Origin of the sequence: Noviherbaspirillum suwonense, assembly GCF_900182955.1 — a bacterium.
Lineage (GTDB): Bacteria > Pseudomonadota > Gammaproteobacteria > Burkholderiales > Burkholderiaceae_D > Noviherbaspirillum_A > Noviherbaspirillum_A suwonense.
In genome coordinates this window covers 1-54,348 of the sequence record NZ_FXUL01000018.1, presented here as the reverse complement: position 1 = coordinate 54,348, position 54,348 = coordinate 1, and the positions used below count along the sequence as shown (strand labels likewise).

63 protein-coding genes and 2 pseudogenes (1 of these 65 only partly in view) are annotated in these 54,348 nt (G+C 54.7%); 22 read left to right on the top strand and 43 right to left on the bottom strand.

Annotation, left to right across the window (positions count from 1 at the left end; translation table 11 throughout):
• The 11 genes from traF to QOL82_RS20165 all read right to left on the bottom strand — a co-directional run.
• On the bottom strand, positions 1-372 hold the start of the coding sequence (traF, locus tag QOL82_RS20215) for a conjugal transfer protein TraF (RefSeq protein ID WP_283444113.1). 558 nt of this gene lie to the left of the window's left edge; the window shows 372 of its 930 coding nt (coding positions 1-372); the start codon lies at positions 370-372; its stop codon lies beyond the left edge, outside the window.
• An 87-nt stretch (positions 373-459) separates the two neighbouring features.
• Complete coding sequence (locus tag QOL82_RS20210) at positions 460-1,020, bottom strand: S26 family signal peptidase (protein ID WP_283444112.1); 561 nt, start codon at positions 1,018-1,020, stop codon at positions 460-462.
• Positions 1,021-1,022: 2 nt separating this feature from the next.
• Entirely contained in the window at positions 1,023-1,448 is a 426-nt protein-coding gene (locus QOL82_RS20205; RefSeq protein WP_283444111.1) for a hypothetical protein, read from the bottom strand.
• 162 nt (positions 1,449-1,610) lie between these two features.
• The gene (traC, locus tag QOL82_RS20200) at positions 1,611-4,055 is read right to left on the bottom strand and encodes a type IV secretion system protein TraC (RefSeq protein WP_283444110.1); all 2,445 of its coding nucleotides are present in this window, start codon (positions 4,053-4,055) and stop codon (positions 1,611-1,613) included.
• A gap of 77 nt (positions 4,056-4,132) precedes the next feature.
• Positions 4,133-4,471: a TraA family conjugative transfer protein gene (gene traA, locus QOL82_RS20195; protein ID WP_283444109.1), complete on the bottom strand. Its 339-nt coding sequence runs from the start codon at positions 4,469-4,471 to the stop codon at positions 4,133-4,135.
• 40 nt (positions 4,472-4,511) lie between these two features.
• Positions 4,512-5,150 carry a type IV conjugative transfer system lipoprotein TraV gene (gene traV / locus QOL82_RS20190; RefSeq protein WP_283444108.1) on the bottom strand — a complete coding sequence of 213 codons (639 nt, stop codon included), beginning with the start codon at positions 5,148-5,150 and terminating at the stop codon, positions 4,512-4,514.
• Positions 5,147-6,373, bottom strand: coding sequence for a TraB/VirB10 family protein (locus tag QOL82_RS20185; RefSeq protein ID WP_283444107.1), 1,227 nt, complete (start codon positions 6,371-6,373; stop codon positions 5,147-5,149). The genes traV and QOL82_RS20185 overlap by 4 nt, the downstream gene beginning before the upstream one ends.
• Positions 6,373-7,221 (bottom strand): TraK domain-containing protein, encoded by an 849-nt coding sequence (locus tag QOL82_RS20180; RefSeq protein WP_283444106.1) that lies wholly within the window; start codon positions 7,219-7,221, stop codon positions 6,373-6,375. Before QOL82_RS20180 ends, QOL82_RS20185 begins: the two co-directional genes overlap by 1 nt.
• Complete coding sequence (locus tag QOL82_RS20175) at positions 7,218-7,865, bottom strand: TraE/TraK family type IV conjugative transfer system protein (RefSeq protein WP_283444105.1); 648 nt, start codon at positions 7,863-7,865, stop codon at positions 7,218-7,220. Before QOL82_RS20175 ends, QOL82_RS20180 begins: the two co-directional genes overlap by 4 nt.
• On the bottom strand, positions 7,862-8,146 hold the full coding sequence (gene traL, locus QOL82_RS20170; protein ID WP_283444104.1) for a type IV conjugative transfer system protein TraL: 285 nt from the start codon (positions 8,144-8,146) through the stop codon (positions 7,862-7,864). Before traL ends, QOL82_RS20175 begins: the two co-directional genes overlap by 4 nt.
• Complete coding sequence (locus tag QOL82_RS20165; protein WP_283444103.1) at positions 8,143-8,805, bottom strand: OmpA family protein; 663 nt, start codon at positions 8,803-8,805, stop codon at positions 8,143-8,145. Before QOL82_RS20165 ends, traL begins: the two co-directional genes overlap by 4 nt.
• 257 nt (positions 8,806-9,062) lie before the next feature.
• Here QOL82_RS20165 and QOL82_RS20160 point away from each other — a divergent pair, with 257 nt between their 5' ends.
• The 3 genes from QOL82_RS20160 to QOL82_RS20150 all read left to right on the top strand — a co-directional run bounded on the left by QOL82_RS20160 (position 9,063) and on the right by QOL82_RS20150 (position 12,645).
• Positions 9,063-9,929, top strand: a complete 867-nt coding sequence (locus tag QOL82_RS20160) for a hypothetical protein (RefSeq protein WP_283444102.1) — start codon at positions 9,063-9,065, stop codon at positions 9,927-9,929.
• A 63-nt stretch (positions 9,930-9,992) separates the two neighbouring features.
• On the top strand, positions 9,993-11,756 hold the full coding sequence (locus tag QOL82_RS20155; RefSeq protein ID WP_283444101.1) for a type IV secretory system conjugative DNA transfer family protein: 1,764 nt from the start codon (positions 9,993-9,995) through the stop codon (positions 11,754-11,756).
• Positions 11,749-12,645: a hypothetical protein gene (locus tag QOL82_RS20150; RefSeq protein WP_283444100.1), complete on the top strand. Its 897-nt coding sequence runs from the start codon at positions 11,749-11,751 to the stop codon at positions 12,643-12,645. The genes QOL82_RS20155 and QOL82_RS20150 overlap by 8 nt, the downstream gene beginning before the upstream one ends.
• Before the next feature lie 88 nt (positions 12,646-12,733).
• Here the strand turns inward: QOL82_RS20150 and QOL82_RS20145 are convergent, their stop codons facing one another.
• Positions 12,734-13,756, bottom strand: coding sequence for a toprim domain-containing protein (locus tag QOL82_RS20145; RefSeq protein WP_283444099.1), 1,023 nt, complete (start codon positions 13,754-13,756; stop codon positions 12,734-12,736).
• Between the two features lie 305 nt (positions 13,757-14,061).
• On the opposite strand from QOL82_RS20145, the gene QOL82_RS20140 reads away from it, so the two are divergent.
• A complete protein-coding gene (locus QOL82_RS20140; protein WP_283444098.1) occupies positions 14,062-14,613 on the top strand; it encodes a hypothetical protein in 552 nt (183 codons plus the stop codon).
• Positions 14,614-14,654: 41 nt separating this feature from the next.
• Here the strand turns inward: QOL82_RS20140 and ligA are convergent, their stop codons facing one another.
• The gene (gene ligA, locus QOL82_RS20135) at positions 14,655-16,679 is read right to left on the bottom strand and encodes an NAD-dependent DNA ligase LigA (RefSeq protein WP_283444097.1); all 2,025 of its coding nucleotides are present in this window, start codon (positions 16,677-16,679) and stop codon (positions 14,655-14,657) included.
• A 177-nt stretch (positions 16,680-16,856) separates the two neighbouring features.
• Here ligA and QOL82_RS20130 point away from each other — a divergent pair, with 177 nt between their 5' ends.
• From QOL82_RS20130 to QOL82_RS20120, 3 genes are all read left to right on the top strand, one after another.
• Positions 16,857-17,231, top strand: a complete 375-nt coding sequence (locus QOL82_RS20130) for a hypothetical protein (protein ID WP_283444096.1) — start codon at positions 16,857-16,859, stop codon at positions 17,229-17,231.
• Positions 17,232-17,249: 18 nt separating this feature from the next.
• Entirely contained in the window at positions 17,250-17,642 is a 393-nt protein-coding gene (locus QOL82_RS20125) for a hypothetical protein (RefSeq protein ID WP_283444095.1), read from the top strand.
• Positions 17,643-17,871: 229 nt separating this feature from the next.
• Positions 17,872-18,282 carry a hypothetical protein gene (locus tag QOL82_RS20120; protein WP_283444094.1) on the top strand — a complete coding sequence of 137 codons (411 nt, stop codon included), beginning with the start codon at positions 17,872-17,874 and terminating at the stop codon, positions 18,280-18,282.
• 232 nt (positions 18,283-18,514) lie between these two features.
• On the opposite strand, the gene QOL82_RS20115 is transcribed toward QOL82_RS20120, so the two are convergent.
• The 3 genes from QOL82_RS20115 to QOL82_RS20105 all read right to left on the bottom strand — a co-directional run bounded on the left by QOL82_RS20115 (position 18,515) and on the right by QOL82_RS20105 (position 20,353).
• Positions 18,515-18,847 carry a hypothetical protein gene (locus tag QOL82_RS20115; protein ID WP_283444093.1) on the bottom strand — a complete coding sequence of 111 codons (333 nt, stop codon included), beginning with the start codon at positions 18,845-18,847 and terminating at the stop codon, positions 18,515-18,517.
• A 32-nt stretch (positions 18,848-18,879) separates the two neighbouring features.
• Complete coding sequence (locus tag QOL82_RS20110; RefSeq protein ID WP_283444092.1) at positions 18,880-19,131, bottom strand: hypothetical protein; 252 nt, start codon at positions 19,129-19,131, stop codon at positions 18,880-18,882.
• A gap of 172 nt (positions 19,132-19,303) precedes the next feature.
• Positions 19,304-20,353 (bottom strand): tyrosine-type recombinase/integrase, encoded by a 1,050-nt coding sequence (locus QOL82_RS20105; protein ID WP_283444091.1) that lies wholly within the window; start codon positions 20,351-20,353, stop codon positions 19,304-19,306.
• A gap of 778 nt (positions 20,354-21,131) precedes the next feature.
• Here QOL82_RS20105 and QOL82_RS20100 point away from each other — a divergent pair.
• Together QOL82_RS20100 and QOL82_RS20095 are read left to right on the top strand one after the other, a co-directional pair.
• Positions 21,132-21,623 (top strand): response regulator, encoded by a 492-nt coding sequence (locus QOL82_RS20100; RefSeq protein WP_283444090.1) that lies wholly within the window; start codon positions 21,132-21,134, stop codon positions 21,621-21,623.
• Positions 21,624-21,815: 192 nt separating this feature from the next.
• Positions 21,816-22,127 (top strand): hypothetical protein, encoded by a 312-nt coding sequence (locus QOL82_RS20095; RefSeq protein ID WP_283444089.1) that lies wholly within the window; start codon positions 21,816-21,818, stop codon positions 22,125-22,127.
• A 189-nt stretch (positions 22,128-22,316) separates the two neighbouring features.
• On the opposite strand, the gene QOL82_RS20090 is transcribed toward QOL82_RS20095, so the two are convergent.
• From QOL82_RS20090 to QOL82_RS20060, 7 genes are all read right to left on the bottom strand, one after another.
• Positions 22,317-23,882 (bottom strand): integrase, encoded by a 1,566-nt coding sequence (locus QOL82_RS20090; protein ID WP_283444088.1) that lies wholly within the window; start codon positions 23,880-23,882, stop codon positions 22,317-22,319.
• Between the two features lie 457 nt (positions 23,883-24,339).
• On the bottom strand, positions 24,340-25,221 hold the full coding sequence (locus tag QOL82_RS20085) for a hypothetical protein (protein ID WP_283444087.1): 882 nt from the start codon (positions 25,219-25,221) through the stop codon (positions 24,340-24,342).
• A gap of 20 nt (positions 25,222-25,241) precedes the next feature.
• Positions 25,242-25,736, bottom strand: coding sequence for a hypothetical protein (locus QOL82_RS20080; RefSeq protein ID WP_283444086.1), 495 nt, complete (start codon positions 25,734-25,736; stop codon positions 25,242-25,244).
• 31 nt (positions 25,737-25,767) lie between these two features.
• Positions 25,768-26,379, bottom strand: a complete 612-nt coding sequence (gene trbC / locus QOL82_RS20075) for a type-F conjugative transfer system pilin assembly protein TrbC (RefSeq protein ID WP_283444085.1) — start codon at positions 26,377-26,379, stop codon at positions 25,768-25,770.
• Positions 26,380-26,446: 67 nt separating this feature from the next.
• Positions 26,447-27,487: a TraU family protein gene (locus QOL82_RS20070; protein ID WP_283444084.1), complete on the bottom strand. Its 1,041-nt coding sequence runs from the start codon at positions 27,485-27,487 to the stop codon at positions 26,447-26,449.
• Positions 27,484-28,113 (bottom strand): type-F conjugative transfer system protein TraW, encoded by a 630-nt coding sequence (gene traW, locus QOL82_RS20065; protein WP_283444083.1) that lies wholly within the window; start codon positions 28,111-28,113, stop codon positions 27,484-27,486. The genes QOL82_RS20070 and traW overlap by 4 nt, the downstream gene beginning before the upstream one ends.
• Positions 28,113-28,835 carry a DsbC family protein gene (locus tag QOL82_RS20060; protein ID WP_283444082.1) on the bottom strand — a complete coding sequence of 241 codons (723 nt, stop codon included), beginning with the start codon at positions 28,833-28,835 and terminating at the stop codon, positions 28,113-28,115. Before QOL82_RS20060 ends, traW begins: the two co-directional genes overlap by 1 nt.
• 201 nt (positions 28,836-29,036) lie before the next feature.
• On the opposite strand from QOL82_RS20060, the gene QOL82_RS20055 reads away from it, so the two are divergent.
• Positions 29,037-29,912: a SprT-like domain-containing protein gene (locus QOL82_RS20055; RefSeq protein ID WP_283444081.1), complete on the top strand. Its 876-nt coding sequence runs from the start codon at positions 29,037-29,039 to the stop codon at positions 29,910-29,912.
• Between the two features lie 75 nt (positions 29,913-29,987).
• Here QOL82_RS20055 and QOL82_RS20050 read toward each other — a convergent pair whose 3' ends face one another.
• From QOL82_RS20050 to QOL82_RS20035, 4 genes are all read right to left on the bottom strand, one after another.
• A complete protein-coding gene (locus QOL82_RS20050) occupies positions 29,988-30,113 on the bottom strand; it encodes a hypothetical protein (protein ID WP_283444080.1) in 126 nt (41 codons plus the stop codon).
• A 245-nt stretch (positions 30,114-30,358) separates the two neighbouring features.
• On the bottom strand, positions 30,359-30,850 hold the full coding sequence (locus tag QOL82_RS20045; protein WP_283444079.1) for a hypothetical protein: 492 nt from the start codon (positions 30,848-30,850) through the stop codon (positions 30,359-30,361).
• A gap of 11 nt (positions 30,851-30,861) precedes the next feature.
• Positions 30,862-31,182 (bottom strand): hypothetical protein, encoded by a 321-nt coding sequence (locus QOL82_RS20040; protein WP_283444078.1) that lies wholly within the window; start codon positions 31,180-31,182, stop codon positions 30,862-30,864.
• A 119-nt stretch (positions 31,183-31,301) separates the two neighbouring features.
• Positions 31,302-31,457, bottom strand: coding sequence for a hypothetical protein (locus QOL82_RS20035; protein WP_283444077.1), 156 nt, complete (start codon positions 31,455-31,457; stop codon positions 31,302-31,304).
• Positions 31,458-32,186: 729 nt separating this feature from the next.
• Here QOL82_RS20035 and QOL82_RS20030 point away from each other — a divergent pair.
• Complete coding sequence (locus tag QOL82_RS20030; RefSeq protein WP_283444076.1) at positions 32,187-32,408, top strand: DUF4148 domain-containing protein; 222 nt, start codon at positions 32,187-32,189, stop codon at positions 32,406-32,408.
• 614 nt (positions 32,409-33,022) lie between these two features.
• Here QOL82_RS20030 and QOL82_RS20025 read toward each other — a convergent pair.
• From QOL82_RS20025 to QOL82_RS19955, 15 genes and pseudogenes are all read right to left on the bottom strand, one after another.
• Complete coding sequence (locus QOL82_RS20025) at positions 33,023-33,292, bottom strand: hypothetical protein (RefSeq protein ID WP_283444075.1); 270 nt, start codon at positions 33,290-33,292, stop codon at positions 33,023-33,025.
• 208 nt (positions 33,293-33,500) lie between these two features.
• Positions 33,501-34,064: a hypothetical protein gene (locus QOL82_RS20020; RefSeq protein ID WP_283444074.1), complete on the bottom strand. Its 564-nt coding sequence runs from the start codon at positions 34,062-34,064 to the stop codon at positions 33,501-33,503.
• A 126-nt stretch (positions 34,065-34,190) separates the two neighbouring features.
• On the bottom strand, positions 34,191-34,538 hold the full coding sequence (locus QOL82_RS20015) for a hypothetical protein (protein WP_283444073.1): 348 nt from the start codon (positions 34,536-34,538) through the stop codon (positions 34,191-34,193).
• A 126-nt stretch (positions 34,539-34,664) separates the two neighbouring features.
• On the bottom strand, positions 34,665-34,901 hold the full coding sequence (locus QOL82_RS20010) for a hypothetical protein (protein ID WP_283444072.1): 237 nt from the start codon (positions 34,899-34,901) through the stop codon (positions 34,665-34,667).
• 142 nt (positions 34,902-35,043) lie between these two features.
• A complete protein-coding gene (locus QOL82_RS20005; protein WP_283444190.1) occupies positions 35,044-35,511 on the bottom strand; it encodes a phosphoadenosine phosphosulfate reductase domain-containing protein in 468 nt (155 codons plus the stop codon).
• A gap of 123 nt (positions 35,512-35,634) precedes the next feature.
• Positions 35,635-35,920 (bottom strand): annotated as a pseudogene (locus QOL82_RS20000) (transposase); the annotation flags it as partial.
• A gap of 185 nt (positions 35,921-36,105) precedes the next feature.
• Positions 36,106-36,453, bottom strand: coding sequence for a hypothetical protein (locus QOL82_RS19995; protein ID WP_283444071.1), 348 nt, complete (start codon positions 36,451-36,453; stop codon positions 36,106-36,108).
• A 557-nt stretch (positions 36,454-37,010) separates the two neighbouring features.
• Positions 37,011-37,352, bottom strand: coding sequence for a hypothetical protein (locus QOL82_RS19990; protein ID WP_283444070.1), 342 nt, complete (start codon positions 37,350-37,352; stop codon positions 37,011-37,013).
• Between the two features lie 27 nt (positions 37,353-37,379).
• Positions 37,380-38,339 carry an HAD-IC family P-type ATPase gene (locus QOL82_RS19985; protein ID WP_283444069.1) on the bottom strand — a complete coding sequence of 320 codons (960 nt, stop codon included), beginning with the start codon at positions 38,337-38,339 and terminating at the stop codon, positions 37,380-37,382.
• A gap of 6 nt (positions 38,340-38,345) precedes the next feature.
• On the bottom strand, positions 38,346-39,758 hold the full coding sequence (locus QOL82_RS19980) for a heavy metal sensor histidine kinase (RefSeq protein ID WP_283444068.1): 1,413 nt from the start codon (positions 39,756-39,758) through the stop codon (positions 38,346-38,348).
• Positions 39,755-40,429: a heavy metal response regulator transcription factor gene (locus QOL82_RS19975; protein WP_283444067.1), complete on the bottom strand. Its 675-nt coding sequence runs from the start codon at positions 40,427-40,429 to the stop codon at positions 39,755-39,757. The genes QOL82_RS19980 and QOL82_RS19975 overlap by 4 nt, the downstream gene beginning before the upstream one ends.
• A gap of 189 nt (positions 40,430-40,618) precedes the next feature.
• Positions 40,619-40,774, bottom strand: coding sequence for a 2Fe-2S iron-sulfur cluster-binding protein (locus QOL82_RS19970; protein ID WP_283444066.1), 156 nt, complete (start codon positions 40,772-40,774; stop codon positions 40,619-40,621).
• Positions 40,775-40,865: 91 nt separating this feature from the next.
• Positions 40,866-41,072, bottom strand: coding sequence for a heavy-metal-associated domain-containing protein (locus QOL82_RS19965; RefSeq protein WP_283444189.1), 207 nt, complete (start codon positions 41,070-41,072; stop codon positions 40,866-40,868).
• A 692-nt stretch (positions 41,073-41,764) separates the two neighbouring features.
• The gene (locus QOL82_RS19960; protein ID WP_283444065.1) at positions 41,765-42,133 is read right to left on the bottom strand and encodes a copper-binding protein; all 369 of its coding nucleotides are present in this window, start codon (positions 42,131-42,133) and stop codon (positions 41,765-41,767) included.
• Positions 42,134-42,308: 175 nt separating this feature from the next.
• Positions 42,309-42,647, bottom strand: coding sequence for a DUF4148 domain-containing protein (locus tag QOL82_RS19955; RefSeq protein ID WP_283444064.1), 339 nt, complete (start codon positions 42,645-42,647; stop codon positions 42,309-42,311).
• A 635-nt stretch (positions 42,648-43,282) separates the two neighbouring features.
• Here QOL82_RS19955 and QOL82_RS19950 point away from each other — a divergent pair.
• The 11 genes and pseudogenes from QOL82_RS19950 (at position 43,283) to QOL82_RS19905 (ending at position 53,273) form a co-directional block, all read left to right on the top strand.
• Positions 43,283-43,690 carry a hypothetical protein gene (locus QOL82_RS19950; RefSeq protein WP_283444063.1) on the top strand — a complete coding sequence of 136 codons (408 nt, stop codon included), beginning with the start codon at positions 43,283-43,285 and terminating at the stop codon, positions 43,688-43,690.
• 311 nt (positions 43,691-44,001) lie between these two features.
• On the top strand, positions 44,002-45,108 hold the full coding sequence (locus tag QOL82_RS19945) for a TolC family protein (RefSeq protein ID WP_488158810.1): 1,107 nt from the start codon (positions 44,002-44,004) through the stop codon (positions 45,106-45,108).
• Positions 45,105-46,730, top strand: a complete 1,626-nt coding sequence (locus QOL82_RS19940; RefSeq protein ID WP_283444062.1) for an efflux RND transporter periplasmic adaptor subunit — start codon at positions 45,105-45,107, stop codon at positions 46,728-46,730. The genes QOL82_RS19945 and QOL82_RS19940 overlap by 4 nt, the downstream gene beginning before the upstream one ends.
• Positions 46,727-49,906 (top strand): efflux RND transporter permease subunit, encoded by a 3,180-nt coding sequence (locus QOL82_RS19935; RefSeq protein WP_283444061.1) that lies wholly within the window; start codon positions 46,727-46,729, stop codon positions 49,904-49,906. The genes QOL82_RS19940 and QOL82_RS19935 overlap by 4 nt, the downstream gene beginning before the upstream one ends.
• Before the next feature lie 202 nt (positions 49,907-50,108).
• Positions 50,109-50,333, top strand: a complete 225-nt coding sequence (locus QOL82_RS19930) for a hypothetical protein (RefSeq protein WP_283444060.1) — start codon at positions 50,109-50,111, stop codon at positions 50,331-50,333.
• Between the two features lie 118 nt (positions 50,334-50,451).
• The gene (locus tag QOL82_RS19925) at positions 50,452-50,856 is read left to right on the top strand and encodes a copper-binding protein (RefSeq protein WP_283444059.1); all 405 of its coding nucleotides are present in this window, start codon (positions 50,452-50,454) and stop codon (positions 50,854-50,856) included.
• Positions 50,857-51,068: 212 nt separating this feature from the next.
• A pseudogene (locus QOL82_RS29300) lies at positions 51,069-51,243 on the top strand (IS701 family transposase); the annotation flags it as partial.
• 201 nt (positions 51,244-51,444) lie between these two features.
• Positions 51,445-51,714 (top strand): hypothetical protein, encoded by a 270-nt coding sequence (locus QOL82_RS19920; RefSeq protein ID WP_283444058.1) that lies wholly within the window; start codon positions 51,445-51,447, stop codon positions 51,712-51,714.
• Between the two features lie 666 nt (positions 51,715-52,380).
• Positions 52,381-52,641: a DUF2933 domain-containing protein gene (locus QOL82_RS19915; protein WP_283444057.1), complete on the top strand. Its 261-nt coding sequence runs from the start codon at positions 52,381-52,383 to the stop codon at positions 52,639-52,641.
• Positions 52,642-52,688: 47 nt separating this feature from the next.
• Entirely contained in the window at positions 52,689-52,874 is a 186-nt protein-coding gene (locus QOL82_RS19910) for a hypothetical protein (RefSeq protein WP_283444056.1), read from the top strand.
• A gap of 42 nt (positions 52,875-52,916) precedes the next feature.
• Positions 52,917-53,273: a hypothetical protein gene (locus QOL82_RS19905; protein ID WP_283444055.1), complete on the top strand. Its 357-nt coding sequence runs from the start codon at positions 52,917-52,919 to the stop codon at positions 53,271-53,273.
• A 500-nt stretch (positions 53,274-53,773) separates the two neighbouring features.
• Here QOL82_RS19905 and QOL82_RS19900 read toward each other — a convergent pair whose 3' ends face one another.
• On the bottom strand, positions 53,774-54,247 hold the full coding sequence (locus tag QOL82_RS19900; RefSeq protein WP_283444054.1) for a hypothetical protein: 474 nt from the start codon (positions 54,245-54,247) through the stop codon (positions 53,774-53,776).
• Between the last annotated feature and the right edge of the window lie 101 nt (positions 54,248-54,348).

The following is a 54,348-nucleotide window of genomic DNA, read 5'->3' as shown; positions in this document are numbered from 1 at the left end:
TGCCACCACTTGCCGCGCCTGTTCGGCATAGCGCTGCGACTTGTCCATTGCTACGCGCTGCGCATAAAAATAGGCCTCGACATTTTCCTTTGTCGGGTTGTTGACGGCGGCGTCAAGCAGCTTTGGCATGTTCTCACGCAGCCATTCCACGGAAAACGGTTCCTTTTTCGCAGCCACCGGCTTTGCATGCGCTGGCTTATCGGATGGAACGACAGCAGGCGCTTTTTCCTCAGGCGGCTGATCCTTCGGATCAAGGTACCAGTACCAGCCTTCCGACTTTCGGTCGAAGAAACGACCGGTCCCGCCCTCTTCCTGCGCTATGGCGGGCAGAGCGCATGCAACCAACGCCAAGAGTAAAAGTTTTTTAAGCATAATAAGTAGCCACAACGCGTACCAATACGTATGAAAGGGAATAAGTAATGACGGCCCGCGCTGTCGGGCTTTACACAGCCGCCTCGGCTAGAACATCGGGCGCACGCTCCCGATGACGTCGCTTTGATCAAGAAATCCCCAGTACCGGCCGTCGTAGCTTCGCGGGTCGGTGCCGAGGACAAGAATTTTCCCCTCCGGGACTGTTTCGCGCCTGTCGTAGGAGCCAGGCTTGGCCGCAAGTTTTGGTAGCAGTACCAGTTTGCCGACCGGACGCCCGTTAACAGAGGCTTCATCGTGACTGACAACGAGCTCGTCACCCGGCAGTCCCGCGACCATCTTGCCTACCAGACGACCTTCAAATTTTGGCCCCATCAAACCATTTCGCGGCTTGAATGCGACATAGGCTCCCCTGGTGAATTCAGTGGGTCGGCCCAGTTTGAGCAGATACACCCGCCAGGGAAGACAACGCACCTCCTGCATATCGATGCCGATCCGAACATCATGCGTGGCCATACTCAACAGCGGATAGAAGATCGCGAATGTTAGCGCGCAGAACGCGAGCGCCTTGCCGGCAAAGGCACGCCGCCCTTTCTCTGCCCAGAAACACGCCCATACCGTGCGCCAGTCATGAATACCCAAGGCTGCCATGGTCAGTTTTGCAACTTGATGCCCATATTTGCCGCGACATTGGCGGTGATGTCATTGGCAGCGGGTTTGTTCATCGCAGCGCCGGAATTAAGCACCAGGATGCCTTCATTTGAATAGGCTTCCAACGCCTTGTCGAGCTGCTGCACGAATGCCTTCGCTTCCGCGGTGGCCTGTTCGTTTGTGACACCAGGCTGATCCAGCGTGGTCTTCATTTTCAGACGCGCCAGTCGTGCCGCATCGACCGTGGCAACCAGGGTGCCACCGGCATTCTGCGAGGCAAAATGCCATGATGCCGCCCCGCTGAAGGCAGAAAACAACGCTGCAATGATGCAAGCAGTAACAAGCGATACGCCTGCGGGCTGCTTTGGTGAAGTATTTATAGAGGCAGGAGCAGGAGCTTCCGGCGCGGCATTTGTCTGATCGGACATGGGCAGTCTTTCTAAATTGGGGTTGCTGTAGTAGGAATTTACAACGACATAACGAGTACCGATACTGTATCAGTATATATTGCTCTTGTGCAAGAAAAATGGCGACCCTGTTTGGATCGCCATTTGGTTTTAGTACAACCGGGCAGGAAACAGAATGCGGCGTCAGGCCGCCTGCCGGTGTTCGAGGAAGTTATGAATGGCGCTGGTGGCACTTTCGCCGCGTTTCATTGCGTCGAGTATGACGTCGCGCTCAGCGCCTTTGGTTGAGAATAAAACCTGCGTGAACGGGCTCACCACCAGGCGGGCAATGCCCCAGTCGCTCTCGGACTGCTTGATCATCACCTCGCTGTACTTGCCGGAATTGGTGTGCACGGACTTGAGCATGTATGCGCCGTAGTCGTCGATCTTGAACTGCTTGCCTTCTATCGCGGAATCGATCGATTCGCCTTTTTGCTTCAGGATCAGCTGCCAGGCGGAATTTTCGTAGATGGCGCGAGCATTTGGCGAACCGTACAGGTCCGCTACCGACTGGGTCACCACGATCACGGCCGCATCGTGCTTACGGGCCTTGCGGTAGACCGCTTCCATGGCCTTGCCCATCACCGGGTCATTCAGCGACTCCCACGCTTCTTCCAGGATCAGGATCTTGCGCCGGCCGTGCGTAAGGAAAATTTCATGGTTGATGCGGGCCATCAGCTGCAGAAGGATGACCTGCTGCAGGGCCTTTTTCGATTTCAGTTCCTGGAGTTCGAGAACGACAAAGGCATTGTCCATGTTCAGGTTGTTTTCGCCATCGAACCAGCGTGTATAGGCGCCGCCGGCGAACGGGAACAGCTGCTTGCCGAGTCGCTGCGCTTCGGGGTCGGGCGACTGGATACAGCAGTCCGCGACTGCGGTAATGGTCGATGCGGGTCCGTATTTCTTGTAGGTGGTGGTAATGGCCTGCTCCAGAAGCGCCATCCGGTAGTCGTCCAGGACTTCCTCCGGGGCCGCCATCTTGGCGATCATGGCCTTGAGGATGTCCATTTCCTCGTCGAGGTTGCCATCGATGTGCGTGAACGGGTTCAGGCAAATGTCGGATTCGGTATCGAACTCGATAAAGGTGCCATCGTTGACGTTGGCGAGCTTTTCATAGCTGCGGCCCGTGTCGATGACCCATACCTTGGCCCCTTCTGCCAGGTAGTCCGAAACCAACTGCTGCGTAAAAAAGGATTTGCCTGCGCCGGATTCGGCAAAGACCACGGCATTGAAGTTGGTATGCGACTCGAACAGGTCGAACAGGACTGGTTGCCCACGGCGCGACATGAGCAAAGTCGCCCCGGAAGGGCCGGTGCCGCCCCAGTCCCCGAATATCGGCAGAAACTGGACAGCGTGGCTGATTGCCATGGTGTGAAAGCGATACAGGTTTCTGATGCCTTCCCGGGTCGTATTCAGGGGCAGCACGTTATTCCAGAGCGGCTCCAAAATCCGCCTGTCTTCCCGCATTTCGAATCCGATGGAAGAATAATAGGCCTGCAAGCCGGCCGTGAGCTTATTAAGCCGCTCTTTGGATCTGGAGAAAAGGAACACCGTGAAATTCATCTCGCACAGGATTCCCCCTCGACCTTCCATTTCATGGACGAGGGTGTCAATGCCGGCTTTCTTATAACCCAGCACCGGGATCATGTGGGCAGTCGGCCCGAATACCTGGTGATTGATCATCGCCGACCTTCCCTTAACCCATTCTCCCTTGGCCACCTGGTCCGGATAGTGCAGGGTCATGACCATATAAAAGGGATCGGTGACCTGGTTGGTCAATCCGTGGGCGTCGCCGATGAGCTGGTTCATCACACTTAACCGTGCGCGCTTGGGGAAGAACTTGACGCTCATGGCCTTGGCGAAAAACTGGTCTTCGTGGAAGCTGATCGTATTCTTGTCGCTAAAATTGATGGAGTCGGCGGGGTAATAGACCTGTTCGCGCAGCGGAACCTGATCGTTATAGTTGGATTCTGGCTTTTCCCACAGATGGGTGATGAGCCGCATGATGTGCAGGTACTGCTGTGGACCTACCACCTCGAGATGGATGCCAGTTGCCCGTACGGCTTCGTAGAATCGGTCGGTTGTTTCCCTCGCTGCGTGGATATGGGCTTCCGTGGGAATTGGACTTGGGCACGGCACCTTGATGGTCAGCATGATGCGCTGGCGGTTCAGCAGCACGCCCGACGTGTTGACCAGCGCCTTGTCGATGCCATCACGGAAATGCGCCGCATGCGACTTCGCCAACTCGGAGAGAATCGGTGTCGCGTATTCCTTATTGGTGAGATAGCGGTCCAGATACGATTCGACGTCCGGGCTGCTGAGGAGCGCAAACTGAATGAAGCTGCCGGGTGGAAGCTGCATGCTCAGTGCGGACTTGAACTTGTCGACCGTGGCCGCATCCGCGCCGGCAATGGGCAGTCCTGTATAGCAGGCACCCAGATAGAATTCCTTTCCGTCCGACATATAGAAGATATTGGAGTCGGTATCGCATGCGCGCACGGTCAGCTTCTCGAACGGCACCGATTTGCGGTCGCCATCGATGAGCACGGGCTGCCTTGCAGCTTTGGAGGACTTGAAGAAGGAGAGCATGGCGGAAAGTGAATTTTGTCTGGTTGGCTAAAAAATTGGAGAGGCCGCAGCCTCCCCGAAATTCGGCACGTTCTAAATTACAGGGTGGCCGAAAACATGTTGGTCAGTACGCCAGGGCCGATGGACGATGCCAGGGCGATCGATACGCCGGTCGCAACCGACAGAATCGACTGCTTGATCACGCCAATGCCCAAGCCAACCGCCAGAGCGCCGAGGGAGAACACCTTGCCCAGCGAGCCGGTCATCCAGCCGTCCAGGTTCGTGGATACGGTGGCGAAAGTGGAATCCGTGCCGGCGATGGCGCTACCCATGGAGAGGACGGCGACGATGACGAACGCCAGCAGGAAGGCATGGTGTTCCTTGGCGAAGGAAATGACGTTTTGCTGGGCGGCCAGGGCTTGTTGTTTCAGTTTCATACAAATCTCCAGAGAGTGAGGGGGTTGTGGTGGTAAAAAATCAGTTGAGGTTGATGTCCGAGGGTGACGGTAATCCCGGCATGCTCATCGCCGCCGACTGACGCGCCTCACCCTCGGCAGGCTTGGCGGCGACAGGTTGCTCTTTGCCCGATGCGCCGGCTGGCGCTGCGGCCGCACGGAACGGAACGGTGGTATTGCGACCCGAGGCTTCCGACTTGCCGACCGACCAGCGGCGCGGCTGGATTTCGGTGAACAGATAGCCGGGGTAGTGCAGGTCATCATTCTTGTCGGTCCATTCCGCAATCCAGATGCGCATGACTTGCGCGGCTTCGCGCACCGGCTTGGCTTTGCCGGTCTTGACGATGCCGGCGCCGGTGGTCGCGCCAGGCGCGGATTTCACATCGAGCGACTTGGGCAGCACATAGGTCATGCCTGCGGGCGGGCCCGACTTGTCGCCAAGGTGCTGGCCAAGCGGCAGATCATTCTCGGTTTCTGCCGGCATCTGGTTCGTCGACTTGTAGACCGCGGTCGGGGTCTTGCAAACGATGCCTTGTGGCATACCGGGGCAAGAAAAGGACGATTCTCCACCTGGATTGAGAGCCGAAGCACAGCCGGTCAGTAACACAGGGATAGCGAGCGCGATGGCAACAATGCGATTGTTCAGTTTGAGGTTTTTCATTTGAATTCCACTCCCTTGATCAGCACGATGGTCAGCTTGCGGCCGGCATCGATTTCAACGACGGGTGTCATTTCCCGCGCTATTTCCAGATAAAAATGTGCCGCTGCTTTGGATGCGTCCGAAAGGCCGCGCGCCACACCAGTTTGGGCGACTGTGCTTGCATCGGTGGTTTGGGTCTGCACCATGCTCGATGGATTCAGATTCAGTTGCGGCACGTTCGTCGGGGTAATCGCCTGACCAATACCGGACAACACACCTGCGGCCAGCGATTTGGCGATCAGGCTGCCCTGCTTGCTGACCAGACGGCCGCGTGCGCCGACGCGCCCATCCTCGCCCACCACATAGCCATCCAGCTTCCCTTCCAGCACCTGTCCGTTTTCACGGATACAGGAGTAGGTTTCGGTACGCAGCTGCGCACGCTCGGAACTCATGACGCCAAAGCCGGATACCAGAACGAAGCACTCCTTGATATCGTGGGTGAAGTGGTTCGGCAGGATGGCATCGGACTTCACGCGCATGACGGCGGGGACCGGGTTCTTCTGCGAGACAGCACTCGTAGGCGCATCCATACCATTCATCAGTACTGCTTCAACCATCGAGCCGGCTGGCATGTACGCATAGACCTTGGCTGCCTTCTTGGATTCCTTGACCGCAGCAGGCTTGTCGCCCCCGATCACGCGCAGCTTCGGACCATCATCCGACCTTGGCGCATCGCCGGCAGCGGCAGTAGCGCCATCCAGCACCGGGTTGGCCAGACCTGCGGCGCCGGTCGGAACCGGATCGCTCAGCTTCGGACCGGGGCCGGTACCCTTGTTCTTTTCGACTTCGTCCAGCCGCTTTTTCAGGGCTATGAGTTCCTGCACCACTTCGGAGTCGACGGAGGAAGTCGTCCGAGACTTTTCCGACGCCTCAAGGCGCTGCAGCATGGCCTGGTTGTCGGCCTTTTCCTTGGCCAGCTCTGCCTTGACCTTGTCGATTTCCTGGCCGTTGGAGGCCGATTCTGCAGCGACCTTCTCCACCGTCTTGTCTTTGCCCTTCGGCAGCAACAGGTTGGTTTCGCTCGCCGCAACCATGCGTTTCTGCGGCTGGGCTTTTGCCGGTCCCATCACGAGGGATGCGCCAATCATCAACGTGCCGAGGACCAGAACAATGGCCGTTACAGCGCGCGCTGCAGGCGGGGTGTTATCCCACTTTTTCTTGAATTGTTCACCAAAGGTGGCCATTACTTGCCTCCCGTGGCCGCTTTGTCAGCCATGACGAAAACGGACGTCGACTGGCCCTTTTCGAGGATCGCGTTCGGGAAGATCGCCACGGCGCGCACGCCATCCGACGCAAAAGCCTGCTCATCCATCTCGACCGTCGCATCCGAGACGTTCTCGACCCGGTAGCGATAGACGTCATAGCTGGAGCCGGAGTAACGCACTTCCGGCACGACCATCAGCTGATCCATGCGCGCCACGGCTCTTGGCAGCGCACCTTCGGCGAAGCCTTCGGGCGTTTTACCCAGCGCGATCTGGCGCATGACATAGCGGATCCGGTCGGTATAGACGTTGTCGGACGGCGCTTCTTCTTCCGGCTTGGCGCCAACGGCGGCGAGCGGCTCGTCCAACTGCAGAATGATGGTCTGCGACGGCAGGTTCTTCGGCACCAGGGTCAGCGACACGACCGGATCGTTTGGCGACGGACCGGAGACGAACAGGGTAATCGGTGCATCGCTTTTCGGCGTTACATATACCGATTGACCAACCGCCTTTACCACCGCCTTGTCGTCATCAATGACCTTTGGATCGGCATAAGGGGTTGCGATCCGGTTCGGATATTCTGCCGACACATAAATGATTTCATTGCGGTCGGATGAGACGCGAACCACATTGGCTTTGGTCGCCTGCTTATCGCCTGGCATCAGGCCCAGCCCCGGCAGTTTCTGCTCCAGGATTCGCTTGGGTGCGGCTGCCTTCGCATGGAATGACACCGGCGTACCTGCAGCGGGGATACCCGGAGGCGGCGGCAGATCTTGCGCTTGGGCGGCAAAAGCGCTCAGGACAGCCAGCGCGACTAACAGACGTTTCATTCTTGCGTTTCCTTCACTTGTAAAGCGACCTTGGCATCCTCGGCAGCCTTCGGATTTCCTTCCAGCCATTTCAGCGTGTGCGGCTGGTTGCCGGGATAGTGGGTCAGCGCGTCGACCAGGGGGCGGCCCGCCTGCATCTCGATGCGCATTTCATAGGTCAGTGCAGCCGATTCCTGCCTGCCGCCGGCAGTCTGGGTCGTCATATTTCCCGAGACGAATACCTTGGAAGTGTCGGCTTCGAAGACCACGCGGTCCGGCTCGAACCGCACCGAACCGCCGTTGGCCTTGAACACCGGGTCTTCGGCCAGCACCAGCAGCTTCTTGCGCACTTCCGGGTAAATCCGTGCCGACACCATGCCGGACAGGGAGTCCGCCACGAAGGTGACGTTCTTCGGGCTGACATTGGCAGAGAGCGTGGCGAAATACAGGCCGAACGATTTCAGATAATCCGCATCCGCCGACTTCCAGCCGACCTTGACTGCCTTGTCGATATACGGCGGCACCAGGACAAGTCGCTCATGGTCCGTCAGCTTGTCGACTACCATTGCGCCCAAGGCGAGCGCAAGGGCCACGTTCGACATCAGCATGACAGAGGTGCCCTTGTTGGCCGATTCCCATGTCGACTTCATGAAGGACAGCTTCATAGGTGGAAGTCCCTCTTGGTCGAGTCCTGGTAGTGCTTGTTCAGGCTCATGACGCCCAGCCAGTAGCAAAGGTGCAGCAGGATGCCGTCCAGTGCACCGTTCTTGAAGCGCTTGAATGCCTTGACGGCGTAGTAGCCGGCGAGGATGGACAGCAGGGTGAACCAACCGCCAATGGCAATGCCGCAACCGAGCAGGCCAATAAAGATCACGGCCTCGTCGATTTCCCAGAAAAACAACTGGGGCTGGCTATCGACGTAGCGTGGGATATCCACTTCATTCATTGTGTTTTCACTCCTTTGGCGGCGGCAAAGGAAATCACAGCACGCCGGTTCTTCGCGGGGTTATTCAGGTCCGCGGGTTCCCGCTTGCCACGGCCTTCAAAGCTAATCTGGTCTGGGGAAATGCCGGCATTGATCAGGTAGTCGGCGACCGCCTTGGCCCGGCGGGTGGACAGGCGCTGGTTGTAGCGGTCCGAGCCGACTTCATCGGCATGCCCAACAACGCGCACATCGGCGTTGCGGGACCTGGCTGCCTGAACGATGCGCTGCAGTTGCTGGACATCTTGCGGGGCGGTCTTGTTGAAAGCAAAGAAGACGATGCCATCGGTGCTGAGATTGAATGACCGGGAGTCGAAACCGGCATCGCCCAACTCCACTGCCTTCGGATAGAGAACGGGCTGCTCGCGGCCCTGTTCGGTCACGATCCAGGCGTTAACGCCCCCGCGCACTTTCTCGATGGTCCGACCGTCGCGGCCTGCAAATTCCGCGCCGCCGTCCGCCTTGGCGCCTTGGTCGACGATGACGTGTGCTTCGTGTGCCGTCTCCACCGCTATCGTGCTGTTTGCCGGCCAACGCAAGTGCCCCAGTTCGGCCGAGGCCGCGCTCAGCGAAACGCAAGCTACAGCGCCAAGTACGGTCAATTGAAAACGCTTGTTAGTCATTACTGGATGCCTTCGTTCTGAGCCGGTCCGGAAACCTGCATTAAATTGATACTGTGCAGCAACTTTAACAGGTGCCGATAATAATTCCAAGTGTATCTTTGATTTGCCGCAACAAAAAGAAGCCTGTAGAATTACATGCACCTGTTACGGATAAAAATATTTTTCTCTTTTCCGGCGACTCAGTGCGTTTATTCAGGGGTGTAAGTCATATCAGCAAGCAAGGCAATTCCGCTTAGCAGCACTTCAGGAGAGCAAACATGAGTCATCAGGCAGCAACGGACGCGCAGGCGTCGGCATCGCAGGGCACATCCAATATCGCGTTGTGGGAGATCGTCCAGGCGACGGACCCGAAGTACACCAAGGACTTCACCCGCCGCGATGGTTTCAGCGGCACGGCCATCAACGCCACTTACCAGGCAAAGAAGGCGACCGAAGCATTTGGCCCGATGGGCTTGGGCTGGGGCGTGAAAATCCTGGATGAGCGCTATATAGAAGGCGCGCATATGGGCTGGAACGCACAAGGGTCTGACCTCGGACCGGAAAAGATCCACGTTGTCCGGATCGAGCTCTGGTACAGGTGGAATGGCGAGCGCGGTGCGATCGAGCATTTCGGCCAGACGAAGTTTGTTGGCTGTACCGCCAATGGCGTGTTCACCGATGAAGAAGCCCCCAAGAAAAGCGTGACGGAGGCGACGTCCAAGTGTCTTTCCCTGCTGGGGTTTGGTGCCGACGTTTATATGGGTTTGTACGACGATTCGAAGTACGTTAGCGCGGTTCGGGAGCATTTTGCCGAAAGCGGCCAGATTGGCGGTCGAGCACAGCCGGTTGCCGGATCAACGGCGGCGGCCTCAGCATCAACCTCGCAAGGGGCAACGACGGCTGCACCTCAAAGTACGAACGTGGCTTCGGCGTTGTCGGAACGCTACAAGTACTACAAGGAAGAGATTCAGAAAGGGGTCGTCGATGTCGAGCGAAAGCGTTTCTTTATCCAGAACGACAATGAGCTGTCGGATATGGAGCGCGCAACCTTGTTGTCCATGCCTGAAATGCAGGTCCAGCCTTCCCGGCCTGCCACAGGGAGTTCCATCCCCGCAGTAGACAGCATGATGGGTTCCTTCTTGTAATTCCACCACCCCGCTCGCCTTCCTGGCGCGCGGGGTTTTTTTGTCGTGATGAGGAATTCCTCAATGAATTTGAAAGATTTTTACAAGGTGCGACTGGGCGGCGCGTCCGACACGGCATCGTTGTCGGCCATCGGCGCGAGTTCTCTGGTCACGACGGCCTCGGCGCTCGCGGGAGGTTTCGTTGGCTGCGGAGCGACGTTGGCGGCATTGGGCAGTGCCTCGATCGCCAACCGGATGTTTGAAAAGTGGCGTGCGAAAAACCTGCTCGGGTCGTCGTTGTCCCTCCAGTCCGCGACAGAGCTGATGCGCCCTGATGGGTTACTGGTTGGTTTCAGCACGGACACTGGCCAGCCGGTGCACATTCCCGATGAAGACCTGATGCGCCACGGTTTCATACTCGGGCAGTCGGGCGTCGGCAAGACTGTTCTTGGCAAATTGCTCATGTTTCAGCAAATCCAGCGCGGCGGCGGCCTGATGTTCATTGACGGAAAAATGAATGCCGACGACATCCAGACCATCTACCAGTACTGCCGGTGGGCCGGCCGCGAGGATGACCTGTTGATCCTCAATCCTGGCGACCCCGATTCCAGCCATACCTACAACCCCATCCTGCGAGGTGATCCGGACGAGATTGCCGCCCGCATCCTGTCGCTGATACCGTCGACGGAAAACAATCCGGGCGCGGACCATTACAAGCAGTCGGCCAATCAGGGGATCACGACATTGGTGGCTGCCCTGCAGGCGGCGGGCCTGTCGTACAACTTTATTGACTTCACGATTCTGCTGATGAATCACAAGGCGATCGAGGAGCTGGAGACAAAGCTCAAGAAAACCGTGCCGAACCATTCCGCAACAAAGAACCTGTCGCTCTTTCTGGAGCAGTACAAGGGCGGCGGCAAACCGGGCAGCGGCGCGGAAAACATGGTCGACATCAAACGGATGAAGGAGACGTTCGGTGGCGTTGGCGGCAGGATGTACATGTTCGGCACAGGAAAATTCGGCACTGTGCTCAATACGTACACCCCGGAGATTGACCTGTTTGAGGCAATCCGGTCCAAAAAGATCATCTATGCGGCCCTGCCCACCATGGGCAAGAACGAAGCGGCATCCAATTTCGGCAAGATGCTCCTGGGCGACCTTCGCACGGCCATCTCCTGGGTGCAGGCGCTGCCGGAAGCAGAGCGCCCGAACCCGCCCTTCCTGAGCTTCATGGATGAGGTGGGCAGCTATGCGGTCCAGTCGCTGGCACGTCCCTTCGAGCAGGCGCGTTCTGCGGCGATTTCCCTCTTCCCGGCCGCGCAAACACTGGCCAACCTCGAAGTGGTGTCAGACGACTTCAAGGAAATGGTCATGGGTAATACCTGGACCAAGATTTTCTTCAAGTTGGGTTCCCAAAAGTCGGCCGAAGAAGCAGCCGACCTGATCGGGATGAAGATGGCCGAGACGATGCAGATGGCCACGTCCCAAAGCTCCTCGGAGAGCCAGGCGGCGGCGACGATTGCGCCAAGCGGAAATGTGGGCGACGGCGCCGGCATGACGACGACGGCGAAACTGGAAGAAAGACACCGCGTCTCGCCGGATGAACTCAAGTCCCTCGGCAAGGGGGAATGCATAGTCCTTTATGGCGGCGACACGCTTTTTAACATACGGGTGCCGATGATCGCGATTGACAAAAAAACGGGAGCCGCGATGGGCAAGCTCGACCTTGCGCACAAGCGGAAAAAGGCGGTGGTCGGTGCCGACTACTTCAAGAACAGCAACAAGTACCTCGGTGGCGGCAAACAGGAAAGCAGCCGGGAAATGGCAAGGGAATTGGCAAATGAATAACGCAACAACCATGGAAGAAATGACACATGAATTCGGATTTGAAAGTGATACTGGTCATCGGGACGGTGATACTGCTCCTGATGCTGTGCGTGCCTTTCTTGCGGGCCTTAATAATGACGATCTTTGGCAAGGTCTTAATGCCGCTGATCTCGGCGATGGGGAAAGTGACGGGGACGTGGGGATTGTGGACGGTGAAGAAAACATCGTCGGCATATCGCCTATGGATCAAGAACTTGCTATCGCCGCGCTCAGTAATCTATCAGGCATTGGAGGATCCAAAAGAAGAAAAAAGGAAGACACCCTAAGGACCTTCACAGAGGAAGACTTTGAAGAAGGCGGGGAGCGGATCTCCTTCATGATGGTGCGGGCCAACATCCTGGCGCTGTTCGACAAAAAGCGTAAGCCGGCCGAAGTGCTGAAAGCAGCCGAGTGGGTTTTCGGGCGTCCCGATACGCCTTTTACGTTCGAGCGATGCTGCGCCAACCTGGGCACGCGCAAGGATGTGCTGCGCCTGCGCATTCATTACGAGTTCTGGCGCACCTGGTACGTCCTGCCGATTGAATTCCCTTTCCTGATCGAGCCGCTGCCGCCGATTGTGGCTGATGAAATCTACATGCTGTGCGGCGATGAGGGAATTGACCTGGCTAGGGCCGCATGGATGAAGCCGGGTATACGCGCCGTCGAACTGCTCCGGATCGCGTCTGGCATGGAAAAGGCGCCGGACAATTACATCCGCGCGCTCGAGTTGCTGGGCAACAAGTATTTCATGTCGCAGCAGGGCGATTACTGGTACCTGACAGGAAGAAATCCGATTGTCCGCGGCCATGATCTTGAAACCTCGGCCTACAAGCGGGCGATTCACAACGTCTCATGGTCAAGGATGTTCTGACACACCTGCGCTGCGCATAAAAAATGCCCCGTGAGTCATGAAGACCACGGGGCATTTGAACTACTGTGATGCAGTTAAAAGACGAGTACTAAGACAGCCCCAGTTGTGCCTGCAGCTGCTCGTTCAAGTCACCCACACCGGCCGGTAGACCATAGACGCCGACTTCCGCTCCGACTGCCTGGAGTACGGGAACCAGCTTTGCCGTGGCACTTTGTCCACGCTCATCGTTATCCAGCGCCACAAGAACGTTACGGCCTTTGAGCTTGTGAAACCACTCCGGCTGCCAGTTGACGCATCCCGGCAAGCCGATGATGCTTCGCTTGGTACCCATTTGCACCGCTGACAACAGATCGATACAACCTTCTGTAATCATGACGCGACTGCTATCGGCACCTTTCCATGCCCATGGCGTCACATCGCCGTACCGCAACGATTTCACTTCATCCTCCTTTGCGGGGCGGGAGAGGCGAAATTCTGCGGTCCGACTGCCTTTGGAAATGAAAACCAGGGGCCGAAACGCGATCGCTGGCGCCTTGGCGTCTTCGCGCAGCATTCCAGCCTTGATCAATGCCGCTTCCCCAACCAGGTCGTACAACAGCTCCTTGGCAGAATTCGGATTGGTCGGCAGTGTCACCATGATGCCGCGCCGGATTGCTTCCATTGCCAGTGGCGTCGAGATCCCCCGTCCGTTGAGATAAGCCAGCATCCCATCGTCGGGCTTGCGCCCGGCCGCCAGCAATGCATCCACCACGACACCGATTGCCGTATCGTCCCTGGGAACGACTGGTTTTGGCTTGGGCGGCACATAGGATTTCATCACATCCGGATCGGCGCCAATGAGCTTTAGCGCTGCGTCACGAGGAGAAATCCCCCAGAACGCCGCCGCCGCATCAATGACATCCCCTCTTTCGCCACAGGCAAAACAGCGCCAGCGGTTTTCTTCCACGGAGACCTTCACCGAATGCTTGGAGGATTCCCCGCATTGCGGGTTCGGGCACATGTGGTAGCGGATCGTGCCGTTCATCTGCTTGGGTGGTGCGCCCAACACGTATTCAAAGAACCATGTCAGTTGAACAAGCTGCCGGACTTCCGAAAATTTCACTTCTTCCATTCGTGGTCCTGCGTTGTGTGTCATGTTGACCTCCCTCTAAAAGAAAATAACCCTGATAGACGGAGATGCTTTTCGTGGATGTATAAGATTGCTTATTGTTTCTTGTGGCTAAATCATGTTTTGTCACGATACAGATTAGCCGCGTATTATGCGCACCTGTAATGCATAAATAATACAGGGAGGATTATTGTCGTGGATGAAAAAGAAAGCAAGGCGTTGACGTGCATGGGCGTTGAAATTGCAGGCGAAGCCCGCCGCGTTGTTGTGGGGTTCGGACGCTCGGGCGAACCTGGGAGTGCTGGCTGATGTGGGGAATGGAAGTCGGGCAGCCGTTTTGCAGCGGCCGGGCTCGTTGGAACCCCGCTACCGTGCAATACCGGTATGACACAGGCATCGAGGGGCACCATCTATTGCAAATCAACCAGCGCGACGTAACCGCAGGCGAGCTCGACGCCTTTCATGCCGGATCAGTTCATATGGGCTTGTTTGTGGACTGCCTGGTGCCGTTTGTCCTGGTTCGCATTGAGAGTTTTTACGACTGGTCCGATCAGGCCGCGTCGGTCAACCTGCTCCCGCCAGAGCAGTGGCAGCTTCATGAATGGTATCCAGGCATGCACCTGTCGCTGGCACTGGTGCTGGTCGACGCGGATACCGGGATCGTGCTGGGGAAACGAATGGTGATGTATTCCGCCCATGTCTCCAGAGTGTTTTACGACGCCCTGAAAATGCAGTTGGAAACGCCGTACGGGAAGGAAGTAATCGAGGCGGTACGCTCGCGCGTTTACGAAAAATATGGGCGCTCAAAAGACATGGTGCGGGCGGCCACAGTAGTCCACCGCCCTACTCCTCTACTGTAGCCAAGAGTTGCGCCGCCTGATTTGCAGGCGGCTCGATCTCTTCAGGGCGCTGCACAGGCCGCAATGAATGCAGCTTCATCCCACACTAAAATGCCAAGTTCTTCAGCCTTGGCCAGCTTGGAGCCGGCCTCGGCGCCTGCCACGACGGCGAAGGTGCGCCGCGAAACCGATCCGGCAACCTTTGCTCCCGCTGCTTCGGCCAGCGCCGTTGCCTGTTCCCGGGACAGGGTGGGAAACGTACCGGTCAGAACGATGGTTTTGCCTTGCAGGGCACCAGCGCCACCTGCGGCGAGCACCTGGGGCTGCAGCAGTTCGGCCAAGGCGCTGGCTTCGTCGCCTTCGGCATCATCCGCCAGAAAACGCACGATATTGGCCGCCGTGGTGGGGCCGATATCCCGGATGGACAGGAGCTGAGGTTGCGTTGCACTGGCGAATTCGCTCCAGCTACCAAATGCCCTGGCAAGGTCCTTTGCTGTCGCTTCGCCAACGCCCCCGATACCCAAGGCATAAATGAATCGGGCCAGAGAAGGCTTTTTCGAACCTTCGATGGCGTCAATCAGATTTGTTGCCGATTGCTGCCCGAAGCGATCGAGGGAAGCGATCTGTTGAACGGTAAGATGATAAAAATCCAATGGCCTTCGAACCAGGCCGGCTTCGATCAGCGCTGCGACGGTTTGCTCGGCCAGCCCTTCGATGTTCATGGCCAGCCGCGAAGTGAAATGGGTCATCCGAAAAAGGCGCTGTGCATCGCATGACAGACCGCCCGAGCATCGGTAATCGGCGCCATCCTCTTCCTTCACGACTGGCGCGGCGCAGACAGGACAGTGTGGCGACATGATGAACTTCTCCGCTGCTGCCGGGCGTAATTCCGCGACCGATCGCACAATCTCGGGAATCACATCGCCGGCGCGTCGCACGACAACGGTGTCGCCGATGCGTACGTCTTTCAGGTGCACCTGGTCTTCGTTATGGAGGGTGACGCTGGAGACAGTCACCCCGCCGACGAACACCGGGTCGATTTTGGCAACGGGCGTCAATTTGCCGGTACGGCCAACCTGGCAGACAAGCGAGCGTACGACAGAGAGTGCTTCCTGTGGCGGAAACTTGTAGGCCATTGCAAAACGCGGGGTGCGGCTGTTCCAGCCCAGCTTTTGCTGCAGTTGCAGATCGTCGACCTTTGCTACCGCACCGTCGATGTCAAACTCAATGGCGCTTCTTATGGTGCCGACATGGTCGAACCACTGCTGTATGCCTGCAAAGCCCTTGACCACGGCTGCCATCGCATCGACCGTAAACCCAAGCCGGTTCAGGTACGCGAGCACCTCGCTTTGCCGACTAGCTTCAAAAGGGAGGGATTCGCCTTCAGACCTTGGTGCAGCGCCATAGGCAAAGAATTTCAGTCGGCGTACAGCCGTTTCCTTGGGGTCGAGCTGTCGGACGCTGCCAGCTGCAGCATTGCGCATATTCACAAAAGGCTTCTTGCCGGTGGCTTTGCGCTGTTCATTCAACGACTCAAAGACGCCCCTCTCCATCACCACTTCCCCGCGCACATGTAGGCTAAGGGGCTCTGGCAGGCGCAGGGGAACGTTTCGGATCGTTCTTACCTGGGCGGTTACTTCTTCGCCGGCCGCGCCATCGCCTCGCGTCAGTGCTTCGACCAGCACGCCATCCATGTAGCGAAGCGAAATCGCCAGTCCATCGAACTTCAATTCCATGCAGTATTCCAGCTCTGCCGGGTCCACGCCAAGTTCGCCGGCGGCCGCATCGACGGCGGCGCGGGCTTCTTCCGCATCCATGACGTCTTTCAATGACAGCATGGGAAACGCATGGGCAACTTCACGGAAGGCCTTGAGCGGCTTACCGCCTATTCGCATCGAAGGCGAATCCGGGGTAGCAAACTGCGGATATTGGGCTTCAATCGCAATCAGCTTGCGAATGAGGGCATCGTATTGAGCGTCGGAGATTTCAGGTGCATCTTTCTGATGGTAGAGCCGCTGATGGCGCTCGATGTCGGCGCGCAGGCTAGTGATCTGGAGAAGGGAAGGCGACTCGGCTGGCAAATTCACAACGGTTCCAATATGAGAGAGTATGTGAGAAGTTCACCACAAAGTTAAATAAATGAAAATCAACTTGTATTATACGAGCATGTTATAATATTGCAAAAGGTAAATACCCGGTGCAGATCACGGCTAGTGGTCTAATACGTAGGATTGAGAGCATTGGGAACATAGAAGGTAAAAATCATGAATGATGGATTTGATTACAGCTCGCTGTATTACGCAGCAGAAGGTAGCGCAAACGAAGCCAGACAAAGAGCTTCCGACGCAGAGGAACAGCTTGCGTACGCCCAGCGGTCTCTGGCGCGAAGCCAGCTTCTGGTGCAGAGCCTCGAGGAGTCGATACGTATTGCGAACCGGCATATTCTGGAAGTTGCTGCCGAACGGACTGCCTTTCATGATTTGGCACAGGCCATGGTGTATGAACTTCACGGTGATCCCGCAAGTCGTGATTTGACGATTCCGGACAACAGGGATGGAAGACGGGCTTTCTTCGAAAAGCGCAAGGCAGAAGTGGCAGAAGCGTCCGAAGCCGCGAACGCGAATGCAAAGTACATCTGATTATTGAGTGAGCAAACAATGTTGAAGGCCGTGGACCAGAAAAGGGTTGGTACAACGCATCGCACCACCGGGAAATCTCCTCTTGAGATGATTGCTACCGAACGCCAGGCGCAGGTCGCCATGGGATACGACGCCAGCCATGACGATCAGCATGCCGCTGGCGAACTGGCGGCGGCGGCGGCCTGTTTTGCGCTCGGCAGCACTGACGTGACAGACGCAAAAGAAAGTGGTGAAGCCTGCAACCTCTGGCCCGCGGAATGGCCGAGGGAGATTTTGGGTGAAAATACCCGGATGCGTCAGCTGGTGGTTGCCGGCGCACTGATTGCCGCCGAGATCGAGCGGCTGCAACGGGCGCATTTTGCTGCCATCGACGCGGCGCAGCAGACCACACTCGACACACTGGAATTCTAGGGCCACAAAGCCCGCCCACCACAGCCGCGGTCCTGCCGAAACACAATCAATTCGCAGCCCTCACGTCCTGGACGTTGAGGGCTTTTGTTTTGTCACGCCCAACACTCTTTGAGTTGGTAAGCCTGCTGCCGTATTTCGTTTCTTCGCTTTATACAAAGGCGTTGTGCATCCCCGGTTATCTGACTAACGCGAATTTTCGCTGGTGTTGTCTCTCTCCTAAGGATGCATCATGAAACGAGCTACTCCCTTCCAACCTGTCCCTGGCGACATCGTATTTTGCAAATTCCCTGAAGCACTTGCTGCAACCTGCCCTGGCCCGAAGATCCGGCCGGCGCTGGTGGTGGACGTGTCCAAAGACGGGAACCGCGTGTACGTCGCCTATGGCACGTCGCAAAGGACCGAGCAGCTCTATCCTGGTGAATTCCGGGTGGATGATGCGGCGTCGATGGAAATGGCTGGCCTGTGCAAGCCGACCAAGTTTGCCCTGTGCCGCAAGCACTGGCTGGCGCTGAATGAGGAATGGTTCGTTGTTCCTCACAAGCGTCGGTTTGGACAATGCCCGAAAATGGGCGAATTGTCGGAGTCACTGGCTCCGCACATGGCTCGCGCAGTCGAAACAATGCGCGCAGCCCGGTTTTAACCAGTACCAACCTCCACGTCTTCGGACGCTGGAGGTTTTTTAATGCTTGCTTGAGCTGGTTGAAATCGATATTATTATTTTATCAACTATCTGTTTTGAGGAGGTATGAAATGCTGAATTTATTCGCTGATTTCATGTTGGCAGTCCGCACGCACAAGGCCGTAAACCGGCCTTTGGGCGTGGCATTTCGAATAGCACGGGACCGGCGCCGACGCACGCCGGCATGGGGGCGTTAGGATTTGTCCGCTTCGAAGTCGATGTCGATTTGTCTGACGTCGGTTTCCCTGACCTGGTGGGGCTGATACGCGCCCACTGGTTGAGACACGGCGGCCTGATGGCTATCGTCATCTTCGACGATCTCCAGCCACTGGCCAAGTACGTCTTTCACGCAGTTCTGGCATAGCACCGTGCGAACGACGTTCTCATCGCCGAACACCGAGGCGTAGCCGGCCCGGAAGTTGATTTCGAGCCGCTCCTGATATTCGAAGTCGTCGCTTTCGAGATCGAAGCCACAGCGACGGCAATTGCATGGGGTTTGGTTTTGTGTTTCGACTGCCTGGTTCATCTTTGTCACTCTTCCTATCTTGGTACAGCGCCCTATTTCAGCCTTTGCACAGCTTGTTCATGCAGGTCATTGAATGGCTCGTTTCGTCCCCTGTCGCGGAATTCCACCAGGAGTTCGATCACCTTATCGAAATTCTGCCGGTCCAAGGTATAGAGCAGTTCTGAGATCGGGCCATGGCCCGATAGATCCTTGATGATGGCCCTCAAGGCGCGGCTGCCACCGGTTCCTTCCAGCGAATTCGTGATGGCCACGAGTTCATTAAGTTTTCGTTCGTATGGGCCCATGATTCTATTCTCCTGTTAGCTGCAGTTCATTGTTTCACGGTGGTCATGGTGATCGAAAACCCGCTTCGAGGATATAATCTTTTTGTGCGTTCTGGGACTTGTTGGCTATGCCTCCCCCCAGGAACAAGAGAGTTGAAATGGCCCACTTCGGTGGGCCATTTCCATTTGGACCTCAAGAATCCTGGCTGCGGATGGGCCGGTACTTTGATACCAACCCAACAAAAGTCTCGGTCGTCTTGATGTCGCGGTGTCCCATCAGGTCATACAGCTGCTCCACGGTCGTTCCCAGCGCCAGCTCGCGCACGGCAAATGTGTTGCGCAGGGTGCGGCCGCCCTGATGGTCGACGGAAGTCATCTCGGCCCGCTCGAAGGTGGCCTTGATCTGGCGATAGAGCGTGACCTGGTCGATCTTTTCTTCCTTTCGTAACCCGGAAGGGAAAAGCAGCCTGCCGGGGACATCGAGGCCGGCACGCTCTTTCATCCAAGGCTGCAGGTAGGAGACATACTCCTGGCGCAGAACTGTGTCATGCGGCAGGCTGGTGCCGTCCGTGGCGGCGGGATTGACCGTAATGGTGATGTAGCCATCCCTCATCGGCTGGCCGATGTTTTCGACATAGAGGCCGCGGATCTCCGAGACCTTTAATCCGGCGCCGATCGCCAGCGCCAGCATGGCGCGGTCGCGCCGGCGCTTCCAGTTCTGTCGCGGGTCGCCCGGCTCGCCTGGCAGCGCCTTCAGGAACGCCGCCTCCTGCTCGCGCGTGAGCGCAATGGTGGGCTTGTCGACGCCGGCGGCGCCGGTCTCCCGGTTGCGGTACATGCCGTGCGCAGCCATCGAGGCAGGGTTGGGCGCGATTTCCAGATGCCGGTAGACGCGCTCGAGCAGCCGCACATGGCGGGTCCGGATGGTGCTGACCATATCCTTGTCGCCCTTGCCGCGGCCGGTGACCTGGGCGTCGAGAAACCGCAGGATATGGTCGGGCGTGACGGTAAACAGGTTGACCTGTTCGCCGGCCATCCATTTGACGAACTTGCCGAACATGTGGATGAGGTTCTTGCGGGTGGAGTCGCGCAGCGGACGTTTTTTCTTGTTGACGTCGACAGTCGGCGGGCGACGGCCGTGCTCGAGGTAAGCCTCGGACTTGACGAACTCGGCGAAGGCCTCGATGGGCTCGCGTCGCCAGCCATCGGGGTGATCGTATAAACCGAGCGTTTTCATATCCATCTGAGGACTCCTCTGCAAGCAGGGCGGCGTAGCCGCCCTGCATTTATTTCTTCTGCCCTGGCTGGTTGATCGACCCCGCCATCCGGGACGGGGAGGGAAAGACTCCTACCGTTTCGAAAGCACAATTACTGGTCAAGCATACAGTAATTAGGGTGGGAGAGACAAGAACGCAACAATCTATCCATCACCGCAACCAGACCATAACCCCGGTCGATCGACCACCCCACCCTATAAAAAGGACCGGGCATTTTGACGGTCCGTAAAACCCGCCTGGCTCCCCCCTCCCCGGATCCGCCGCGCCCGAGAGGATACAAAAAGAAAAAAGAAAAAAAGGGATTCAACGGACCGTGGCCACCAGGTCGGCCGCAAATACACGACCAGAGCAAAGCGCCGGCAGGTAAGCGGAGCCGAGATTCCCGCCTCAGGGACAGGATCGAGACGACCGATCAAAAGGAAAAAGAGAATTCAGAGAGCCGCCGCGGCCGGTCCAGGGACGATCCGCAGCTGGTCGACGGCACAGGTCGCGGGGGTGGCGCTTGCGCCAGAGAGAAAAGAAAGAGAAGAAAATAAAGGGGATCGAAGGGAGACGGGGCCGTCGGCGGAGCGGCCCGGGAGGTCGTCGGAGCCGGGATATAGGGGTGTTGTATTGATGGATTGATTGTTGCAAAAATCTGTAAAGTTTCTGTGCGGAATGAAACAGAATGTAATAATGGGGCACTCGCTGCTTGATGTGCGTCTAACGACTCGCTTTCATTGATTTACGCGGCGAGGTACATAATTGCTCATCCATTCCAAGAAAATTCCCTGGCTAAAATTGGTCTCCATTAACGCTGCGCCGAACTTCGGCCGTCTGGATGTGCTGGTCGTCGAGAACGACCCGGATCAACTCAGCCTGTTCACGGAAATTCTGGCGGCGGCCGGCTTTACGGTCCATGGTGCAGCGGCTCCTGACGAAGCGTTGGCGATCCTGCGCAGTGCCCATGTTGACCTGCTTGTGACCGATGTCCGGCTGGACCATGACATGAATGGCTTCGAACTGGCCAACGAGGCGCAATCCCTTCAGCCTTCGCTGCAGGCATTGTTTATCACCGGCCTCCCTGATGACCTGGCCCGCCGGCAAAGCGGGGCTCAGCCGAACGCTTCTATCCTGCTCAAGGTCTTTTCGCTGAGCGACTTCGTCAACGCTGTGAGCGACGCGCTGGGCAACTCGTTGCACCTACACGCCATTTCCGATCTGAAGGCACACGCGGCACGGGCACGGTCCCTGTAAAAGCTCACGTTGCTCCGGCCTTCGGGCGTCGGTGCCTCCGACCTGATCCAGTCGCCTCTTTCGCCTGCGTGAATGCTCACGCGCATTGATGCTTGCCACCTCGCGCGCTCTACCACGGCGAGTAATTGTTTTTCGATGTTGTGCATCTCCTGATATCGCTAACGCCCTTACGGGCCCCATCAGGAGATCCACATGTTTTCTGCTTCCGCAAAAAGAACCTGCTTCGCCGCTCGCACCTTGCTGATCCTCGCTGTTCGGATGATCTGCGACTTCTACAACTGGCTGTTCAATGTCCAAACCGTCTCGGTCATCAACATCGACGGCCGCGGCTTCAACGAGTACGAGTACACCGCGGTCCCTTCCGTCAAACCCAACGTCTATCGCGTGGCCTTTCGCCACTGGATCAACGGCAAGGCAGTCTCGACCTGGAGCGAAACGATGGACGCGCGTGAATGGCTTTCCATTCGCAACCGTCTGACCGATCAGGAAGCACGTTCTGTCTGATGCTCAACCACCCTACCCCGGCTTTCGCTCATGCGATGCCGGGGTTTTTCGTGGATGATGCCTTTACAGCACATCCACACTCATACATCTGTAAATATGGCATCCTGAACCGCCGTGCTTACCCCAATACCGCTTCCTGTTCATTAGGATGGTGCAGCAATTTTTCGTGGTGTTGGATCGTACTAAGCGTTAACTGGTCTCGAGCAATTCGACACAAGCAAGCGGATTTGATGCATCTACCAGCGCGAGCGCTATATTGGCTTTGGCAACGAGATCAAGCGGCTCTAAGTTCTGGACATAATGTCCGTGCGTGACACGATCCATACCTGCCCCAGCGAGTTTTGCTACGGTGCGCAATCCTGGAGTGAGCGCCACACTATCAAGTTTGCCACCATGCAAAATCAGATTGCGCTGCCGGTACAGACGGTGGAAAGAGTCGGAAATGACCTCTCGGACTATTTCTAATTCAACTTTGGGTTTGAGGAACAACTTTCTCATTCTTGTCGCGGCCGCCTGGTCGCTCAAACCTTGTAAAGCCGGCATGGTTCCTTCAAGAATCATGTTTCCGATGATGCGCGACCGTTCACGGTTGCTTCCCGCGTCTTCGAGCACCCGATATTCGCCAGGTTTATTCTGCTGGACCAAGTATGCCAACCGTGTAAGTTCGGCGCGGGGAAACGAACAAGTTACCAAGCTAGCCAGATTGTCCGCCGCCGTGGAGCGGTCATTGGAAGGTGCTAGCAATCCTTCTATTGCTCCCCATCCCCCTGCAACAGCCGCTACTGGCGAGCTGCTGTCCAGATGGGAAAGCAGTTCCAAGGCTGCATCGACGCTTTTGTTTGCGTCATCGGTAAATATTCGGTCCTCTCGATATAGTTCCCTCACTTCGACCCCACGACGATCATGGCCCAGATCGAAGGGCGCCGCGCTGCCTGAGACCCACAACTTAGGTAGCCTATTCAAAGGAAGGCCAGTCGCCAGCAATGTTCTTGCGGCATACCGATCAGATTCGCTTCTTGCGGCCTGTGCGGCTCCAATGGTGTCACGTGCCCTGACCCGACGAATGATCGCTGCGGGAGCGCGTACGCCAGCTGTGTCAAAGCCTTGTGCTTTCAGCCAGTTAGTCACTCCGGGCCCCTGTAGCCAAGATGTCGGCACGCCGTTGAGAAGTCTCGGTACCGCCCCGAACGCAAGCAGTACTTCAAAATCGCGCGGCGGGCTAGCCGTAATTTCCTGCTGCAGGTCATTACAGAGTTGTCCCAGCGAAAACGGATTGGCTTCCTGAAGACGTTGGTTGATGAAATCACGGAGGTATTGTCCAGAAAACCCTGCATCGAGCAGGTGACCTGCAACACTGCGGGCAAACAATTCGACGGTAAAATTCCCGGAATCAACGACGCGCCCCCATCTGGATAAATAATCGGCAGAAACAATGGTCGAGATTCGCCGGATCGTATGATGCGCTACGCTATCGGGACGCGGCACCTGTTGAAGCTGCTGTTGAAGCAGCCGTTTCTCCTCGCCTGAAAACCCAGGGTGGTGGCCAATGCGCTTGTTCAACGATGAAATCACCCTTTTGACCGAGGCTTCGCTGAGATGGCCCTGCGCCAACACTGTGCATGATTCATGAAGCTCTTCCAGCGCTAAAACTATGCCGATCCCCCAAAGCGAACGGTGCCAGGGGCTTCGGTCGGATAGGAACTCGAGAAGTCGTACGACAGCAAGGTTTTCTGAAGGGTTGACAGAGGGGGTCATAGTGAATATCATTAAAATTCGGCTAGTAGGCGTGTTTTTATAACTTGCTAGTACACCATCTAGGTGGGGTTCGACCCGAGCGGATACTGCAGTTTGACTGGTCAGTCCAATTGGCTCGTTCCCCCAGTTATTCGAAAGAAGCCCTGCGACGCGGGGCTTTTTTTTGCCGGTTTCCTTTGATTAGCAATTGTTATTGCCAAAGTTCTATTTCGCATAATCACTATACCATTCGAATTTGGCCGACTATAAAGGAACTTGCGTTTGATAAATAAACGTTTCAGCAAACCGGTTCAGGGTTAAAATTAGCCCATAGCCCAATGTGAACCCACTCCCGCCCCTGCCTTTCAGGGACCTAAGCCGGTGATGCCATGTTGGCATAGAGTCAAAAGCCACCGTAAAGGTGGCTTTTGACTTTCTAGCGATCATTTCGGGTCAACACGAACTTGTCAGTAACCTATCAGGGATTCGAAGCCAAAGCCGGCATGCCGTTCACGAAGGTCACAACAGGCTTTCCATAGGCAGCTTTAGTGCCGCGCACGGAGAACGCCTTCTCGCCGCTGCAGGAGAGTGCGTACGGATTTGCCGCCACGCCCTTCATGAACCGGATCTTGCGCATCAGCGCATTAAATGTGGCCGGGTCTGTGAAGGTTTTCACCGCCTTGGTATTGGCGTCTTCCATGGCAAGCGTCGGCGTGCCCTTGCGAGCGGCACAAAGATCCATGGCCCAGACCACTACATCCCATGGGTCCGTCGTGCCCGACTTCAAAAAGGTGGTTTCCGGCAGCGGACCCGATTCAAACGTCGCATCAGCCGGCGCCTGGTTAAGCGCCGGATGCTTGATGAGCGCTGGCTGCTCCTTGTCGTGGATGACAAAGAACCCAGTCGGATACCGTCCGCTTCCGCCCGTGGAGTACACATCGCGAATGGTGAACTCGCCCACACAGCGCGAACCGTTGATCCGGTACTCCTGGCGATCGAGCTTGCCGTAGGTCGTTGATATCAGCAGCACCATGCCATCGGCAAGGGTATCAGCATCGTAGACCTTGTCGGCATCCACCCAGTCCATGCGCTGGCCCTTGTCGTCGTCATGCACTGAACGCTCGATCTGCCATTTTGTCGGGCACATCGAGGCAAGTTGCGTCCTGAATTCCTTGGTGATCTCAGGACGCAGCAAGCCACCACCCTGCTGGACCGGGAATACCAGGGTCGCTTTCGAGCCGAATGGCACGACCAGATCCGTCAGGGGATGGGCGACGAGATTTTCACGCAGAGCGTTTGCCTGTGCAGAAGCGACGGTTGTTAGGCCGATCAGGGATGCGAGGAGAATGGATTTTTTCATGGTACTTTTTTGGTTAAAAATTAGAAGCCTGCTTTGCCACAGACATCGCGCAGCGCCCGGTCAACCAGGTCGCCGTCATAGGAAATGATCACTTCGATGTTGCTGCAGCGCGCGGACACGGCCGGCAGGGTGCGAGCGACGTACTGGTAGCCATTGCTGTCCGTTTGCCGCGCCTCGCCATACAGCACGGCATTCCTGATCGTGGATGACAGCAGCAGCCGCGTAGACGGTTCATCCGACCAGGCTGGTGCTACCGTGTTGCGCGCACTTACTTCCTGATCGCATACCCTAAAGTGCTCAATGCGCCGCTCTGTCCATTTAACGCTGACCGCCTCGCAGGCGCCAGCGCGGCCGACATAGACGACTTGGGCCGGCCGGCCGTTGATATAGGAGTCCGTGGTCATGCGCGTCGCAGCGACAGACGCGACAGCCGGAACAGTTTGGTTCGTTTGCGCGCATGCACTGAAGGAGGCAGCTACAGCAGCGGCAAGCACGGCCATTAGAACAATTTTCATGGTCTGTTCGCTTCTCGATAGGGTTAACGGCTTACCGCACTACGGAACCCGGACGGCCCGCCAGCCTGATGCGTTCCAGACGGGCTTCGGCCAGCGTCGCAATCGGCTTGCTTGCCCGCCGGCGGATCGTGTCCAGCGCCACCTGGATGGAAATATTTCCGGAAATGGTCGCGTAGGTAGTTTCGGGGGCGCAGCCCTCCTCCAGCACCGAACTGGCATCTGCTGTAGCCACTGCAAAGGTCGGCACCTTGGTCACCTTGAAGGATTTGAACAGGTCGGGATGAATGTCCCATTCCGCACCCGCCTGATTCAGGATGAGCGCCGCCTGCTTGGTCGCGGCCAGCGACTCATCCTTGAACCCACGCAGCACCAGCACCGCGCCGGTCTCCTTCGCCTGCCGCGCCAGCTCCTTCAGGATGTCGGGCGGCATCGAGAACGACACGAACACGATCAAGTCATGGCTGCTTTTGGGCAGGTCGACCGGCTTGCCGGTCTGGTACTGCTTGACCAGTGCATCCAGATCCTGCGTGCGCTGTGGCGCCGGCGTCACCTTGGGGACCTCGGTCCTGAAGCCGCCTGCCTGAACGCCCTGCCCCGGACTCATCTTCAGGGCTTCCATGGTAGCGGCACGCTGTTTCGCCATCTGCGCCTTGATGTCCGCCTCGCCTGGCAGTCCCTGCGCCTGCGCGCCGGCGGAGAATCCCGTGATTTCAATTGCTAGGAGTAACGCCGCTGCAGCAATCGCGCTTGCGGAAAATCGCATAGGAAAAGTCTCTCAGGTTAGGTAAAGGGGCCTGCGTGCCGGACTCAACCAGGATGGTCGAGCGACCAATCGGATCGCAGCAGCGGCCATTGATTTTCTTGGTCTGCGGGATCGGGGCCAGGCGCTGGAACTTGTACTGGCGCTTGTCCATGATGATCTGCGGGTAGTAGCCGCACATCGCATGCTCGCCGGCAGCCGACCACTGGGTGCCGGCCGCATGCAGCTTGGCCAGGATACGGGCCGTTTGCAGCCGCGCCGACTGCTCGTTGCTGACATGGCTGTTATTGGTGCCGGTCAGGGGATACATATGGCCATAGGCGCCAGCGGCCCAGAAGATTTCCTGGATCGGAAAGCCGGCGGTTGCCGCGACCGCATCGGCCGTGTTGGCACCGATGGCCAGCAGGCTGCCGAACGGGAAGGCATAGGGCGTCAGGATGCCAGCCAGTTCGTCATCGTTGTGCGTCGGGTCGGCAAACGAGACCCATGGCACGTCCATCCCGCGGTTGTCCAGGCACTGGTCGTCCAGCACCGCGCCAAGCACATACATGGCTGGATTCAGGTACAGGTTGACCTGCCTGAACGACGACTTCCCCGAGGCTGACGCGCCACGGCGGTACTTCTGGTCCGTACCGAAGGCATCCGAGTTCACCCCGATGTTGACCCGCGCGCCGCCCAGCATCGGGAAGCATCCCGGCGTGGATGTCACGTCCGTCATCATGTCCATCTCCCAGAAGGAGGTGGGCACACCAACCTTGGGCACGCCGCCATTGGTACAGGCACATATGGCCTGGCTGGGAGCGGACTGATAATCTTCCTGCCCGCCGCTCATCAGGGTGACACTGCCAAACATCTTCATCGGGAAGATGCAGGACCAGCAGACTTCTGTGATCAGGTTGGGGAATTTGCCGGTGCACAGGTCGTCCGCACGGGAGATGCCGGGCAGGACCGCACACGCGGCCAGCAGCCATGCCGCCAATCGTCTTTTCATAATGCCAATTCCTCGATCATCAGTTGCTTGCCACGTTGCGACAAGACAGCCGGAACGCGCTTGATATTGAAATGCTTCACCAGGATGCCGCGCTGATCGAAGTACACCGGCCGCTTCCATTCCCGCGTGAGCTTCACGTATGAGCCGCCTACCAGCACGACCTTGTCTTTCGGGTTCGCGTCGGTGCGCTGCTTTGCGTAGGCAACCTGCGCCTCGTCGCGGCCGTCAATGAACACAATGGCCTTGGACAGCTGCGTGTAGTCGAGAGGATTGATCTTGGTGCCGGCCGGGACCAGCACATTACCGAGGTTATCCTTGGCGGTCTCGGTGAACGTGTAGGTCGGGTCGAAGGTCCAGGTCTTTGCTTCCTTGACCTTGGAAATGCCGGGGATCGGCTGCGGATTGTTCACGCCATCGAGCTGCTTGTCCCGGTAGTCTTCCCAGAATTCCTTCATCTTGCCGCCCTTGTCCATCTTGGTCAGGCGGTTCTTGATGGACTCGACCCCATCCTGCTCGGCGATTTCCCACGTATTGCCATAGGTGCCTAGCTGCTCTGCGCGAGCAACCGGGGTCAGGATCGCCGCCGCAGCCGCCGCGATCAGCAGGGTTGTCCGCGCGTGCCGCATTACTGGCTACCTTCGAGCCAGGCGGTGATTTTCTCGGCTGGCGCTGCGCCCGGCAGGGAGCGGCCATCCGCGCTCATCAGGAACGGGGTGCCACGGATGTTGAGCTTCTCGGCCAGCGCGACATTGCGCTCCACCGGATTGGCACACTTCTTCGACTCCGGCACCTGGCCAGCGATCATCAGGCTGTTCCAGGCACCCTGCTTGTCCTTGGCGCACCAGATGGATTCGGCCTTGTTACGCGCATCCGGGTGCAGCGAGTCGATCGGAAACAGAAAAGTGTAGATCGTCACGTTGTCGAGCTTGGCCAGTTCCGGCTCCAGCTTCTTGCAGTACGGGCAGTCCGGATCGGTAAAGAGGTAAATGGTCCGTGCGCCGTTGCCCCGCTTGGTGACAAACGCATCGGCCAGCGGCAGCTTGGTGACATCGATCTTGTTCAGGGCTTCGCGCTTGGGCGCGGTCAGGTCCTGGCGGGTCTGCATGTCATAGACGCTACCGAACAGGAAATAGCGGCCTTCCTTGTCGGTATAGGCGATGTTCTTGCCCATCGTGATCTCGTAGACGCCTGGCAGGGCCGATTTCTCGATATTGCCGAACGTGGTCGACGGATAGCTTTGCTTGAGCTTGTTGAGAACCATCGCGGTATCGGGGTCCATGGCCGGTTGCGCAGCCAGGGCGGTTAGTGAGGTGACGGCCAGCGCCAGGGCGAGCAGAGTTTTTTTCATGTGGTTTTTCCTGAGAGGTCGGTGTGCGGCAGCCCGGAGGGGCCAAACGAGTATCAAATATTGTTTCCGTGCAGCATCTTAGAATTACCTGTTATGGGAGTCAAGTGAAATACAGTATAAATATACAAAACGGATGGCGCTACGTCACATGTATCTCTAAAATACGGCGATCCCAATTGGATTGCACAATCCACTGCCGCCATGAGCCTGAAGAACCTCCCGACCAAACAGAACTACGATGAGCTGTCGCATGCGTACGACTTTTTTAATCGGCGACTATTTGGCGGAGAGCTGCCGGGCTGCCTGTTCACGCTGCAGCGCAAGTCGCGCTCGATGGGCTATTTCAGCTTCGAGCGGTTCGTCAACCGGGATGACACAAAGAGCGATGAGATCGCGCTGAACCCGGAGTACTTCGCAACCCGGCCCGTGGAAGATGTACTTTCCACGCTGGTGCATGAGCAAGTCCATCAGTGGCAGAGGCGGTTCGGCACCCCGCCCCGGCGCGGCTATCACGACCAGGAATTCGCGGCCAAAATGGAAGCAATTGGCCTCATGCCAAGCAATACAGGCACACCTGGTGGCAAAACCACCGGCGAGAAGATGAGCCACTACATCATGGCCGACGGCCCCTTCATTCACGCATGCAAGGAACTCCTGCAGACGTCGTTTGTTATTGTCTGGTACGACCGCTTCCCGGTGCAGATGGTCAAGGAGTATGAGTTCGCGGCGGGAACGACCGTTACCGTGAAGCAGCCAACCGGCGTATCGGCCATGGCGGCGACGGAGGCGGCCAGCGGCATGCCGGCCGACGATGACGGAGAGCCCGTCACCGGCATCGCAAGCCCGGCTCAGAAAGTGGCTGCCGTTGCCGTGCCCTTGTATTCCGCACCTCCCATAGATGGTGGCCTTGATGTGGAGCGGCCGCAATCTGGCGGATCGGGAGGGGTGGGAGTGAAGAAAGCCGATGGCAGCAACCGGACGAAATATGTTTGCGGCTGCAAGAACAATATCTGGGGCAGGCCAGGCTTGCGCCTGCGTTGCGAAGCCTGCGACACCCGCTTTGCCGCTGCAGCCTGACGCTCAGGAAGACGTAAAAAAAGCCTGCGAGGCAGGCTTTTATCAGCGTGTGCGGCGCCAGCGGCGCGGGGACCCCTAAGCCTGGCGCTTGACCCTGCTCCACTCGGCACGGACGGCGGCGATGGCGCCGATAATCGGGGCAAAGTAGCGCCGCGGGCTGGATTTGACGATGGCAATGACTTCATTGATCAGCTTGGACATGCTCGGACTCCATAACATTATTTTGTAATACACATCCACACAATAGCCCTTTGCAAGCAAGTTATCAAGCAGCAAATAAGAAAAAGCCCTGATCTCGAGATGAGAATCAGGGCTTGTGCGGTTATTGACGTGAAAGCGTAGAAGTCCTGCGCAATGGATCAACCGCAGTTGCGGCGTTATCGCTGTGAAACTCGGACTTGATACCCTGGATGATCCCAGTTACGGGAGCGAAAAACAGCTTGTGGCTATTCTTCGCTATCTCCACCAGGGCCTGTGTCGTTGTTTTCATTCTTGAGAAACTCCTTAATTTCGTTATATGTAGAAGATAGCAGGTAGACGACATAGAGAATGATGTCCAGGACTGCGACAAAATTCTCCAGGCCGACCAACCCCTTGATGACGAACCGGGAAACGTGCGTTTCGCGGGTCAGCCATTCAACGAAAACGGACAGGACGTAAGCGCCCAAGCCGATTCCGATGAACCAGAGCGTAGCCACGGCGATATGCGCCATGACGAGAACCAGTACCTTCCACAGCGGTTTTTTGTTTTTCTGATGTGCCATGTGTGAGACTCCTTTGTTGGTGAAATGCAGGCAAACTGTTCGCCTGATACCGAGGAAATGGCAGACATCAAAACGTAAGCTGCTACGCTGCGCCCTGGCCTTATGCGCTGGGATGCCAACGCCGCGCCGGGAATAAAAAACCCCGCGGTCGCCGGCGGGGCTTGCATCGGGCATGACAGCTGGCCTTATTGGTTGAAGCAATACTTGATATTTCCCAGTGAATCAGACTGGCCGCACCCTGATAGGGATCCGGACCGCGTCGGCAAGGTGGATGTGACTTGCTGACTTGCGCTTTGCATCTGTGACCGGACATCGGGCGGCAGCATCTGTGCCGCATTACCTGCTTCGGCCATGCCGGTGCCGGCGATCTGCTTTGTGATGCTGGTAACGGATTCGAGGCCGCTAGCCACTGATTTCATCGTTTGCAGGCCAGCTGTAACGGTCGGACTATTGGCGACATACTGGTATCCAAAAAAACCCACGATCAGAACAAAGATCCAGCCCATGTAACTCCCCTTTCTTGTGTTGGTGTAGGTGGTGCAGATCGCTATTTTACTTTGATTGTATTGTTTCTATACAGTATGGATATTAAAAAAGCCCGCCGGGGATGGGCGGGCTGTGGAGGTTATGCTGCAAAGGTGAGGTAGAAGACCATGCCAATGGCAACCGCCGAAAGCACTGCATAGCCGATCGTTCCCCATACGGGAGAGCGTGGATCAAAGCGTCTTGGCTGGTCGGAACGGGAAGCGAAATAAAAGGTCTTGGAATCATGGGAAGGCATTCAGTTCTCCTGGTTGAGTTGTACCCGAGAGATGCATCACACGCGTCAATAACTGACAGGCGAAAGAAAACCCGGAAAAGACAAATGTCTGATCCGGGTCGTGGTTGATGCTGACAGAAGTAGTCAGGTTATCGAAGTCTCGAAAGAGACATAATCAACGCGGCAAGGCGCGACTGGCAAGAGTAGCCAGATTAATGGAGTGCGTAACAGGGACGTTGAGTGCATGGATGCACGATCCCGGAGTGGGAAATAAACTTTGCTAAGGGATATGCGACCAGTGCACTTACAACGACACGCACTTATAAAAGATTTATTTGATACAAGCCGTATAAATCACTTGCACTACGCCAATATTTCCGGTCTAATACCAATCACTGAGACGCGCAACAGCAACCGTCCAGACCGAATAGCTGCACCGATTTCCCTCTCCTGAGTTGAAGGAAAAGAGCCGAAAGGCTCAACTTGCGACCACGAAGCCCGCCCTTAAACAAGGTGGGCTTTTTGGTTTCTGGAGAATACTTTGCTGAGCCTCTATTGTCACATTAGTGCGATAAATGGAACAGTGTATTCGGAGAAGGCCTCTTTATCCCGACTGGAATAGCCAATAGACTGCATTCCATCGATGAGCACACAAACGAACCGGTGTGACTTAGCGAGGCCGGACCCGACGAGAAGCATTCCTGCCTTGACCGCCGAGCCCCGAGTCACCTACTAACTTTGGAGAAAATCATGAACGTCAAGAATCTGATCGCCGCTGTTGCTGTGTTTGCTGCTGCCGGCTCTGCCTTTGCCCAACAAACCGAATTCGTCGCTCCGGACGCTGGCTTTAAGTCCACCCAGACCCGCGCAGTATTGCGCCAAGATCTGGCCCAAGCTGCGAACTTGGGTGCGATCGCCCAGCGCCAACATGATGGCCAAGACAGCGTCTATGTTTCCAGCAACCGCAGCTGACAGGAAGTCCGTACTGAGGCGACCCGCTCTGCTCAGTCTCGCCGTGCCGGCAATGTGAACGACCTGTATTTCGGCGCTTAAGGTAGTTGTCGGCCTGTGGCGCAATCTTGTTACCGCAATCGCCCTTGACATTCACAAAACATATGGCCGGTATGCCTATTTGAAATTTACTTTATGCCGGGAAACTGGCTATAGTGACCTTGTCTCCTCCACCCTCCCAAAGGATGGATTTAGCCCACCGCGATTATTCCGGTGGGCTTTTTTTTGCCTATTTTTCCCGCGCCAAAAGAAAAAACCCGCTATCGATACCGATGCGGGTTTCCCTGTCTTCTCTCGTCCCCAGCTCTCAGGTCTGGATTTTGATGCGATGATGCATTGAAAACCCCGATGTGTCTATGTGCAGCGCACCATCATCGGTCCAAAAAAAACCCGCCTGGCATGGCCGCGGCGGGTTTCAATCCATTCGCAGGGAACGGAGGAGACAGTCACATAGTAACGAGTGCTTGGTCTTTTGGAAGTAGGCGTATCGATGAACCCAGTGTAGGAATTTTTGCGACACAACCGAAGTAAACAGTGGCGCAGCTGGTCTTGGGTACCCGGCACGGAGAGCACGTTCATCGCCGTCTGAGTCCTTTTTCCAGAGCCTCAATTGCCCTAGTAGGACAGCGCTGCAGCTTCTTTTGCTCGTCGCCGCTGAGCCACCATTTCAATGTCCGCACCCCGCACGGTCGCATTGACTCCGCCATGACAATGTGGACGATTTGCGCGTCGGTCAGCCCAGCAGTTTCGACCAGCTCCCTCAGTTTATTTTTATTCTTGCGGGCCGTTTCCAATGAGGTGGTGACCTTCGCATTTACCTTTTCGGGCCGTGTTTTGGTATCCATCGCATCCCTCTATGAAAAAAGCCCACCCGATCAAGGGCGGGCTGAAGCCATGTTCCAGGGATTGAATTTGGCAAGTTCATCCTAGCAAAATGGAACCATGCGGACAGTCAGCGAAATTCGGATTACTGCGTAGGATATTGTGAATGAGCAAATTGATGTGTCAGGCCATAGAAAAACCCCGCATCGGCATGATGCGGGGTCGTGGTAGTTAAGCAGCGGCTAACTCAGCTACTCGCTCGATGGCGGGTTGGGAATAGGCCGGCGGTGGATCAAAGTTCAGATCCGTTACCTCGGCATCAAACAAACTCACGGCAATCGTTCCTGGCGCCGACAACTGAACCGCCGCGATCGTGGCCGGCGTCAGGTCTGTTGAGTCGTAGAGGGTGGCTTCCAGCGGATTGCTGGTCCATCCTTCTGCGTTGTGCCAGTAGCCGCGTTCGTTCGGGGAATACAGAACCAGCGCATCGGTGCGGACCTGAAGTTGTCCGGTTTTCTGGGCGATCAGATCGGAAAATGCCTGTGCTTCTTTGCCAGTTGCAAAATCGCCGGCGCAGACTTCGCCTTTGTCATGCGTCCAAACATACACCGAAAAGAACTCCGGCACGACGGCAAGACCTGGGTAAGCAATACGGGCGATGGAAGCATGCCGGTCCTGCTCCACACCGATGGCATAGAGCGAGATGCGACCACTGTTTTTTTCCGTGAAGCTGGCAGTATCCCGGAAGATCGAAGGAAGCAAGGTAGGACGGGAAAATACGACGCTGCGGGGCATATGTGACTCCTGAATGGGTTAATGGATGCAAGCCTTGCGTTGGCCTGACCCAGTCAAATGCGCCACATGCAACTACAAAAGAAAAGCGCCCCGACGAGAAGTCCGAGGCGCATGGTGAATCAAGGTTTATGACGCAGCCAACGGGGTCGCGGTTGGCTCACAGCGTATCCAGCCAAGATGCGGATACCACTTGGCCGTTGTCAGCGAATCCAGGTAGAACAGATCGGCATCCTGCATCAGGTCGAACAGTTCATCCTGCTTGCGTTGAAAAAAGGCGAGTACCTCGGCCGAAACCGGCTCGATGCCATTTACGACCGTACCTAACAGCTGTGGGTCATCCTGGCTGCGATAAAACGCCTGGTGTTCCTTGTTCAACCCACGCCATGAAACACGGCCGGGCAACCCGCGGATACGGTAGTCTGAAACTCCCTGGTAGTTGGAAATGAACTCGGGTTTCAATGCTGCTGCTTGCATGGCGCTCTCCTGAAAGGTTGGTCTGATAATGGGAAATGCATTTCAGGGAAACGGAAGATCGCCGCCTCACCAGAAGCAGAAACTGCCTCAAGGCGGCACTTCGTGTGGCTCCAGCGGCAAGCCCAATCAGGCGTATACAGGCGTTTCCGTTGTGCGCCAATCCGTGATGCCGAACTCGTCTTCCATGACTTCGCTTACCTCGCGCGCCAGGTCGGGCCGGTGCTGGCAGATGTAGTTTGCCAACGGCCGCTTTCGCATCGAGTTCGACTCGAGCACCCGCATGACGTCGACCTTGCGCAACTCTCCAATCGAGTCGGCGGCCACCTTGATGAACACTTCGAGATTTTCAGCTTCCTGTTGCATTGCGTAGCTCCTTGTTGTGTTGAGAAAAGCAGGAAATGCGTACTCCTGGTGAGCAGAAATGAACCACAGCAAACAGCAATGCCGAGACAAAGAAAACCCCGCGCCTTTGGGGGCGCGGGTCGGTAGTGGTTAGATGAAGCTGTCAGGTGGGACCTGCAGCTTCGCCATAGGCGCCGGACGGCAGCACCCAGTTTTCCATAAAGATCGGCAGGTCATAGTCCTCGGCCATCGCGACCCGGACATGCTCTGCATCCATCGCATAGGGCGTACCGCGTGCGATCGCCTTGTCGATGTCACCATTGCGCCGCAGCGTTACGCCAAAGTCCTGCTCATGCTGGCGGATCTGGATGACCTTGCGCGGAGCAATCTGCGCCACGCTTGCCCATTGAGACGGCGAGCCGAAGATGCACGTCATGCAGCTGCAACGCGACCATCCGAGAAAGTATGCGGGATGCGCCCGGATGCGATGCCGCTCCAGAATCGCCCATACTTCCTTTTCCGACCATTGATGGACAGGACGCCATTGCCATACCATGCGTTTCCCATTGCTGGTCTTGTGAGGCTCCGCGATCTGATACTTCGCCCTGGCCGAGCTTTCCTCCGCACCAATTACATCTTGTGATCGTCGATTTTCTGTTACATGCCTGCTGGCAAAGGACCAAAGTGAAGTAACATTTTTTGTGTTGAGTAACTTGTTAGTTGGCAGCAGATACTGACCTTTTACAAAGAAAAGTCACTGGCTGGCATATTGGCACTTAGCTGTTGGAAGCAGGACTTTACCAACCTCGGCAGCTTCTGAAGGCAACGTAGCGCGCCGAACGCCAACTTATTCATGTCGTCTTTGGCCTGTATGGACTGCTCGCTAACTGGCGCTTGACGTGAGCTCATGCCTGTTCGTCCGGGTTCAGGTGCGGCGATTAAGGTGACAGGTAAACCAGCTTGAGTTGCCCGTCCAGTCCATCCACAAAGTCCTGCACGAGCCGGGACTTATGAATTGGATGGCCATCCACAATCAGGAAGTACTTGCCGAGTATGTGCGGACATGACATTGACCTGTTTGTCATGGAAACGTACAGCCGTTCACGCATCCGGCAGCTGCGGTTGGAAGTATGACCACAGGGTTGATTCGCACTGCCTCGGTACTCCTACTACTACTGCGATAGGGTCCGTTTTTGTGAATCGGATGCCAGCCCTCCGGACCCGGCTACTTTGGTGCCGACACCATATCGACAAGCATCAAGGCTAGGAAGGCGGCAAGAAAAAGCGCTGTACCGATCTTTGTCTCCGAAACCTCGTGGGCCTCAGTGAGCAGCTCCTCTGCAGCCAGATAAAGCAAGGCTGCCACCGCAAAAGCAAGGACGCCTTCAATCCATGCCCCCGTCAACCTTCCGCCAAGGAAATAGCCGGCCATGGCGCCAACGAACGGTGTGATTGCGATACAGCTGGTAGTCAGGATACTGCGTACTCGCGCAACTCCATCCTGCCCAAGGGCACTGGCGATGGAAAGTCCAAAGGTAAGCAATTCAGCGGACAGCGCAATAGTGACCAGCAAGGCTTGTTGCCCTTGCCCGCGCTCTGTAGCAGTGCTCACCCCGATAAGTAGACCGTCTACGAAAATGTCTACGATAACTACACTAATCAGCCCCCACTGCCCCCCGCCACTTCCTTTTTCCACCTTCTTGGATAAGGCACGAATCGCCAGTAGAACTGCGATTCCTATGGCGAAACCCGTGCGGCCGCATAGGGCATCTCCCGCTGCATGACATCCGGAAGTACCTCCACACTTGCCGCTGCAAAGACCAGCCCGGCTGCGATGTGTTGGATGTAGCCCCTGAGCTTATCGGGCGGTGGCCGAAAGGCCGCTACTACGCCGCCAATAGCAAGAGAGGCTGCACAAAGAGCCCCATAGCCGCTTACGTGCAGCAGGGAGGAGCCAAAAGCCATGCGGAAATCCTTTTCTCGTTTTTAAGCGGCTTGCGATAAGCGGCGCGTCCTTGTTCCAGTCATGCCATCTAAACAAGTTTTCGGAATATGCAAGTAGACAGCAGTCAAACCAGCCGCGGACAGCGAATCATCAAGAATGGACACCAGTGACAAGCGCGCGTACGGTCATTCTCGATTAGTAGCTCGACGCAGTAGCCGCAAGCCATTGAAGACAACAAGCAAGCTAGCTCCCATATCGGCGAAAACAGCCATCCACAGGGTCGCCAGTCCTGCGAGTGCCAAGGCAAAGAACACCACCTTTATTCCTAATGCCATTCCGATGTTTTGAACAAGGACGCTCTTTGTGGGCCGGCTCAGCTGAACGAACGCCGGCAGCTTCTCCAAGTCGTCGTCCATGAGAGCGACATCTGCTGTTTCAATCGCCGTATCGCTGCCGGCGGCTCCCATCGCGAAGCCGATGTCTGCTTGCGCCAAGGCCGGCGAATCGTTTACGCCGTCGCCAACCATGCCGACAGCGCCGTAAGTCGCCTGTAACTATTCGATTGCTGTCAACTTGTCTTCCGGCAGTAACTCGCCCTTGAAGCTTGTGATGCCGACCAGCTCACTGATACGCTTGACAGTCCGTACGTTGTCGCCAGTCAGCATGATGGTCGTCACGCCCAGCCCGTACAGTTCTTGGATAACACCGGCAACCTTGGGACGGAGCACATCAGCAGACGCGATAATGCCCAGTGGGCCGGTCTCCGAGACCAGCACGATGGCGGTTTGGGCATCCTCCTCCAGCTTGTCGAGAAGTGACTCAATCGTCGGCGAGCACATTCCGAGTTCCTCAAGCAGGCGGTGATTCCCTAGGTAAAACGTTATGTCCCCCATCAAGCCTTTCACACCGCGTCCGGGCAACGTCTCAAACTGGGAAACCGGTATTAATCTTGCTTCTGGCGGCCCCGCTTTCACGACCGCACGTGCAATTGGATGAGTAGAATGCGTATCGAGGCTAGCAGCCAACAGCAAAACATCCTCCTCCGTCCGACCCCCGAGCGGCTGCACAGACGTCACGGCTGGCTGGCCGAGGGTCAGCGTCCCGGTCTTGTCCATGGCGGTCGCTTTCAAGCGGTATCCGACTTCTAAGAACTCGCCGCCCTTGATGAGGATTCCACGGCGGCCTGCCGCAGTGAGGCCGCTGACGACCGTGACTGGAGTCGAAATAACCAATGCGCATGGGCAGGCAATCACGAGCATGACGAGCGCCTTGTACAGCCATGGCGCAAACGTAGCCTCTAGGAATAGCGGCGGAATCCCTGCGCCAAGCACCGCGACAGCGACGACCGCAGGCGTGTAGTAGCGAGCAAACGTATCGACAAAGCGTTGGGTCGGCGCCTGTCTCCCTTGGGTTTCCTCAATGACCCGCACAATCCTCGACAGCGTGCTATCACCGCTATTGGCCGACACCCGGACATCCAGTACGCCTTGCTCGTTGATGGTGCCCGCATACATTGCTCATTACACCTGTACAGCTTGGCGTGCAAGGTGGATTGGAAATATCAAAGTAAAACATGTCTTACCATGCACATCACTTCCCACTTCAACACTGCCACGATGAAGTTTCATTATTGCTTTTACAATTGACAGCCCTAACCCGCTCCCTCCGGCTTCCCTCGCCCGAGAAAATTCGGTTCGATAAAAACGATCGAAAAGCCGCGCCCGATGCTCGGCTGGAATCTGTTCTCCATAATTGCTCACGGAAAACCGTACGGTTGACTCGTCAGATATGATCTCTAGGCCGATCACGCTACCTGGAGTGCCATACCGGATCGCGTTCGATACAAGGTTCGTAATGGCTCGTTGCACCAAGGATGCGTCGACGGTGAGTGTGGCGTTCCCAGAAATTAAAAAGGACATTCCTCGATCGTCCGCAGGTAACTCCATGAAGTCCGCAATCTCGATCACCAATGTGGCGAGGTCCACTGGTTTTGCTGCCAACACAAAACTGGTACTGTCCGCATGAGCGAGGAAGAGCATATCGGTAACGAGACGATTCAAGCGCTCGATTTCTTCTACGTTTTCTTCCAAGACCCGAAGCAAATCTTCCTCGGTACGTTGTTGTGACAGCGCGACCTGCGTGCGTCCAAGGAGAATCCCAAGCGGTGTTCTCATCTCATGAGCAAGATCCCCCGAGAACTGCGATAGCCGCCCTATACCATCATCAAGGCGATCAAGCATCCCATTGAACGCTTTGCCTAACGGCAGCAGTTCAGAAGGAAGATGTTCGGGATTGATTCGTGCAGAAATATTTTTGGCGGACACTGCAACGGCCGCGTCTCGAAAGCGGTTAAGGGGCTTCAAACCAATATGGACGATTGCTAGTGCACCCAAGGAAACCAAGGCAAGCGCAAACGGTGCAGCAGTGAGCGCCGTAAGAAGAAATTTTTTGAGGATTTCATCGTCGGCCCGACGTTCAGCAGTCAAGACCATCACATAGCCGTCGCCGTTTCTGGTGGATCCCGTGGACGCGACGGAAAGCATCTTTGTGCCCGTTTCGCGAGAACGCCACTCCAAGAAGGCGTCGGGTGCCCAAGTTGCATTCTTGAGCTGGTAAAGGGACTCCTTTCCGACGTTAGTGAAAGCAACCAGCGTTTCTCCCTTATTTCCACTTTCTACAACTACATGCATCCCCTCGTGCCGCCCGAGCACCTCAGCCAGCTGGTAAGCAGCGCCGCTAATGGCAGCACTGCTGTCTTGCCGATTAACAAGCTCAGTTACCTGTTTGAGCGTGTCCTCAAGCGAATGCCTTCTTTGCTCATCAAGCGAACGAGACATCGTGTTGTACGAAAAAGCCAACACTGCAACTGCCTGGAACAATCCAAGCATACCCACCAGCAGCGCAAGCAGAAGGGCAAGACTTCGTACCCTCATGTTCGCTCTTCGAGAACGTACCCGACTCCACGTACCGTATTAATCAGCTTTACCTGAAAAGGATCGTCCACTTTCGCGCGAAGGCGTCTTATGGCCACGTCAACTACATTCGTGTCCGAGTCGAAATTAATGTTCCAAACCAAAGAAGCAATTTTGGTTCGCGATAAAACCTCGCCGCTATGACGCATCAGCAGTGCAAGGAGCGCGAATTCTTTAGCAGACAGATCGATGGGCTTTCCCGAACGAACCGCACGGTGCCTCACCGGATCAACCTGCAGATCAGCCACCTGCAGGATGATGTCCGGAGTGATTTGCTTAGTCCGTTTCAGTAGTGTTCGAACTCTTGCAAGCAGTTCAGGAAACTCGAATGGTTTAACCAAGTAATCGTCTGCGCCAAGGTCAAATCCCTTCACTTTGTCATTCGTATTTCCCTTGGCGGTAAGCATCAGCACTGGCGTGCCTTTTGTCGTTCTGAGGGCTGAAAGTACTGCAAATCCGTCAAACCCCGGCAGCATGACGTCGAGGAGAATCAAGTCATGATCGCCATTCATGGCGCTGTACAAACCGTCTGCACCTGTGGCAGCGACCTCTACTTGGTAACCGTGTTCAGTCAATCCCTGCCGAAGATAGGCGGCAGCTCGGGCTTCGTCTTCTACAACCAAGATTTTCATGTTTTGTTCTCTACGTTAGTGGCAGCCTGCTGACATGAGCTACCCTGGCCAACTTAAGCGTTTCCCTCGGCGTGGTTCATGGAATACTCAGGGATCTCTACAACAAGATTGCCAGTACCAACGATGGCCTGGCAGGAGAACCGGGACTGTGCTTGTAGACCTAAGCCATGTCGAACCTATCCTCTTCGTTTAATCGGACACATTCAAATACTCAAAACCCTCACTGATGTTGACGTGACACGTAATGCAAGCGCTAACCTTGCCGCAAGCATGTTCGATATCTACGCCGTGATCCAGCAACGCATCACAGACAGATGCAGTGCTGTCCACCTCAAACGCCCCCATCAGGAGCAGAGTCAGGGTGGGGCGAGACAGTTACAGTAGGCATTTACACTCCATTTAGAATACTGAGCAGCCAGACGACTGCCCATGCCGTTTAGACAACGCTGCTTGCAGTAACAGGATATCCTGCTTCTGCAATTGCAGAAGTAACTGCTTCCAACGGAGCAGTGCTGTTGACGCGCACCGTCTTCGGTTTCAGATCGACATCGACTTTTGCTGCGCTATCGACTGTTTGTACGGAACATGTCACACCCCGGACGCACCCGCCGCAGGTTATTTCCTCAACTTGCAATTCGTACATGGACTGAAACCATACTTTATGGGCTTCCAGTGATCGGAAGGTCAAGGCTTTTTCTTAAATAAATCGAAAAAGCTTTTTCTCAAATAATTCACTTTGCTTTTTCATTTTAAAATGAAACCCGTAAAGTTACCCACGGGGCTATTTCTATCGGACCTATGATCTAAGTAATCCTTTATCTACGTTCTGGATTCACCACATGGATGTTTTACTCTAAAGTCTAAAGAATGCTTCACCAAATTGCGGCCAGTCTAAACAATGGCATTTAAGCCCAAAGGCAAATATATTTAGTCTCAAAGCAGTTTTTTTCCATCATGCTGATCGCCTGCTCAGCAGCGTTGAGGCTCTGCTTTCGCACGCGGAGCCATTAAAAAATTATCGCCTTCGGCTGGTGCCACCCTTGATCCCAAAAGGAGGCTGCATCGGTGTTTGATGAAAAACTGCAAGGGCATTCAGTTTGATCAAGGTACTTGAACCGCCCCGGAAATGAACTGCCTCAGAAGTTGAGGCGGTAGACTTTAGTTGCGTGCTGCCTGAAGTCGATCTTGCGCCGGGCACATGCCGCGAAGCTTCGATTTGATGCGGTGCCGGTTGTTCTAGTCGACGTAAGTTTTTAGCCCGACCATTTCCAAAAAGGCTGAACTTCAGTTGTACGGCGAATCAATCTGATCAAAACAGCGTCGCCGGCAGCGACCTTAGTTGCTTTCTGACTCGAGCTTAGTAACCGAAAGCCCATTCGGAGTAACCTGAGCGGCGAATTTTATTTTTCCGCCTTCCTTAACGCCTTCGAGCAACGATCGGTCAGGCACGTTAAACACCATGGTCATAGCCGGCATACCAAGACATCTCAGTTCTTGATGCTTGATGACAATCTTTAACATGTCGTTATCAATCTTCAGAACTTCCCCTTTAACCGTCCCATCCATCTGGTATTTTGCAGTGGTGGCATCTGTTGCTACGCTGGCACCTTGATAACACGCCTCTTCGCTGTGAGCAATGCTGCTAACAAAGGGAAGAACAACGGCTGCTGTAAGGGAAAGCAATAAAACCAGTAAGCGCTTCATACAATTTCTCCGTAACAAAATCGATGAAAAGGGAAGTTATTGCAACGCTTGCCAAAGGTTTTGAAGTTACCCATTTGAAATGGGAAGGCACCCATGATGGCAAAACAGGAACTCACGGAGTTCCCCTTCTACTGCTGTATGTACCAGGATCTGAATCCTCGTTTAAGTTCGCCCTTTAGCCGCCATAATAAATATCATTCGGCTGCAAAACTGTATTTGCGCTGGACTTGCCTAACTCAGATTTTACGTTGGCGCGAGAAGTACCGTCTGGCACTGCAACTTTAGAAAATTCGACGTATTCTTGCTGTCCAGACGTACCTTTCGCTTGTCCTTGGCTCAATTCGGATCGAACTTCCGCGCGGGTCTTCGTTGATTTAATGCCAGTCATGTCCTGCCACTGATTCACTCCGCGAGCAGACTGAACATCAGGTACGTCCGAAGCTAAAGCACCGGTACTGAAAGCAGCTAGGGCTGCGGTAAGAATAACGACGCTGGACATATTGATCGGTTTCATCGGTACGTTCCTATGAGATTGATGGGTGTCTCGGATCGGAACCCATTGTTCGCGAATCCATGACCGAGAGTGTAAGGAGCGGTCGTAAACAGCCATGTGACCATTGCATTACAATTTCGTAATGCAATAAAATTTTAAAGGAAATCGGCCCCATTGTTGCAAATTCTGTTTTCTGCTAAGTCACTTCGAGAGATCATGGTCCTGAGAATTTAAAAGGTTTTGAAGAGATTTATTAATGGATAGGAAATCTAATTGATGTTTGCTTGCATCAATTTTTGGAATGAAATTGAAGTAACGAACTATGGAAGTAGCTGTTATCTATTTTACTTAATCTAGTATTTGTTTGGCTTTCTGACCTATACAACTTCATTCTTCTAAATTAAACTAAAAATTAACTTTCTAAATAACTCAATTCTGAAATTTAGGGTTACGCCGCTGGTTTCAAGCTTTACGGCAATTTACATTTGTTTAGGCTTTTACCCGGGTGAAGGCGGGATAAATCTTAGAACATGCTTTGCATTCAGATTACAAATTTGTAACGAAAAAGTCATCTTGGTCTCACTGGCCCTGCTACATACTATTGCTGGTAGTGTCATAATAGACAAACGACCTAACCACAGGAGACTTACCGTATCATGCGTTTTACTCGGCCATCACGTGTTATCGCAGCATTCGTTGCGCTGATCAGCATGCTGTTTATGCAGCTTGCTGTGGCGGGCTATGCTTGCCCGACGCTGGAACGAGGAACTACGCACGAGATCAGGGAAGCTGCGATGGAAATGGCTTCCGACTCGCTGACGCCCTGCCAGGGCATGGACCAGGAGCAGCCCAGTTTGTGTCATGCTAGCGAGCAGGCTGGCAAGCTGTCTCTCGACAAGCCGCACTCGCCTCCAGCGGCAGTGTTTGTACCCACTGCATTGATTGCCACACTACATCCATCTGGCCTACCGAATTTGTCGTCCAGCCAATGGCAAGAGCCATTTTCATTAGCGCGTAGTACCGCTCCGCCACTGTCTATTCAGAACTGCTGTTTCCGCATTTAAACCTCCAGATTGTATCGCTCGCCATCGTCACGCCTGTGTGTGAACGGTGATGATCAATGCTTTCCGGAGGTTTAATGCTTTACCCGTTTACCGCGTCATCTTCGACGCCCGTTGTCGTGTCTCGGCTCCGCCGAGGGAGTTGCATATTTGCAATCTCAGCCGCCCTGACCTTTTCGTCAGGCGCCTGGTCTCAAGAAGGATCATTAAGCCTACTCGCTGCTCAGCAGCGGGCAGTCGAACTCTCACGCCAAGTAGCCGCAAAAGACTACGCTGTTAGCTCCTCACGGGACATGGCTGTGGCGGCCGGTCAATTGCCCGACCCGATCCTGAGGGCCGGAATTGATAACCTTCCAGTCAACGGACCTGATCGGTTCAGCTTGACTAACGACTTTATGACCATGCGTCGAATTGGCCTCATGCAGGAGTTGACGCGTTCAGACAAGCGGCAGGCCCGTTCCGAACGTTTTGAACGTGAAGCGGAAAAAGGACTTGCCGAAAAATCGTTTGCTGTTGCATCTGTCGAGCGTGCAACAGCGCTCGCCTGGCTTGACCTGTACTATGCGCAGGCCATCGACGCTGCCATCACAGAGCAGAGGACGCAAGCGAAACTGGAAATACAGGCAGCTGAAGGCGCATATCGTGCCGGTCGTGGCAACCAGGCAGACATTTTTGCAGCGCGTAGTGCTGTAGCGACCTTCGATAACCAAAGTAGCGAAGCACAACGACGCATTCTCAACGCCAAAACAATCCTCTCCCGCTGGATCGGCAAAGCGGCGGATATGCCCTTGGCCGCAAAGCCACCTACCAATGAAATTCGACTCGATCCGGCGACTTTAGATACGGTGCTTCTGCATCACCCTGAAATTGCCATCGTGGCAAAGCAAGCCGAAATTGCTGCTGCAGAGGCGAAATTAGCTGAAGCGAACAAGCGGGCCGATTGGTCAGTCGAGGTAGCATACCAACAACGTGGTCCAGCCTATTCAAACATGGTTTCGGTAGGTATATCTCTTCCTTTGCAATGGGACCAAAAAAACCGTCAGGAGCGCGAACTTTCTTCCAAGCTTGCTTTGGTGGAGCAAGCCAAAGCGGAACGTGACGACATGGTGCGCGAGCATGTCGCGCAGACACGCGCAATGATCAATGAATGGGAAAACGGCAAGGAGCGGCAGCAAAGGTACGAGAACGAACTCATACCCCTTGCCAACGATCGCACCGGTGCTGTAATCGCGGCATACCGGGGTGGAAAAGCGACTTTATCCGAGGTGTTGGCCTCTCGCCGCAATGTCATTGACATGCGGCTTCAAGGTCTGCAACTGGAAGCCGAGACGGCCCGGTTATGGGCACAACTCAATTATCTATTTCCGATCGATGCGGTCGATTCGCATCAATTCATGCCTATTTTTGAAGACTCAAAATGAACGCCAAAAAGATTTTGCTTGTAGTTCTATTAACAGGTGCGCTTGGTGCCGGAGGATACGGCTTGTATTCATTCGGCATGCAACAAGGCATGAAAATGACTCCGTCGGACTCGCCAGCGAAGACCGGTCAACAAGCAGCTAATGGAACATCAGAAGCCAGTAAAGTCGATCCAGCGAGCGGGAGGAAAGTGCTTTATTGGCATGACCCGATGGTGCCGGGTCAGAAGTTTGACAAGCCCGGAAAATCACCATTCATGGACATGCAACTGGTGCCGGTGTATGCAGGCGAAGCCGGTGACGACGGCAAAATCACGATCAGTCCTCGTGTACAACAAAACTTGGGAGTGCGAACCGCCGAAGTAATCAAGGGAAACGTCGCTGCTGTCGTTGAAGCTGTTGGAAGTGTCGCCTACAACGAACGCGATGTAGCCGTTATACAGGCACGAAGCAATGGATTTGTTGAACGCCTCTACGTGAGAGCCCCGCTTGACCCAGTTCGAAAAGGTCAGCCGCTCGTTCAAATATACGTCCCTGACTGGATCGCAGCCCAAGAAGATTACTTAACCGTAAAACAGATGCAAGGACCAGAAACGAAGGACTTATTGGACGCCGCACGCCAGCGCATGCGCTTGGTAGGGATGAGCGATGAGCAGATCCGCTTGGTTGAGACTACAGCAAAGCTCCAGCCACGAATGACAATTATTGCGCCTATCAGCGGCGTTATTGCTGAGTTGTCTGTGCGCGAAGGCATGACCGTCATGTCTGGTGGTTCCCTATTCCGCATCAATGGCTTAAGCACGATATGGGTAAATGCGGACGTCCCAGAAAATCTTTCCGCCCAAGTACGCCCTGGTGCAGCGGTCCAAGCACGTACGCCATCTCTGCCAGGCACGACGCTCAAGGGAAAAGTTAGCGCTATTCTTCCCGAGGTAAATTCTGCGACGCGTACCTTAAAAGCTCGTGTGGAATTGGCAAATCCTGAGGGGCGTCTGGTCCCAGGAATGTTTGCCACCATTAACTTCACTCCCGCCACTAAACAAGAGGTCTTGACCATTCCCACGGAAGCAGTAATCCAGACGGGCAAACGTAGCGTTGTGATGGTCGCCCAAGATAACGGCGGGTTTACTCCAGTCGATGTAGAGATTGGTGCCGAGGCAAACGGGCAGACAGAGATTCGCAAAGGCCTTGAAGAAGGACAGAAAGTGGTCGTTTCAGGACAATTCCTGATTGACTCGGAGGCCAGCCTTAAAGGAACTGAAACTCGCATGGGCGACGCCCCCCAGGGCGGCACGAGCAGAACCTCAAATAATCAGACACACGCGGGAAGGGGCAAGATCGAAAGCATTAGCAATGATGAAATCACAATCTCACACGGCCCGATCCCAAGCCTGCAATGGGGCGAAATGACAATGGGTTTCAAAGCCCCGGCAAGCGGCGTACCAAAAACTATTGCGGTCGGCGACACTGTGACGTTCGAGATCCGCCCGATTAAAGATGGTGCCTATGAGATCGCCACGATTTCGCCGGCTGGTACTGCGCCAGGCGCTGCAAAGAGCAATACGGGGGGAGCCGCCTCACAAAGTCAGGAAGCGCCTCGTAGTGCAGGAGGTGCCAAAAAATGATTGCCAAGCTAATTCGCTGGTCGATTATCAACCGTTTTTTGGTATTACTTGCCACGCTGATGATGACTGCCTGGGGCATCTGGGCGTTATCGCGCACACCGGTTGATGCCCTTCCCGACCTTTCAGACGTTCAGGTCATTATCCGGACCACCTATCCGGGCCAAGCGCCGCAGATCGTTGAAAATCAGGTGACGTATCCATTGACAACGACGATGCTTTCTGTGCCTGGTGCAAAAACGGTTAGAGGGTACTCGTTCTTTGGCGATTCATTCGTCTATATCCTGTTCGAGGACAACACAGACCCCTACTGGGCTCGATCACGTGTCCTCGAATATTTGAATCAGGTCCAATCACGCCTTCCGCCCCAGGCAAAAACAGCATTGGGACCTGACGCGACTGGTGTTGGCTGGGTATATGAATACGCGCTGGTCGACCGCAGTGGAAAGATGGACCTGTCCCAACTACGCACGTTGCAGGACTGGTTCCTTAAGTACGAACTAAAAACAGTAGCTAACGTCTCAGAGGTAGCCAGCATCGGCGGGATGGTGCGTCAGTACCAGATCGTTTTAGACCCGGACAAGCTGCGTGCCTACAATATCCCGCACGGCAAAGTAATTGAAGCCGTGCAAAAGGCGAATCAGGAATCAGGCGGCTCTGTACTGGAACTTGGTGAAGCCGAGTACATGGTACGCGCATCCGGCTATCTGACGTCCCTCGATGATTTCCGGAAGATCCCCTTGACCACCACGGATGCTGGCGTGTCGGTGCGCCTGGGTGATGTCGCACGCATACAAGTCGGTCCAGAAATGCGTCGCGGTATTGCAGAACTTAACGGCGAGGGCGAGGTTGCGGGCGGGGTAATTGTTATGCGATCGGGGAAAAATGCGCTGGAAACGATTGAAGCGGTGAAAGCTAAGCTCGAAAACCTTAAATCCAGCTTGCCCCCAGGCGTCGAAATTATCCCAACTTACGACAGATCCAATCTTATTGACCGCGCTGTTACAAACCTCGAACATAAACTCGTCGAAGAATTTATTGTGGTTGCTGTCGTATGCGCCATCTTCCTTTTTCACATTCGATCTGCATTGGTAGCTATCATCTCACTCCCACTCGGGATACTGGCCGCGTACATCGTGATGTACTACCAAGGAGTCAATGCCAACATCATGTCCCTTGGCGGGATTGCCATCGCAATCGGTGCCATGGTCGACGCCGCTGTAGTTATGATCGAGAACGCCCACAAACATATCGAAGCATGGAACCACGCAAATCCGGGTAAGAAGCTTAAAGGCGAGGAACATTGGCGGGTCATCGGTGACTCTGCATCGGAAGTTGGTCCCGCGCTATTTTTTTCGCTGCTGATTATTGTCTTGTCATTCATCCCTGTGTTTACCTTGGAAGCTCAGGAAGGACGTCTTTTCTCGCCGCTGGCCTTTACGAAAACATACGCGATGGCCGCCGCTGCTGGCCTTGCCGTGACACTGATCCCTGTATTGATGGGATATCTGATTCGTGGTCGCATTCCAGCTGAGCAAAAGAATCCGCTCAACCGTTTCCTGATTGCGCTTTACCGTCCTCTACTCGACGTGGCCCTGCGATTCCCGAAGGTGACGCTTCTTGCTGCTGCTGTCTTGGCTGTCGTGACCGTTTGGCCTCTTACCCGCTTAGGAGGCGAGTTCATGCCGGCACTGGACGAAGGTGACGTACTTTACATGCCATCTGCGTTACCCGGTCTATCAGCCGGCAAAGTGTCACAACTATTGCAGCAAACCGATCGGCTCATCAAAACAGTTCCGGAGGTTGCAACCGTGTTCGGCAAAGCAGGCCGGGCAGAAACCGCCACAGACCCAGCACCTCTGGAGATGTTCGAGACAACCATTCAATTCAAACCGCGTGACCAGTGGCGTGCCGGCATGACAACAGACAAGCTTATTGAAGAGCTTGATCGCGCGGTCAAAGTTCCAGGCTTATCGAACATCTGGGTACCGCCGATCAGGAACCGAATTGATATGCTGGCCACTGGAATCAAGAGCCCTGTTGGCGTCAAAGTTGCCGGTACAGACCTGCAAGAAATCGATCGCGTCACTGGCGAGATCGAACGGGTTGTAAAAAAAGTGTCGGGGGTTTCTTCAGCGCTAGCAGAACGACTCAATGGAGGCCGCTATGTCGACGTCAACATCGATCGTGATGCAGCCGCCCGTTACGGGCTAAACATCGCACACGTACAAAGCATCGTTTCTTCCGCTATTGGTGGGGACAACATTGGAGAAACGATCGAGGGACTACAGCGGTTCCCGATCAATCTGCGTTACCCACGCGAGGTACGTGATTCAGTTGAAAAGCTGCGACAGTTACCAGTGTTGACAGAGCGCGGGGCGCAGATTCGGCTCGGGGATGTCGCCAATATCAAAATTAATGACGGCCCGCCCATGCTCAAAAGCGAAAACGCTCGCCTGTCAGGATGGGTATACGTTGATATTCGTGGCCGAGACTTAAGCTCAGCCGTGAAAGACATGCAGCAGGCGGTCGCAAAGGAAGTGAAATTACCACCTGGATATTCAATCTCCTGGTCAGGACAATTCGAATACCTTGAGCGTGCAAGCAAAAAGTTGAAAGTAGTCGTGCCGGCAACTTTGCTGATCATTTTTGTGCTGCTTTACCTCACGTTCCAGCGCTTCGACGAGGCAGCACTGATCATGGGAACACTTCCCTTTGCTCTGGCAGGCGGTATTTGGCTGGAATGGATTCTCGGCCACAACCTCTCGATTGCAAGCGGTGTCGGCTTCATTGCTCTTGCCGGTGTGGCCGCCGAATTTGGCGTGATTATGCTGCTCTACCTAAAACAAGCTTGGGAAGCCCGTCTCATAGCAGGAAAAATCAGCGAAGCAGATTTACTCAACGCGATCCGAGAAGGCGCTGTCCTGCGTGTGCGTCCCAAAGCGATGACAGTCGCGGTCATTATCGCCGGCTTGGTACCCATTATGGTCGGCTCTGGCACGGGCTCGGAGGTCATGCAGCGAATTGCCGCACCCATGGTTGGCGGGATGATCACAGCCCCCCTGTTGTCGATGTTCGTTGTGCCAGTCGTGTATCTGTTGCTGAGAAGGCGCACATTACGCCATGCCCACGTTTTCTCTCATCAACGCATCGACGCGGTCTACGAGCCGATCCAATGACTAGGAGCAACCACAAAATCCATTTAAAGACCTTTGAATTGCCGGATCGTATCTTTACTTCCCGCAAAGACCGGCAGGGACGGCGGCGCGATTACAAATCAAGTATTGAACGCGCTTTTGGCTCAATACGAAGCGGAAAAGATGCAAACAGATATTTGCCGCCATCTTTTCCAATATATAGAAGCGTAACGAGGAGCAGATCATGAAAAAGCCACTTTTAGTATTGATTGGAGTTGTACTTTTTAACACGACGCTTCCTGTTTTAGCTGGTCCAAATTGGGCGCTGATCGAAGACGGCCGCAAGGTGCATGCTGGGCGGATGCACCAAGGGTCTTCGAACGAAGTGACGCCCCAACAACAGGAGAGTAAAAACGCGAAAATGCAAAAGATGATGAAAGGGTGCCATACAATGATGAATCAAAGCTGATAACAGCCAAAGGCCGCGTTATTGGCGATTCGCTACAATAACGCAGTCAATTTCTATAACTGCCGCATTAAATATTGATTAAATAACTTTATACTTTATCTAACCGAAAAGGATTCTTATGAAAACGTTCGCAGTTGCTTCTATTCTGATTGCCCTCGCCTCTTCAAATGTAGTGTTTGCTCAGGATAATAAAATGAGCGATATGGATATGAAGGGCAAGAAAGACATGGATATGAAATCAGGTATGGAAATGAAGAACCGGAGTACTGAAAGCAAAAGCATGTCCGATTCCGGTACTGCCGGTCAGGTACATAAGGCGACCGGTATCGTAAAAAGCGTAGAACCTCAAAAAGGAACAATCACTTTGGCACATGGACCAGTCGAAAGTCTCAAATGGCCCGCCATGACTATGGGTTTTTCCGTTCGCGACAAAGCCCTGCTTAAAACGATGTCAGTTGGTAAGAATATCAATGTGGAATTTGTAAAAGAGGGAGGAAATTACGTAATTACAGAGGCTCGTTGAACATTCAGCGAATAAGTTGTAATTTGGGCACTTTAAAAGTGCCATTGTTGACAACTTCCTCGCCCTCAGCAATGAAGGGCTGTCGCGTGCGCGAAAAGGGCGGGGATTCTTACTGCGAGACGGCCGTGTCCGACCGTGAGAATGTTCTTGGCAACGTTGATGTCTCGGTTTGGCACAATTCATATCCAAGGCAATGGAACGAGCCATCATTTTTACCGGCGCCGTCGACTTGGTACTTGAGGACCAACCTGCCGCTTGAGGCCTCCTTGGCAGAAGTAGTCCTCTATATCGCTTGCGGCACTGGGTTGAGCAAGGCATAAGCAAATGAAGGATCAGCTTAGCCGGGCTCGCTTCATGGTGCGCAGTGACCATGCGATTCGCCGTCATTAAGTGCTGGTGTGCTGTGCCTTCTGCTGGTGGCAGGAAGCCCGGCGTCGGCAAGATGGTTGCCTGCCTGCGCCCTCGGAAAACCGATCTATATCGACTAGGAAGCACAATATGGGTATAGCACACATCAGCACGCAGGCAAAACGGAGCGACCCTTGAAGATTACCGTTCAATTACAGTTTTGTAATCTCCTATTGGCGAATGAACCAATCCCACGGAATGCTTACTAATAAAGCAGGTTACTTCAGTTCGCGTTATTACTTGCTGGTTGATTATCCGTCAATGGTTGCTGGCGTTACTGCCTCCCTTGTATGTGAAGGCAGTAATGATGGAGCAGGGTTACATATGTCCGGTAATCGCTACTTCAATTATCAGCTAGACGGCAGATGCTCCATGCTTTGCAAATGCATCATTTTTTTTGAATTTGTACAGCACGGTCAATGGCGAATTTTTGAATCTCATTACGGTTGATCCAGTATGCAAGCTTGAGTAATGTTACGATTTCGTCGAGCGAAAACCCAATTTTTGAGCCCACTTAATTAAGCGGATACGGTCAACAAGGTCAGGTGGATATATACGTCGCGCATCGACAATTGGCGTTCTTGGCAGCAACGCACGATTTCATTGCCGACATTTGCGACGTGGGCAAGGTGCCCGATTGTTTAGCCATATTTGCTGCTGTTGGTGTTAAAACCCTTGACTCTGGCGGCAATGAGAGATTCTTTTATGTACTTGTTTCACGATTCTGAATCAACAATTTAAGCACCTCAAGCAAGGGAATCTTTACCTGTTGGGAACATGACGACTCAATCGCCAGTTATAAAAGTTCTTCTGTTTTGTTTGCCGCAATTGGTTTGATGGCAATCGTTGCCGTCGTGGCGAAAGCGTTCATGCATACAAACATGATGACAATGATGGGTCTCCGTTAGAGATGGCTAGTGCATGCTGGGAATTGATGGGTCGACTGCTCTAGGAGCCGGAAAGATCGACATACGCGTTCATCTTTATAACGCGCTTGGAACAGTCGCCAAACGAATCAAACGCCTTTGGAAAACACGAGTGAAACGCAGTCCTGAATGGCATTGAGGGCGAAGCGAATTTGGGCTGTAAAACGCAAACTACCTGAGGAAATTAAAAATGTGTAATGCTAAAACTATGTTGAAAATGGGGCTTGTGATGTTGGCGGTAGTAGGTATCACCTATGTGGCGCTACCGGACTTCCGCGATTGGATTCTCGCTGCCTCGCCGACGTTGTTATTCCTGCTCTGCCCTCTGTCGATGCTCTTTTGCATGAAGATGATGCATAGCCAAAATGGCCAGAGCTGCGCCACTTCCGACAGCGAACAAAAGCCTCAAGCACCATCGCCAAACATCGATATGACAGATAAAAGAGGGTAACAGGCACCAAGCGGAGGCGTTCCACCTTTCTTCTTTTTGGAGCAACCATGGCAAGTGTCGCTAACGTGGATGTTATATTGTCACTTGAGCTGCAATGGCGTGATGTTGAAGCCTCGTTGGATCTTGCTACGGCCTTCATGAGCAAAGATAGCAGTGATTGGCAATCTCGACTGCCATGGCTTGGAAGTGGTAACCCCATCAACACTGCCACTCTACAAAACGAGCCTTACTGAGGGCAGTAATTTTAATCCCGAGTGTTTTTGAAGGAGATTTAAATGAAGCAAATACGCATATTAATTCTTGGCTCCACCATCATTCTCGCGGGCTGTGTTTCAGCAGGGGCCCAACAGCCGCAAGCTGGAAGCGAAGTGAAGATGGGCGGGATGATGAGAGGGTCCGGCAAAATGATGATGGACATGATGAAAATGGACTCCAATAACGATGGCAAGATCACCAAGGACGAGTTCATGAAGTCGCATGAAGCCATGTTCGATATGATGAAGGGCAAGGATGGTGTCATCGATGCGACCAGCATGGCGAAGCACTGCGACATGATGCATGGCATGATGACGGGTAGCATGGGCAAGCATGACAACATGCCGCAGCACGAGATGGGAAAACCCAACCGTTAACATATGTATGGTAGTCGCTGCACTAGCCGACAAGCCTGCCGGTAATGTCTGGGCGGTCCTGATCAAAGGGAAGACCTTTGATCAGGCTAAATGAAAATTTAATGAAATGTCGCGGCATGATGTTTGCGCCGCATGATCGAAATTGAATGTAGCCGTGTTGCAACGGGGCAGCAGGCAGCAGCAAAGTGATGGCTCAAAAGGTGCTATGAGGTAAAGACAATTCGCCAGACGGTCAGGGGGGTCAAGCCCGCTCTTCAGAAAGAAATTTTGCCTGAAAATTCCATCTGAGCCCACAGGATAAATACCGTTGCAATTAGGCCGTATTCCTTGATATTTTATGCTGCTATAGATTTGGCTCGCAAACAGATACAGATCCAGTAACTACACCTATGGAGCAGTACCACAAAAATAAATATATGTATGAGCCTTTTCTACAAAGCTTGCGTTTCTGGACATTTCCATACAAGGGCAACCAATTAAGTGCTTCCGATGAAGAAAATTTACACCCGCAGTCTCAGGTTAAGCCACCATTCAGTCACTCCGAATATGATCGGCGGCAGAACGATCATTTGTAATATTGGACTAAGGCCCACCTCCAAGCCTGGCAAGCGCGGCATGCTGTTGGTATAGGTCCATCGTTCAATCACATACACTGCGCCCCACTCAATGATTACTGCTATGGAAAACCCCGAAAAAAGCATCAATGCATATCCAGCTGTGCCTGGCTTGTCAGTCCAGTCGGAACGACGCGACACCCCTAAACCGATACCAAAAATCGTCAGGAGGATGATGCCGTCGCCAAGACTTGGAACGATGCAGTGGACTGCAAATTCCAACAAATCGCCCTCCTCTACATAAAGCGACATTTGCCCTACTTCCCACGGAAAATTGAAAAGTACGGCGACGACAAATATTGTTGCGATTCTGGGTAGACTTCTCGCCATCGTACGCTCTCTCCTGAGCAGTCGTGTCATTTAATGCATCTCGTTATACACAAGTCCGGTCTGCTGACTTCGTAGGGTGCAGAAGAAGTTGATATTCTTTTGTAAGACGGGGTTGTAAACCTCGACGAATT

Excerpts from the sequence above, each read along its gene's own strand:
- QOL82_RS20110 (WP_283444092.1), bottom strand. The coding sequence starts at position 19,131 with ATGGGCCCATACGAACGAAAACTTAATGAACTCGTGGCCATCACGAAT.
- QOL82_RS20040 (WP_283444078.1), bottom strand. The coding sequence starts at position 31,182 with ATGGGCTGGATCTTTGTTCTGATCGTGGGTTTTTTTGGATACCAGTAT.
- QOL82_RS19965 (WP_283444189.1), bottom strand. The coding sequence starts at position 41,072 with ATGTACGAATTGCAAGTTGAGGAAATAACCTGCGGCGGGTGCGTCCGG.
- QOL82_RS19950 (WP_283444063.1), top strand. The coding sequence starts at position 43,283 with ATGCGTTTTACTCGGCCATCACGTGTTATCGCAGCATTCGTTGCGCTG.
- QOL82_RS20050 (WP_283444080.1), bottom strand. The coding sequence starts at position 30,113 with ATGTCCAAGCTGATCAATGAAGTCATTGCCATCGTCAAATCCAGCCCG.
- QOL82_RS20025 (WP_283444075.1), bottom strand. The coding sequence starts at position 33,292 with ATGGATACCAAAACACGGCCCGAAAAGGTAAATGCGAAGGTCACCACC.
- QOL82_RS20160 (WP_283444102.1), top strand. The coding sequence starts at position 9,063 with ATGAGTCATCAGGCAGCAACGGACGCGCAGGCGTCGGCATCGCAGGGC.
- trbC (WP_283444085.1), bottom strand. The coding sequence starts at position 26,379 with ATGGCGAAACAGCGTGCCGCTACCATGGAAGCCCTGAAGATGAGTCCG.
- QOL82_RS20180 (WP_283444106.1), bottom strand. The coding sequence starts at position 7,221 with ATGAAACGTCTGTTAGTCGCGCTGGCTGTCCTGAGCGCTTTTGCCGCC.
- traA (WP_283444109.1), bottom strand. The coding sequence starts at position 4,471 with ATGAAACTGAAACAACAAGCCCTGGCCGCCCAGCAAAACGTCATTTCC.
- QOL82_RS19925 (WP_283444059.1), top strand. The coding sequence starts at position 50,452 with ATGAAAACGTTCGCAGTTGCTTCTATTCTGATTGCCCTCGCCTCTTCA.
- QOL82_RS20205 (WP_283444111.1), bottom strand. The coding sequence starts at position 1,448 with ATGTCCGATCAGACAAATGCCGCGCCGGAAGCTCCTGCTCCTGCCTCT.
- traW (WP_283444083.1), bottom strand. The coding sequence starts at position 28,113 with ATGCGGCACGCGCGGACAACCCTGCTGATCGCGGCGGCTGCGGCGGCG.
- QOL82_RS19935 (WP_283444061.1), top strand. The coding sequence starts at position 46,727 with ATGATTGCCAAGCTAATTCGCTGGTCGATTATCAACCGTTTTTTGGTA.
- QOL82_RS20120 (WP_283444094.1), top strand. The coding sequence starts at position 17,872 with ATGAAACGAGCTACTCCCTTCCAACCTGTCCCTGGCGACATCGTATTT.
- QOL82_RS20020 (WP_283444074.1), bottom strand. The coding sequence starts at position 34,064 with ATGCCCCGCAGCGTCGTATTTTCCCGTCCTACCTTGCTTCCTTCGATC.
- QOL82_RS19905 (WP_283444055.1), top strand. The coding sequence starts at position 52,917 with ATGAAGCAAATACGCATATTAATTCTTGGCTCCACCATCATTCTCGCG.
- QOL82_RS19990 (WP_283444070.1), bottom strand. The coding sequence starts at position 37,352 with ATGGTTGGCGACGGCGTAAACGATTCGCCGGCCTTGGCGCAAGCAGAC.
- QOL82_RS20145 (WP_283444099.1), bottom strand. The coding sequence starts at position 13,756 with ATGGAAGAAGTGAAATTTTCGGAAGTCCGGCAGCTTGTTCAACTGACA.
- QOL82_RS20175 (WP_283444105.1), bottom strand. The coding sequence starts at position 7,865 with ATGAAGCTGTCCTTCATGAAGTCGACATGGGAATCGGCCAACAAGGGC.
- QOL82_RS20125 (WP_283444095.1), top strand. The coding sequence starts at position 17,250 with ATGTTGAAGGCCGTGGACCAGAAAAGGGTTGGTACAACGCATCGCACC.
- QOL82_RS19915 (WP_283444057.1), top strand. The coding sequence starts at position 52,381 with ATGTGTAATGCTAAAACTATGTTGAAAATGGGGCTTGTGATGTTGGCG.
- QOL82_RS19960 (WP_283444065.1), bottom strand. The coding sequence starts at position 42,133 with ATGAAGCGCTTACTGGTTTTATTGCTTTCCCTTACAGCAGCCGTTGTT.
- QOL82_RS20060 (WP_283444082.1), bottom strand. The coding sequence starts at position 28,835 with ATGAAAAAAACTCTGCTCGCCCTGGCGCTGGCCGTCACCTCACTAACC.
- QOL82_RS20095 (WP_283444089.1), top strand. The coding sequence starts at position 21,816 with ATGTTTTCTGCTTCCGCAAAAAGAACCTGCTTCGCCGCTCGCACCTTG.
- QOL82_RS20090 (WP_283444088.1), bottom strand. The coding sequence starts at position 23,882 with ATGACCCCCTCTGTCAACCCTTCAGAAAACCTTGCTGTCGTACGACTT.
- QOL82_RS20150 (WP_283444100.1), top strand. The coding sequence starts at position 11,749 with ATGAATAACGCAACAACCATGGAAGAAATGACACATGAATTCGGATTT.
- QOL82_RS20035 (WP_283444077.1), bottom strand. The coding sequence starts at position 31,457 with ATGCCTTCCCATGATTCCAAGACCTTTTATTTCGCTTCCCGTTCCGAC.
- QOL82_RS19985 (WP_283444069.1), bottom strand. The coding sequence starts at position 38,339 with ATGTATGCGGGCACCATCAACGAGCAAGGCGTACTGGATGTCCGGGTG.
- QOL82_RS20015 (WP_283444073.1), bottom strand. The coding sequence starts at position 34,538 with ATGCAAGCAGCAGCATTGAAACCCGAGTTCATTTCCAACTACCAGGGA.
- QOL82_RS20130 (WP_283444096.1), top strand. The coding sequence starts at position 16,857 with ATGAATGATGGATTTGATTACAGCTCGCTGTATTACGCAGCAGAAGGT.
- traL (WP_283444104.1), bottom strand. The coding sequence starts at position 8,146 with ATGAATGAAGTGGATATCCCACGCTACGTCGATAGCCAGCCCCAGTTG.
- QOL82_RS19900 (WP_283444054.1), bottom strand. The coding sequence starts at position 54,247 with ATGACACGACTGCTCAGGAGAGAGCGTACGATGGCGAGAAGTCTACCC.
- QOL82_RS20070 (WP_283444084.1), bottom strand. The coding sequence starts at position 27,487 with ATGAAAAGACGATTGGCGGCATGGCTGCTGGCCGCGTGTGCGGTCCTG.
- QOL82_RS20045 (WP_283444079.1), bottom strand. The coding sequence starts at position 30,850 with ATGCCCGATGCAAGCCCCGCCGGCGACCGCGGGGTTTTTTATTCCCGG.
- QOL82_RS20185 (WP_283444107.1), bottom strand. The coding sequence starts at position 6,373 with ATGGCCACCTTTGGTGAACAATTCAAGAAAAAGTGGGATAACACCCCG.
- QOL82_RS19955 (WP_283444064.1), bottom strand. The coding sequence starts at position 42,647 with ATGAAACCGATCAATATGTCCAGCGTCGTTATTCTTACCGCAGCCCTA.
- QOL82_RS19975 (WP_283444067.1), bottom strand. The coding sequence starts at position 40,429 with ATGAAAATCTTGGTTGTAGAAGACGAAGCCCGAGCTGCCGCCTATCTT.
- QOL82_RS20055 (WP_283444081.1), top strand. The coding sequence starts at position 29,037 with ATGAGCCTGAAGAACCTCCCGACCAAACAGAACTACGATGAGCTGTCG.
- QOL82_RS20165 (WP_283444103.1), bottom strand. The coding sequence starts at position 8,805 with ATGACTAACAAGCGTTTTCAATTGACCGTACTTGGCGCTGTAGCTTGC.
- traV (WP_283444108.1), bottom strand. The coding sequence starts at position 5,150 with ATGAAAAACCTCAAACTGAACAATCGCATTGTTGCCATCGCGCTCGCT.
- QOL82_RS20085 (WP_283444087.1), bottom strand. The coding sequence starts at position 25,221 with ATGAAAAAATCCATTCTCCTCGCATCCCTGATCGGCCTAACAACCGTC.
- QOL82_RS20210 (WP_283444112.1), bottom strand. The coding sequence starts at position 1,020 with ATGGCAGCCTTGGGTATTCATGACTGGCGCACGGTATGGGCGTGTTTC.
- QOL82_RS20030 (WP_283444076.1), top strand. The coding sequence starts at position 32,187 with ATGAACGTCAAGAATCTGATCGCCGCTGTTGCTGTGTTTGCTGCTGCC.
- QOL82_RS19910 (WP_283444056.1), top strand. The coding sequence starts at position 52,689 with ATGGCAAGTGTCGCTAACGTGGATGTTATATTGTCACTTGAGCTGCAA.
- QOL82_RS20105 (WP_283444091.1), bottom strand. The coding sequence starts at position 20,353 with ATGGATATGAAAACGCTCGGTTTATACGATCACCCCGATGGCTGGCGA.
- QOL82_RS19920 (WP_283444058.1), top strand. The coding sequence starts at position 51,445 with ATGAACCAATCCCACGGAATGCTTACTAATAAAGCAGGTTACTTCAGT.
- QOL82_RS19980 (WP_283444068.1), bottom strand. The coding sequence starts at position 39,758 with ATGAGGGTACGAAGTCTTGCCCTTCTGCTTGCGCTGCTGGTGGGTATG.
- QOL82_RS19970 (WP_283444066.1), bottom strand. The coding sequence starts at position 40,774 with ATGGGGGCGTTTGAGGTGGACAGCACTGCATCTGTCTGTGATGCGTTG.
- traC (WP_283444110.1), bottom strand. The coding sequence starts at position 4,055 with ATGCTCTCCTTCTTCAAGTCCTCCAAAGCTGCAAGGCAGCCCGTGCTC.
- QOL82_RS20155 (WP_283444101.1), top strand. The coding sequence starts at position 9,993 with ATGAATTTGAAAGATTTTTACAAGGTGCGACTGGGCGGCGCGTCCGAC.
- QOL82_RS20140 (WP_283444098.1), top strand. The coding sequence starts at position 14,062 with ATGTGGGGAATGGAAGTCGGGCAGCCGTTTTGCAGCGGCCGGGCTCGT.
- QOL82_RS20115 (WP_283444093.1), bottom strand. The coding sequence starts at position 18,847 with ATGAACCAGGCAGTCGAAACACAAAACCAAACCCCATGCAATTGCCGT.
- QOL82_RS20080 (WP_283444086.1), bottom strand. The coding sequence starts at position 25,736 with ATGAAAATTGTTCTAATGGCCGTGCTTGCCGCTGCTGTAGCTGCCTCC.
- QOL82_RS19940 (WP_283444062.1), top strand. The coding sequence starts at position 45,105 with ATGAACGCCAAAAAGATTTTGCTTGTAGTTCTATTAACAGGTGCGCTT.
- QOL82_RS19930 (WP_283444060.1), top strand. The coding sequence starts at position 50,109 with ATGAAAAAGCCACTTTTAGTATTGATTGGAGTTGTACTTTTTAACACG.
- QOL82_RS20010 (WP_283444072.1), bottom strand. The coding sequence starts at position 34,901 with ATGCAACAGGAAGCTGAAAATCTCGAAGTGTTCATCAAGGTGGCCGCC.